This is a genomic window from Pseudotamlana agarivorans, from assembly GCF_001642835.1.
GTDB lineage: Bacteria > Bacteroidota > Bacteroidia > Flavobacteriales > Flavobacteriaceae > Pseudotamlana > Pseudotamlana agarivorans.
Genome location: NZ_LXEI01000013.1, coordinates 1 through 57,671, shown reverse-complemented (window position 1 = coordinate 57,671; position 57,671 = coordinate 1). Strand labels below are relative to the sequence as shown.

Below are 57,671 nucleotides of genomic sequence, written 5' to 3'. Positions count from 1 at the left end.
ATTTAGAATGGTGTTAAACGAACCGCCGTTGTCTATTTGTAATCCAGAATCACTACACTCGCTAAAGGTGCAATATTCGATTAAATTATTATGACCTCGAATGTGCATCCCATTATCGCCAGCACCAAAAATATCAATGCCTTTAATATGCCAATAACTGCCTTGTAAGGATATGGCACGATTACTACTATGTTCAATCATACTAGAAAAATCAAAAACAGGTCTAGAAGTGTTGTCAGGGTGAGGTAGGATAGAAATAAGGTTTGAGCTTGTGCCGCTGTTATTGATGCTTACCACAGTATTGAAACTGTAATGGCCACCGCGAACATAAATGTTGTCGCCAGCACTGGCACTTGATACGGCTGTGTTAAATTGTGAAGCATTATTTACCGTAATATCAGTAAAGGCAAAACAGCTAATTTGCCAAAGCATAAAACATGCTAAAATAAGGTTGCATTGTGTGGTTTTTGTAGTCATAAGATGTTAGTTAAGTTAAAAATGTAATCGATAACAAAAATACAGTTTAGGGTGTTACGGTGATATTTTTTTAACTAAATTTTTCAGACTTTGATTAGCGGAGTAGAATCCGAAGCTTTAATTGAACAAAGTGTTTGTTGAGATGGTTTTTATGCATTGTTCATGCCCCAGGTATTCAGGATCACCATGTTCTTCGTACCAAAAGCCTTCAAGGATATTTTCAGTAATGCATTTGTAAACCACTACACCATTATAAATAGCGCCTTGGTCTCCTTCATAATGAAAATTAATAACAAGGATATGGTCTTGATAAACGCCCACGCCCCATTGAAGTTGTTCATCATTTATAATCCATTCGGCCTTTATCCGCTTATAAGAGTCTAGACTTAAACTTAGCTTTCCTTTATAGGGGCTTTTTTCCGCATTTTGATTGTGTCCAGTTATAGTGTAGTTGCCGACTAACGCTTCGATGGTCATATTTTGGGTTATGTATTTATCCTTAAATAGGACGTTAAACCTAATAATAAAGAATTTAATCCAATAAATTTTTAAAAATTTTAATATAAATATATTTTGGTCACATAACCTATATAAAAGGCTTTTTAGGCCTTAATTCTAAACTTTATTAAACCCCAAGACTTTGATAAAATATTGTTATTTATTTTTATTTTCATTAAGCTTATTTTCTCAAAACGCTCAAATATCCACTCAGTTTTTTCAAGACGGAAAAATTTATAAAGAATTGAATGAAAATTTAAACGAGCTTACAAATCCCATAGGTCAATTTTCCGAAAATGAACCTTGTGAAGTAGTGGATTTCTTAGGACGTGATAATTATAAAATAAAATATAATGATCAGGTTGGTATTGTGAAAATGGATGATTTAGAGGTCACCGAGGGTATGATGGACTTGTATTATGCCTATCAGGAGGAGGAAAGATTGAAATTAATTCAGGCAGAAGAAGCGCGGAAAAATAAGGTGTATCAAATTTCGGAAAAAGGCGAAATAGATCAGAGAAAACAAGATTCCATTGAAAAACGTTTAGCCAATCAAAAGCAGATTGAATCCGCTCTAGCAATTAAACATCAAAATGAAGTTTATTTTGCCAAGCAAAAGGTTTTGGAAGAGCAGCGAAAAAAAGATTCCATAGCTGTAATCGAGGCTAAAGCGGAAGCGATTAAGGAACAGCGTGTAAAAGATTCCATTGAGAAACGTTTAGCTAATCAAAAGCAAATTGAATCCGCTCTAGCGATTAAGCATCAGAATGAAGTTTATTTTGCCAAACAAAAGGCCTTGAAAGAGCAACAAAAACAAGATTCCATAGCTTTAATTGTGGCCAAAGAGAAAGCTTTTGAGGAGCAGCGGGTAAAAGATACTATCCAGAAAAATTTAGCTAAGCAAAAAGAAATTGAAGCTGCTCTACAGATAAAACGACAGAATGAGGTTTATTTAGCAAAGCAGAAATCCTTAACAGTGCAACAGAATTTAGAAGCAAATAATCCTCAAGCCTTATATGAAAAACAAATAAAGGATTCTTTAGTTAGAAGTATGGCTATTCAAAAAAGGCAGTATGAAAAACGTATCAAAGACTCCTTAATTCGAGTGTTATCTGCAGAAAAGAAAAGCGTCACAAATGTTGTTGAAGCAAGCGAGGAAATGGGTAAAAAAGAAAGACTAAAACTTGAACGCATCAAGTTTAAAGATTCTTGCAGTTATGAGATTAACGATTTTGATGTGTTTTACAATGTGCATACTATGAGAACCAGTAAATATGTGCTTAATGATGTGCTAACCGTGGAGTTGTACCGACAAGGTCACAAGGTTAATGTGTTTTTTAATGCGAAAGAAGATTTAGGCTGTGTTAGTCATTATTCACATAATCGTTCGTCGGTAAAGGTTACTTTAGAAAATGGAAAAAATGTCGTTTTTTATCATTCTTGGAATATGGAGTGTGGTAGTTTTGAGTTTAAAGGCAACTTGTCTAAAACTCAAATACTCATGTTGCAAGAGTCGCCTATAGCATCCATAAAACTAAAAGGGACAAAAGGGAGTGTTCAAATGTCAGAAGTAGATTATTCAGAATTCTTTATAGATAAACTTAAGTGTATTGAGTAAAGGTTTTAATAGTAAAAAAGAGGCTGTTTAAAAAGTTACTTTTTCGTCAATCTGAATTTATTTCAGATTCTCATAATCACCGCATGTCACTGAATGAGATGTTGTGTCGAGCACAGCGTGACGATTGTTTCAACTTTTAAACAGCCTCTTTTTATTTTAGATTATGACTAAGTTTTATAATTTATACCTGTTTAGTGTTTCTAGGATAACTAATTAACCACAGGAACATCAATAGTAAAGAAGGTGTCTTGACCGCTTGAATCTTGTCCTTGATAAAATTTAAAAGTATAAGTTTCTTGCTGCAAGGCTTGTACAGGGATAGAGAATGTAACTTCTCGAATGTCTTCAGTACAAGACACACCATCATCTACGTGCGCAATAGGATAAATTAGCCTGGAAGTTCCTTCATAGAAATAATCGTATTGATTATAGTAAAAGTAACAGCTATTTGGTAACTCGATAGTGACTTCTATGCGATAAGTTCTTCCAAAAACGAACTCAGAAGGTACGTTTGCATCAACGGCACCAATATATTCTAAATGGTAATCGTGGTAGTAAGAATCGTCATCATTACTACAGCTAAATGCTAAAAAAGTGATTAAGATAAGAGGAATCAGTCGTTTCATAATAATTAGGATAATTTAGGTTAGACAAATGTTTAATAGTATACTGATATAAATTTACATTATTTTTTGAATAATTAAGAAGTTATTTGTGTGTAAGTCGTTGTTTTATATTGATTTATGGAGTGTTTTTCTTAAGATTCATCTTGTCTAAGATGGATTGAGTTCAAAAAAAGATTATATAAGTAAACATCTCTGTTTTATACTCTTTAAATTGGCGTATTGGTAGGTGTCATAAAGCTGTATTTCCTCTGAATTTCTAGTATCTCCTGCAAGATGTATCAAAAAGTTGAGGCAATAATTAAAGGGAATTGCTACAGTTGTTGGTAGCGTTTTAGGCCTGTCAAAAGTAATTTATCAATGTGTGCTAACGAAAAGCAAATTTCTTTGTTAATGAGTAAAATGAAGCAAAAATTTCTTGAAACTAGACGCCAATCTGAAAAGCTAATTCAAAATTTAGAAATTGAAGATTTTTCGGTGCAACCGGCTGATTTCGTTTCGCCTCCAAAATGGCATTTGGCCCATTCTACTTGGTTTTTCGAACAATTTGTTTTAAAGGATTTTGATATACATTATAAATTATTCAATGCGGATTATGCTTACTTATTCAATAGTTACTACAATAATGTTGGAGAACGTGTTTTACGGCCTAATCGTGGTTTAATGACACGGCCAACGGTTAACGATGTGCTCCAGTATAGAAAGTATGTTACCACAAATGTTGAAAAATTGCTTGACGAGACTAACAAAAAAGAATTACTAGACGTAGTCGAGATAGGTATTAATCATGAGCAACAGCATCAAGAATTACTGGCTTATGATATAAAATACATTTTAGGTAACCAAGCGACCCAACCAACCATACAACTTGATCTTTTATTAGAAGAAGAAACACAGAAACAAGAGTTTATTGCTATTGAAGAAGGCGTATATACCATTGGTCATCAAAAAGACTCCTTTTGTTTTGATAATGAATTAGGCGTTCATAAAACCTATATACAGCCGTTTGAAATATCAAATAAACTCATTACCAATGGGGAGTATATGGCATTTATAGAATCTGGAGGATATAAAAATTTTAATTTATGGCATGCAGATGGTTGGGATTTTATAAACGAAAATCAAATTTCTGCACCTATGTATTGGCACGACATTGAAGGTGTTTATCATTATTACACTTATAATGGATTTTTACCAGTGGACAAAAATAAACCGCTAACTCACATTAGTTATTTTGAGGCTTATGCTTATGCGCAATGGGCTGGTATGCGTTTGCCTACAGAGTTTGAGTGGGAAGTGGCTTCTAAGTATTTTAACTGGGGGCAGCTCTGGGAGTGGACGAGCAGTGCGTATTTGCCTTACCCTAATTTTAAAACAGCGAAAGGGGCATTGGGTGAATACAATGGAAAGTTTATGGTAAACCAGCAGGTGCTTAGAGGTGCTTCGATAGCAACCGCAAAAAACCACAAACGACATACGTATAGGAACTTCTTCCAGACCGATATGCGTTGGCTGTTTTCTGGAGTAAGACTAGTAAAGTGAGTTTATTACTAAAACACATGTCCACTTTTTTGGTAGGGTATACATCGCAATCGAAAACACAAAGGTATGGTGTATAACGGTTTGAGTACAGTTTTTAAATTAAATGAAAAGCCAAGATGAATAAAACATTTGCAAACGACATCATTGAAGGGTTAACGGCCCAGGATAAATATCTTTCTTCTAAATATTTTTATGATGCTAATGGTAGTAAAATTTTTCAAGAAATTATGCATATGCCAGAGTATTACTTAACCGATAGTGAATTTGAAATATTATCCCTTCAACCTAAACAAATTATAGATACTGTAAATTTTAAAGAGCCTTTTAATATCGTAGAACTAGGAGCAGGTGATGGCTTTAAAACATTTAAATTGTTGGAATATTTGGTGAATAATGATATCGATTTTCATTACGTTCCTATTGATATTTGTCAAGGCGCTATGAATAGTTTATTAGAGCGATTAAAGGAGCGTTTGCCTAGTCTTTCCATTCATCCTCGGGTTGGGGACTATTTTGAAGTGCTTTCCAAAGAAAATCTACAAACTAATATACCGAGTTTATTATTGTTTTTGGGGAGTAACATTGGTAATTATGCTAAAGAAGAAGCTAAAGATTTGTTGCGCCTTTTAAATCAGAACATGAAACCGCAAGACAAACTGTTATTAGGCATGGATTTGAAGAAAAATCCAATAACCATACAAAAGGCTTATGATGATGCACAAAATATAACAAAGCGGTTTAACTTAAATCTTTTGCATCGCATTAATACAACATTTGATGGTGATTTTAAAATTGACGACTTTGACTTTTATTGCCATTACAATCCAACAAATGGAGAGGTGAGAAGTTATATGGTTAGCCTGCGAAAGCAAACCGTAGTTTTAAATAAGTTAAATAAGAGTTTTAATTTTGATTACAATGAATTGATTTGGACAGAAGTTTCCAAAAAGTACGATTTCGAAGAAATTGAAGCCCTGGCAAAACATTCAAATTTAAAGGTTGAAAAACATTTTTTAGATTGTAAACATTATTTCTCTGATGTTTTACTGGTAAAAGCATAATTTACCTGAAGTGAACACAAAATGTCAATGAGAAGTTTAAAGTTAATATGGCTGACTATAAGATATTCAGCCCAAATAGTAAAATTCAATGTCGTTTTATTTAAATTAAAGGGTTTAAAGACCGTTAATAACTACTCATAATATCCTTTTTAAAAGCTATTATAAAGTTCTATTTTGCATGCCTGTTTTAAATGGTATAAATGAAAGTCTGTATTGCTGAAAAACCTAGTGTTGCCAGAGAAATTGCTTCTGTTTTAGGAGCAAATACTCAGCGTGATGGTTATTATGAAGGTAACGGTTATGCGGTAACTTATACATTCGGACATTTATGCACGCTAAAAGAACCCAACGATTATAAGCCTTATTGGAAAAGTTGGGATTTAAATAACCTCCCCATGCTTCCAGAAAAGTTTGAAACCAAAGTGGTTTCTAATTCAGGGATTCAGAAGCAATTTAAGATTGTAAAAAGTTTATTTGATAAAGCCGAATTGGTTATAAATTGTGGCGATGCCGGGCAGGAGGGAGAACTTATTCAGCGATGGGTGATGAATGAGGCCAACTACAAAGGCGAAGTACAGCGTTTGTGGATTTCGTCGTTAACCACTGAAGCCATTAAAGAAGGTTTTGAAAGTTTAAAACCAGCGTCAGATTATGATAATTTGTACTACGCTGGGTTTTCAAGAGCGATTGGCGACTGGTTACTCGGTATGAATGCCACACGGTTATACACAGTGAAACACGGTGGATATAAACAAGTCTTATCGGTAGGTCGTGTTCAAACTCCAACTTTGGCGATGGTGGTAAATCGTTTTAAGGAAATTGAAAACTTTAAACCACAGCCGTATTGGGAGCTACAAACCTTATATCGCGATACGCTTTTTAGTTATGAAGAAGGGCGTTTTTTAAAGAAAGAAGACGGTGAAGCTTTGGCTAATAAAGTTAAGGAAAGTGACTTTGAAATTGATTCCATCACCAAAAAGAAAGGAAAAGAATACGCGCCAAAATTATTCGATTTAACAGGGTTGCAAGTGTATTGTAATACCAAATTCGGATTTTCGGCCGATGAAACTTTAAAAATTGTTCAGGCCTTATATGAACGAAAAGTGGTGACTTACCCTAGAGTAGATACCACTTTTTTACCAAACGATATTTATCCGAAAGTACCTGGGATTCTTCAGAAGCTAACTAATTATGCAGCTTTAACACAACCGCTTTTAGGAAAAAAAATTAAAAAATCGTCTAAGGTTTTTAACGATAAAAAAGTAACCGATCACCATGCCATTATTCCAACGGGTATGCAAACCAATTTGCAATACAACCAGCAGCAGGTTTACGATATTATTGTAAAACGATTTATTGCTGTTTTTTATGACGATTGTACGGTTTCGAACACCACCGTTTTAGGAAACGCAGCTAAAATTGTGTTTAAAACTACAGGTAAAGAAATTATAGAAAAAGGTTGGCGTGTTGTTTTTGAAAATCCAAATGCTAAAGAAAAAGAATCGGGTATTTTACCAACTTTTGTAAAAGGGGAAAAAGGGCCACACGAACCTTCATTTTTAGAAAAGGAAACCAAGCCGCCAAATCAATATACAGAAGCTTCGTTACTTCGAGCTATGGAAACCGCAGGTAAGCAGGTGGACGATGAAGAGTTACGTGATTTAATGAAGGAAAATGGTATTGGACGACCTTCTACTCGAGCCAATATTATTGAAACCCTTTTTAGAAGAAAATATATAAAACGAAATAAAAAACAAGTTTTACCAACGGTTACAGGCATTCAGTTGATAGATACGATTCAGAATGATTTATTGAAATCGGCAGAATTGACAGGGTCTTGGGAAAAACAACTCAAAGATATTGAGAAAGGCGAGTTTAGTGCAGCTGCTTTTATTAGAAATATGAAGCAGATGGTGGATGCTTTAGTGTATGAAGTGCGTAGCGAAACCAAACGCGCTAATATTTCACAATTTGTTGCCGTTAAAAACCGTGAAGCTAAAGCTGCCAAGAAAAAAGTTGCAGGCATTTTGAATGAAGATTGTCCGAAATGTAAAAAAGCAAAACTTTTAAAGGGGAAAACTGCTTATGGTTGTAGCGGTTATAAAGCTGGATGCGATTTTGTGTTGCCCTTTAATTTTGCTGATAAAAAAATCTCTGAAAAACAGTGGATACGCTTGCTTCAAAAAGGTTCTACTGTGAATTTAAAAGGTTTTAAAATAGACGGCGCTTCGGTTGAAGGTTTGTTACGTTTTGATGATAATTTCAAATTAAAATTAGAGCCTAAAAAAACTTCCGCGAAAGCGACACCTAAACCAAGTTCAGATGAATTGGTATGTCCGAAATGTAAAAAGGGCACGGTACTAAAAGGCAAAACAGCCTACGGTTGCAGTGCGTACAAGACAGGTTGTGATTTTAAAATGACTTTCGATGCCGTGAGAACCGCTATGAACGGCCAAAAACCTACCAAAGCCTTGGTGCATCAAATATTAAATGGAAGCATCTAAAACGCATCATAGACACTTTATCATCTACAAACCCTACGGTTTTTTGAGTCAGTTTAAAAGTCATGACTCAAAACAGCAATCTAAAAATTTCTTGGGTGCGCTTCACGATTTTCCAGAGGGTATTATGGCTATTGGAAGGTTAGATGAGAAGTCGGAAGGCTTGCTATTACTTACCACCGATGGAAAAATGAGCGATTATATAAACAGTCGCAAAGTGGAAAAGGAATATTATGCTCAAGTAGACGGCGCTATTTCCGCGGAAGCGATAACAAAAATGAGTGAAGGTGTCGAAATTGGTTTTAATGGAAAAAAATACCAAACCAAGCCCTGTAAAGTTTTTGCTTTAGAAGGTATTCCAGAATTACCCACCCGCTCGAAAAAAATAAGAGACGAGCGCCACGGACCAGCGCCATGGATTTCAGTAACCTTAAAGGAAGGGAAATTTCGTCAAGTTCGAAAAATGACTTCAGCCGTTGGGCATCCCACATTGCGTTTAGTACGTGTTCGTGTAGGTGATATTCTTTTAAATAAGATGCAGCCTGGTGATGTTGTTGAGGTTGATGATTTGAGGGTTTAAATGTGTTAATGTTTAATCGTTGAATTGTTTAATCGAGGGTTTTCACTTGCGTAGACTTGTCGTACCGACGATTAGAGGTATCTCACCAAATAAGAATGTCGCTTTAAAGATGTCTCACTGCGTTCGACATGACAGAGAGGTAGATGAGGTAAATGTTTAATCGTTGAATTGTTTAACTGTGTAATCGAAGGTTTCACTTGCGTAGGTTTGTCATACCGACGATAGGAGGTATCTCACCAAATAAGGTTATAGTTTAAAAGATGTCTCACTACGTTCGACATGACAGAAAGGTAGATGAGGTAAATGTTTAATCGTTGAATGGTTTAATTGTGTAATCGGGAAGTCAAGGTATAAAAGCCTCAAAGTTGCTAAGCTTCAAAGTTTCAAAGATTACACATGGTTTAAATAGCTTCCTGCTTAGAGTTTATCGTCTTCAAAATAGTAGAGAAATTGTTGATATGTTTATTTATATTATCGCGAGGTACAATTTTCAATTTGTAGTTTTCTCTTAATTCTTAATTCTTAATTCTTAATTCTTAATTCTTAATTCTTAATTCTTAATTCTTAATTCTTAACTTCAAACCTCCAACTCCTTCAATTCCTTGTAATTTCTATTCAAACGTTTTAATAATAGGCCGTAAAGGAGCTTGTAAAACAACCAAAAACAAAGCACAAAAATAGCGGTCATTAAAAAACATACTCCATAAATGATAAATAATTCGGTGCTGCTAGCATCGGCTAGCTTATCTGATACTTCTGGGGTAAATTTAATTCCGAAATACAGTCCCATTAACATGGCAATAGAAGCCACGATAAGGTTATATAAAACATAATATTTTATGATTTTTCGGGTTTTTAAAATGCTTTCCATCAGTTTTTTTGCGTTATCGGTTACCGAAATGCTTTTGTGAGCTTTAAAAAGTAAATAAACAAAAATGAGGATTATGGAATAGCTAAAAACGTTTATGAGCGTCAATACGTTTTTATCACTGTAAACAAGGTCTATCTGGTTGTTGTATGCCTGCGAAAAAAAATAGGGTAGCACGTTTATAAGTATCCAAAACACAAGTTCGCCTATACTAATGTAAAACAAGGTTTTAACTATAGAAGACGATTTTTTATGCAGCATAGCGTAAATTTCTTTAGCAGAAATTTTAGTGCTATCAGACTTTTTGTTCCAGTCCTTTTTTAATAAATCTAATTCATCCATAGGTTTACGGATTTAAAATGGTTTTAAGTTTCGTTTTAATTCTATTCATCTTCACTCTGGCATTCACTTCACTTATACCTAAAGTTTCACTTATTTCTCTGTAATCTTTGTCTTCTAAGTACAAAAACACCAATGCTTTTTCAATGTCATTCAATTGGTGTACGGCTTGGTAGAGGATCTTTAATTGTTGCTCTTCTGTATCGTCGTAGTAATCAGCTTTTATTTTGAAAGCCACACCATCAAAATCTTGTGTGTTTATGGTGCGCTTCGATTTTCTATAGAGGGTAATCGCTGTATTTAACCCAACGCGGTACATCCAAGTACTAAATTTAGCATCGCCTCTAAATTTTGGATAGGCTTTCCACAATTGAATCGTAATTTCTTGAAATAGATCGTTATGCGCATCATAATTATTGGTGTATAAACGGCATACCTTGTGCACAATATTTTGATGCTTTTCCAGTAATTCTACAAAATTATGTTCGAGTTCTTTATTCAATGGATTGGATTAGTTTTTGAACTGGTTTACATTTTTTCGTTTGCTAAAAACCAATTATTACATAAACGCAAAAGGTTTAAATCAGTTCAATAGATAAGATGCAGAAACTTTTAATTTGTTACACTTTCGTAAAAATATTTTTTTGAATTCTATTTATGATAGCATTAAAGGTAAGATTTAGAGTGTTTTTATAATGCTACACAGGCTGTTTTTTTTGTTTAAAGGCAGGGTTTGGCTTTTAAAATGTTTGTTTCATGGCCAGAATTGATGCCATAAATTAAGGAAAGCACCTTAAGCAAATAGGCTTGTTTTTATAAGGGATAAAGTTAATTGGTGATTAGTGTAAATACTTGTGAAATAGTTTGTTATTATGATTTTTGTCATGGTTTTTTTAGAGGTTATTTACTAGCTTTAAGAAGGTTAAAAAGTAATTTCTAAACTATATCGTCATGAAAGCTAAGAAGAATCCTGAGATCGAAATTGGGAGACATAGCAGCATTTATTTTGCTATAGGATTAAATTTGATGTTGTTTTTTACTTGGCAAGCTTTAGAGTATAAGACTTACGATTCTAAGGAAGTAAGTATCGAAGCTTTGGTTGTTGAAAAACAATTTGAGGAAGACATCCCAATTGTACAATTGAATACCCCACCGCCACCACCACCTCCAGCATCTATAACAGAGGCTATTAAAATAGTTGAAGATGTTGTTGAGGTAGAAGAAACTGTTGTCGAAAGCTCTGAAATTGGGCTCGAAGATGCTGTTAGTGTAGAGTCCATTCCTGTTGCTGTTCAAGCCGTAGAAGTAGAGGAAGTAGAAGAAGAGGTTGAAGTGCCTTTTGCTGTTATCGAGAAGGTTCCTGTGTTTCCTGGTTGCGAAGGTCTTACTAAACAGGCTGCCATAGATTGTTTTAAAAATAAGGTAACAGAGCACGTCACGAAAAACTTTAGGTATCCCCAAGCCGCTTTAGATTTAGAGATTCAGGGGCGTGTTTCTGTTATTTTTGTTATTGATAGTCAAGGGCGTATCTCATCCATAAAATCAAGAGGACCCGATAAGATTTTAGAGAATGAAGCTGAGCGTATTATTAGTTTGTTGCCGAAAATGACCCCTGGAACGCAACGCGGTGTGCCTGTAAAAGTATCATATGCCGTACCTATCTTTTTTAAGTATAGATCAAAATAGTAAAAGCTGGTTGTACTCAATAGTAAGAAGCTGTCTGAAAAGTTAAAACAATCGTCATGCTTTGCTTGACACTGAATCTCATCACATGGAATGGCCATGATGATGAGGATCTGAAATTATTTCAGATTGACGAAAAACCGACTTTTAAGGCAGCTTTTGTGATTAAAATATCAACCATCAACAGTTCATCTCCTTTATTTTACAATTGGGTACTTGTTTTTTTTTAAAAGCCCCCTTCGTTTAGATATTTGTCTCATATTAACCTTTAAAACTTAAAATATGAAACAAGAACACATGATCATTTAAATTGAAACTTTTAGCCAATTCAAGCTTCCAATTTTCTTTTTACTAAATTTAAACGTCCAATTTTTATATACCATTCTTTATCCATGTCAAAACTCCTAAAAAATATCATTCTAACCTTTGTAATAGGTAGTGTCGTTTTTGTAATGGGCACTTTAATTTCTGGTGGTTTTGATGGAAATAATACTAGTGAAATCTTTATAGATTTTGTGTTTTATCAATTGTATGCTTTTGTACTAGGGTTTTCAAATATATATTTCTTTGCATATTTAGACCGCGTAAATTGGAAAGAGGGAAAATGGAAAAAACGTATTGCAATAAGTGTCATAGGCGCTGTCCTTATTACTATAGTTGGGCTTTTTCTGCTTAGAGCCATTACGGCTACTCTGTATTATGGGGTAGATTTTAGTACCTTTTTGGAGCGTGAAAAACTGGAATATTATCAATTTGGACTTTGGATAACCTTAAGCATCATCGCGGTTTTTAATGTTATTTATTACTACAATAGGTATCAGCAAAACAAGCTTAAAGAACAAAAGGTTATCGCGGGCACTGCAAGTGCGAAATTCGATGCTTTAAAAAATCAATTAGACCCACATTTTCTATTCAATAGTTTAAATGTACTAACTAGTTTAATTGAAGAAAATCCGAAAAACGCACAAAAATTTACAACGGGTCTATCCAAAGTCTATCGTTATGTTTTAGAACAAAAAAATAAAGAATTGGTAACGGTAGACGAGGAGTTGCAGTTTGCCAAAACCTACATGTCTTTATTAAAAATGCGTTTCGAAGATAGCATCGTATTCAATATGCCAGAGCAAGCTACAAACCCCGAAAGTAAAGTCGTGCCTTTATCGCTGCAATTGTTACTAGAAAATGCGGTAAAACACAATATGGTTACGCCAAGTAAACCTTTGCATATAACCATTTTTGAAGACGGAAACGATTTGGTGGTCGAAAATAACTTTCAGCCAAAACAAATTGTAAAAAAGAGTAGTGGTGTAGGTTTAAATAACATCAACCAACGCTACAACTTACTTACCCATAGAAAAATAAATATCATTAAAGAAGCAAACCGTTTTGCTGTAGCAATACCAATGCTTACCAAACAAATATCAATCATGAGAACACATACATCACAATCACATTTAGACGACAGTTACGTACGCGCACGCAAGCACGTCGAGGAACTTAAAGGATTTTATTATAGCCTAGGCTCTTATCTCGTAGTTATTCCTTTTTTAATTTTTGTAAACTTTAAAACCTATTGGGGCTTCCAGTGGTTTTGGTTCCCCATGTTTGGCTGGGGTATAGGTTTAGTTGTTCAGGCCTTTCGTGTTTTTGTAGACGATGGCGCCTTTGGGCGCAACTGGGAAAAGCGTAAAATTGAGCAGTTTATGCAAGAAGATGAAAATAAATGGCAATAAATCAAAACATTATGGAAACACAAAACCCACAGGATTATAGGAGCGAAAAATTTCGTCGTGAGGAGGCTTATTTACGAGCGGAAAAGCGCTTAAAAGAACTTAAAGGCTTTTACTGGCACGCCTTCTGGTACATCGTAGTAAATGTTTTTATCATTTGTATGATTGTATTTAATGGCGGTGATTTCTTTAGTTTTGGCACTTTCGCAACCCCTTTGTTTTGGGGTATAGGACTCGCATTCCACGCCATGACCGTGTTTGGCGTAGACTTGCTTTTCGGGAAAGCTTGGGAAGAGCGAAAAATTAAGGAGTACATGGATAAGGAACGACAAAACTTTTAATTTATAGGCACATGAAACCAGAAGACAAAAATGAACTGTTATTATTTGAAGCCAAGAAAAAGCTTAGAAACCTAAAAATATTCTACATTCATTTGGTTGGGTATTTTGTAGTTGTTGCGCTCCTTAGTTATAATTTATACATCATGTCAGGTCCCTATAAACCATTTTTTCAATGGTTTGATATTTGTATTTTAGTGGCTTGGACAGCCTTTATAGTTATACATGGTTGGAACGTGTTTAGAGGTAAAATCTTCTTTAAAAAAGATTGGGAATCCAAAAAAATACGCGAATTCATGGAAACCGACAACCAAATAAAACGATGGGAATAAGTTTGGATCTTATAAGGGCGTTACCACAAGGGTCGGGCTTTACGTTACAATCTTTTTTTAGAAATAAAAAAAAGGATTTCCACTGCAAATGCTGTGCATTCACGATTTCCAAAAGACAAAATTAAAAAGCAATGAGTAATCCCTGCCTGCCGGCAGGCCTAACGCAAAGCCTAGTCCCTGTTTAATTTATAGTTTTACACAATGAACATTATTATTATAGAAGACGAAAAACCATCGGCACGACGTTTACAACGTTTGTTAGAAGGTTGTAATCTTGAAGCTCATGTGCTTTTACATTCGGTTGAAGAGTCTATAACATGGTTTCAAAATAATCCGCATCCCGATTTAATATTTTTGGATATTCAATTAAGCGACGGACTCTCATTTGAGATTTTTGAAACGGTCGATATCAAGTCAGCTATTATCTTCACCACGGCTTACGATGAATATGCGCTTAAAGCCTTCAAATTAAATAGTATCGATTATTTGTTAAAACCCATCGATGAGGATGAGCTATTACTAGCCGTAGAAAAATTTAAAAACCGAACTACCCGGTCTCAGGATGTAACCTTAGATTTTAATGATATCAAAAAGTTACTTATAAACCCAATAGATCGGGCTTATAAAAAAAGGTTTTCGGTAAAAGTGGGGCAGCACATAAAGCTTATTCAAGTAGAAGATATTGAATGTATCTACAGCGAAAATAAAGGCACTTATATTCATACCACCGAAGGCCGGAATTATTTGTTAGACCACACCCTAGATTTCTTGGAAAACGAATTAGAACCTGAAAGCTTCTTCCGCATTAATCGCAAATTCTTTGTAAACATTAACGCCATTAAAGATATGGTAAGTTATACCAATTCCCGACTACAAATAAAACTAAACAGTTATCATGATCAAGAGGTTATAGTGGCCAGAGAACGTGTTAAGGATTTTAAGTTGTGGCTAGAATAGGTTTTTATAAGCTTTAAATTTGTTTTTGTATTTAAACATAAAAATGTGTTTTCTAAAACATTCTGATTCTTAGCTACTGAGATAAATCCTGTTATAATATTGTTATGTTGTTTTTCTTGTTGTAATTGGCTCTAAAGGCTAAGATTTTTATAAAAAAATGTTACTTTTAGTATGAAATTACAATTAAAATACTTCTATTTGATTTTTTACAGAATCCAAAATCATAAATATTGTCAGGACTATCACAAAACGACGATTATTTAATACAGCTCCTCCATGATGGTGATGAACTAGCACTGTCCCTTATTTATAAAGAATATTGGGAGGTTATGTATGTGGCTGCCTATAATTTAGTGAAAAATAAAGAGATTTCCGAAGATATTGTGCAGGATGTATTTGTTAACCTATGGAATAAAAGAGATAAACTGTTGGTTAAAACCTCACTTAAAAGTTATTTATATACAAGTACTATATATAAGGTGTACGATTTTTTTAGAAAAAATAAAAATATGATAGAAGTTGAACTGGTAACCAACTTCAATGAAAAAATTCAAGCGCTTACACCAGAAACCCAATTGATGCATAAAGAACTGATTCAGCATGTCGAGTCGGTTATTGATGCACTTCCCGAAAAATGTAAAGAGGTGTTTAGGTTAAGTAGAGAAGAGGGACTAAGCAATAAAGCGATAGCTGCTCAACTTAATATTTCACTACGCACTGTAGAAGGCCATATTAGTAAGGCATTGCGATTTTTAAGAATGTCGCTAAGTGTGTCTTTAAGTATTGATTTCATCTTCTTCCTCATAAAAAATAAATAAAACTGTTTTTTTAACTCACACAGTTTACCTGTATTTATTGAGATAAATGTGTTTTCGTTTAGTGTTTTTTTTGTTTATATCCCTATGTTTTATGTGTCTTTTAACATGAATTTAAACTTTTTTTTAAAAAAAGTTGTTTTTGAGCAGGTGTATTTTAAAATTATGTAGTCTTAATATATAAAGACACCTAAAAGACACATGAGTAAAAAAGAAAAACAATATCTTTTATTGTTAATTGATAAGCTTTTCGATGGTTCGATAAAAAATCGAGATCGCGATAAATTATTTAATTTCTTTCTTAACAATCAAAAAAATAAAGATTGGCCAGAAGCATTAGATAAAGATAAAATTGAAGCAAGCTTATTTACTAAAATAAAAGAAGAGATCGCCAACACACCTGTAAAGATAATACCTTTACATAAAAGACCTGTCTTTAAGTGGGTCGTTGCAGCTTCAGTATTATTGTTTGTTTCTTTAGGCGTGTTTTTTGCAAATCACAATTCTTTTGGCGGTAATGCTTCTCAGGTAACAGTTAATAGTGTTATAGAAATAGGAGCAGAAAAAGCAAGCTTGACCTTGGAAGATGGTTCTACAGTAGCTTTAACCGGCAATACATTTCAGAAACCAAATGTAGTGAATCAAGAAGGGAAGTTGGTTTATCAATCGAATTCCCAAAAGAATAAAGAAGTTTCATATAATTATTTAACGGTTCCTCGTGGCGGAGAGTATGCTGTGGTTTTGGCGGATGGCACACAAGTGTGGCTAAATTCCGATTCGCAGCTTAAATTTCCAGTAGAGTTTCCAGAAGGAGAACGTAGAGTTGTTGAGCTTGTTTATGGTGAGGCTTACTTCGATGTATCTCCTAGTACTCAGCATAACGGAGCATCCTTTATTGTAGTTAGCGATAACCAAGAGGTTGAGGTGCTAGGTACAGAGTTTAATGTGAAATCTTATAAAGAAGAATCAGTTATTAAAACCACCTTAGTAGAAGGTAAGGTTCAAATAAATTTTCAGGAAAATGCATATAGCCTGGAACCAAACCAACAATCCATTTTAAATAAAGAAACGCATACTGTTACGGTTAATAATGTCGATGTTTTTCATGATATATCATGGAAAAGTGGGCAGTTTAGCTTTAACAATAAATCTTTAAGTGAGATTATGCAAGTATTATCGAGGTGGTACGATTTTGAAGTGGACTTCAAAAATAAGAAAGTTGCCAACGAGCAATTTGTAGGAACCCTTGGTAAACACGAAAAAATTGAAGATATTTTAGAAAATTTAAAAGAGTTGAAAGTTTTAAATAGCTATCAATTCGATGGAAAAAAGATCATTATTGAATAAAAAAAAAGGGAGTTAAGTAAAACATTTGGCGGTGTACAAACTTGCTCCCTCTATCACGTATTAATTAAAATGAATGTCTAACTAACACACAACAAATTTATGAAAATTAAATTAACTAACCTCCGCTGCCTTTTGTTTAAGCGGGTATCCTTATTACTTATGCGAGTAATTGTATTTCTATTGTGTACCACAGTATTTGGTTTATCAACTAAAGCTTCTTTTTCGCAAGAAAAAGTCATGATAAACTATAATCAAACCGTCACTATCGACGAGGTATTTAACCTAATTCAACAGCAAACACAGTATCATTTTATTTTTCCTAAGAAATTGTTTGTAGATGCTCCTAATATCACTTTGGAAAAAGGAGAGGTCTTAGCAATCAGCTTATTAGAGAAAGTGTTAACAAATAGCAACCTCGAGTTTGATGTTGATGAAAATAATACCATCTTAATAAGAAAGGCTACTCCGGTATATAAAAGACGCCAACAAAAAGTTGAAATATCGGGAACTGTTACCGACGAATCTGGTATGCCAATGCCTGGAGTAACGGTGCTGGAAAAAGGGACGACTCACGGTGTTTCAACCAACATCGATGGGGTATATACCATTTCAGTAAAAAGCAATGCTGTATTAGAGTTTTCTTTTCTTGGTTTTAAGGATGAACTAGTAAATGTAACCGATTTAGTATATTATACCAATGTTAATATTGCCTTAAAAGAAGATAGTAATTTATTAGATGAGGTTGTCGTAACTGGATATCAGGAACTTTCTAAAGAACGTGTAACAGGGTCTTTCGATCAAGTAGGGGAAGATCAACTGCAACAACGACCAAGTAGTACTAACATTATTGACCGAATGCTAGGGCAAACTACAGGTTTAAATGTAAATCCAGCTTTTGGAGGAACTTTTGAAATTAGAGGACGAAATTCTATTCTAAACATTTACTCTCAGCCACTTATTGTTGTAGATGGATTTCCTTTAGCCGATCAAACTAATATAGAGTCCATAAACCCTGAAGATGTTGAAACCATAACGATACTTAAAGATGCTGCCGCTTCTTCAATTTGGGGGTCTAGAGCAGCGAATGGCGTTGTTGTAGTCACTACCAAAAAGGGAGGGAAAAATACACCTCTAAGAGTAAATCTATCTACGTTTGTGGAGATGGAAAGAAAAGTAGATTTAGATGATATGAATCTGATGTCTACAGCACAAGAATTAGATTTAGACCAAGAGTATATTGATAAGTCATGGACCGACATCAATGCATTGGTGTCAGATACTAGAAGTATAAACGATTTCCATATGGCTCACATTTATAAAAATGGTTTAGGCCCAGATGGTGTAAAGTGGTCTCAAAATACTTTCGATACTTATATTAATGCACTTAAAAACAGAAATATCAACGATCAATGGGAGAAATATTTGTTACGAAGTGCTATGCAAAACACGTATAACTTATCGCTGTCAGGTGGAGGAGAAAGAAATTCATTTTTTGGTTCATTATCTTATGTAGATCGTGAAGGACAATTGATTGGAGAAGAAGATGATCGTATTACGATGAACGTACGTAATGTATTCGATTTCAATGATAAGATATCATTCACCACAGGGATGAATGCTATAATAAGAAATGAAAAAAATAACGTTTTAGTAGGTCAGTATGGTGCAGGTAACCCTATTGACATGGTTACACTAGCACAACCTTACGATCAACTTATAGATGAAAACGGACAATATATTCAAAAGTATTACCAATGGAATCCTTGGATGTCTCAAGATAGAGAAGCTTTAGTTGATTCTCCATACACCTACAATGCTTTAGAAGAGCAAAGAAATATGAAAAATACAAGCAAGCTTGTAGATATTAGAGCCGATATTAAATTGGATGTAGAGATAGTTGAAGGACTATTAGCTAGTAGTTCATTTAGATATGAAAGAAACACCGACGATTTAAATGCATTTAAATCTATGAATATGCCGTCTTGGAGGAATATGGTTAACGATCATTATGTACAAGATCCAATTTCAATGGATTATGAGTATGGTATTCCTCCTGGTGATGAATATTTACAAGAATATAGCTATACTGAAGGTTGGGTATTTAAAAACACCATTTCTTGGGATAAAGTTTGGGGAGATCATCAACTTACAGCATTCGCTGGTGGTGAATATTCAAGAAGGTTTAACGAATTGACTAGGAATAGAACTTTTGGATACGATCAAGAATCTACTACATACGTTCCGATTAATGAAATCGATTTGGTAAACTATGGATTAATAAACTGGGTTGGAGATAGATTTAGAAGGTACAATGATAGACAGATTTTTGATGTAGAAAATCAAGATAATAGATTTGTGAGTTATTTTTCAAACATGGCTTACACCTTTAAAGAAAAATATACTTTTAATGGAAGTTTTAGAGTTGATCAAGCCAATATTTTTGGTAGTAATCCAGACTTTAGGTACAAGCCATTATGGTCTGTAGGAGGTTCTTGGGATATTTCAAACGAATCTTTTATGGATAATGCAAACTGGGTTAACCGTTTAAGATTAAGAGGAACATATGGATTAGGTGGAAATAGCCTAGTGGGGGTTTACCCAGAAGCTACAGCTCGTGTTCGTAATGTTAATTGGGGAAATAATTATAAAAGTCTCGTATTAAATCAGCCTGCTAACCCAGATTTAAAATGGGAAGAAACCGCAACAACAAATTTTGGGCTTGATTTTGCATTTTTAAATAATAGACTATCAGGTAGTTTTGATTATTATATTAAAAAGAGTACCGATGTTTATACGTCTAGACCCTTAGATCCGACTGTAGGATGGGCATATGGTAATGTTAATTATGCCGATATCGATAATAAAGGTATTGAGCTGCAGTTAAATGCAGAGCTTGTTAAAACGAAGGATTTTAATTGGACCCTGCGCGCGAATGTGAACCATAATAAAAACATTTTAGCCACTGCAAAAATCAATACTACACCTTCAGCCGATACTTATACGTCAGGGAATGGTTATGAAGAAGGCTTACCTATTGGAGCAACATATGCTTATAAGTTTGCTGGTTTAGATAACAATGGTGAAGTGATGCTTTATGATGCAGACGGTAATACTAGATCTTGGAAAGGTAATGTGCCAATCGAAGAGTTAGAATATGTAGGTCCTAGAACACCACAACATTATGGCGGTTTGTCTACCACATTTAAATACAAAGCATTAGACTTAACGGTTAACATGAACTACCAAGCAGATTATGTGTTTAAAATGTCTTACAACTATGCATCTGTTGGTAATGGTACTTACAATAATTTCGAAAACGAATTTTCAAATATTAGACTACATAGTGAGTGGGCAAATCGTTGGATGCAACCAGGAGACGAAGCCGTTACCGATGTTCCTAAAATATTTTATAGCGGCTTAAATCCAACAACGGGAACTACGGAAAATAGATTCGATACAGCTGCTATGCATCGTATATGGAACCAATCTACTAGAAATGTACATAAAGGGGATTATATAAGAGTGCAGGATATCATTTTAGGATATACCATGCCATCTAAAGTGCTAGATTCTACCTTCTTTAAAAGTTTACGTTTAACCATGCAGGTAGCAAATCCTTTCCTTTGGGTTGCTAACGATTTGGGGGTTGACCCACTAGCACCAACTACAGAGGCTTATACAAATTTAACGCGTTATACCTTAGGGTTAAGAGCTTCATTTTAATAACCATATTAAAAAAAGAATATACGATGAGAACATATATATATTATTTATTATTACCGCTTTTGGTTTTGGCTTCTTGCCAAAGTCCAGACGACTTTTTAGATGTAGAGCCTACGGGATTTATTATTCCATCAACTTTAGAAGATTATGATAAACTGTTAATGGATTATGCCATTCTGCGTGCTGTAGGAACTAATGTGCGCTATATGGATCCAGATGTATATCATAATTCAGCTAGTTTTAGTACAATCTCTGGATATACGCCTAGTGTGAATGCTTATACATGGCAATACGATTTGTTTGATCCAGCTACGACTGATTTAGACTATAACAACTTTTACTATTACATTCATGTTATGAATTATGTTTTAAGTGATGTTGATAATGCTGATACAGGAAATTTTAGCGAATCAAAAAGAAATACACTTAAAGCCGAAGCCTTAGCTCAACGAGCTTATGAGTACTTTTTAACAGTGAATGAATATGCGCACCATTACGATCCTGCAAATACAGATCTACCAGGGGTTGCCATGCCTTTAACAGTAGATTTACAAGCGCACACTCCCCGATCTTCGGTAGTTCAGGTATACGACCAAATTATAGAGGATTTAAATAGTGCACTTAGTTTGGTGGATAACTCATTTCCTGCAGTTAATTCTTATGCTAATTTTAAACCAGGAAGAGCATCTATTTATGCTCTTTTAGCAGAAATTTACTTGTATAAGGGTGATTTTGATCAGGCCTTAAGTTATTCGAATAGCGCACTTGCTTTATACGATTACATAGAAGATTATAATACCGTAGATTTTGTAGACCCTTCAAATAAATGGAGTGGATACGATAATCCTGATTGGGCTGTTAATACACTAAACAAGGAAGTGCTTTGGAACCGATATATAGAGTGGGGATTTTCTAATCCTTTTCAATTGTATTCTCCAGATTTAACTGCCTTGTATGATAAGTCTAATGACAGAAGATGGTATTTGTTTTCTACTCAAGAGTCAAATGCCGGCGTTGATGTCGCTCCAGATTATATTTATGTGTATTCAAGAGCATATCGTTGTAATGGTTTAACGGTACCAAGGTTATTATTAACCAATGCCGAAGCTAAAGTTAGAACTGGTGATGGTGCTGGAGCAGTGAGCAACTTGAATAAACTTCTAGAAAAAAGATTGGCAACATTTACGCCGCTTACACATAACGATGATGCGACTACTTTAAAGTTAGTAAAAGATGAAAGACGCAAAGAGTTAGCAGGGTCTTCACTTAATCTATTTGATCAAAAAAGATATCATGTATATGGAGATGTGGTTCCAACTTATACGCGCGTTAACCCTGTAACAAATGAAACGTTTACATTAAGTCCTGGAGACGATGGCTATGTGGTGAATATAGCACCAGCGGTAAGAGATCAAAATCCTAACTTATAATTATTAATCAAACTTACTAAAAAGCTTTAGTTTGATGATAACTCAAGCTTTTTAGTTCAAAATATATGGAAATATGAAAAAAATAATATTGTATTACTTAAGTTTTCTACTGTTTCTTCCCGTGTTTGTTTCATGTGTAGAAGAAGATGAAATTGTAGTTCCTGATGCCTATACTGAAACTTGGAAAGATGAGGTAGCCCTTATCTTTACACCAGCGGTACCAGATGTAAGAGCTTTCGAATATTACATCGAGTCGGGAGCTGGCGGACAGGAGTATTGGAATTCTACCGATGTAGATTTTAATGTGGCGTTTAATCTAGATGATGCCGATTTATCACAAATTGCTAAAATAGAGTTTTATGCCTTTGCAGAAGAAACTCATGGCGATAGCTATAAATATATAGGCGGCGAAGAAGGTAAATTATATGATACATTCACTGATGTTTCAGATACGATGATGTTACATCTATCTAAAGATAAATTAGAAAGTTTATTTACTAACGATTTTTCCTCAAACCATAACGGTATGGTGCTTGCCGATGATTTTTTTGAATTAAAATGGGTAATAACAGCAAAAGACGGTTCAGTAGTAGATACTAGAAGGGATTGTTTAGGTTTTACTTGTACTTACGGTATAGGAACAAATATTATTTATGTAGCGCCACCAATTTGGGAAGGAACCTTTAATTATGAGTGGATTGCTGCGACTACCAATGCCGAAATTTACGGTAGAATATCCGTAGGACAAGTAGGAACCATGACTATGACGCTTAAACCAGGGTATTTTACTATTTACGATGTGAGTCACTTGTCGGCAGATTACTTTTATGGAAGTGGAGGAACACTCGACTATAATTATGAAACAGGTTTAGTAAAAATATCAGGAATAGATGCTCAAAAATGGGATATCACCAAAGTAGATGGCCCAACATTAACCATAGACTTTAGCTATAGCTATTCTGCAGGTTATGATGAGTATGGAACATTTACACTTACGAGAACCGATGGTCAAGACTGGCCTGCAAATATTCACACCGAATAATTGATATAACTAAAATCACATTTTTTGTTACTGATATAGACTATTATGAGTCTATATCAGTAAGCAAAAAATACTTCCATTAAGGCATATTATTAAACTTTACTAAATTTTATTGAATGAAAAACATGTATAAAATGGTTTTTATAATGGCAGTTTCTGCCCTTATTTTAGGCTGTAAAACTAAAGAAGAACACAGTATTAAGGCTGAGCCTGCAAATACGTTTACTTTAAAAGCAGATTTAAACGGTCTAAACGCAAAATATCTAATTTATACAGAAAAGGACGATAGTTTTGCCAATGGATATAGAAGAGATACTTTATGGGTAGATCAAGGTAAATTCACTTTTACCGATTCTATTACCGACTATAAAATGTATTATATCACGATTCCTGAAGCGAATAGGAGTTATATGGCAAAGGCTGGAGGTAAAGAATTTAAAGTTTCAGTAAAAGCCTTCTTAAGCAGAATGTGGTTCATAGGATATCCAGGTGCCGAAATCATCTATAATGGAAAAGTCGATGAGTTTATGGTTGATGCCTATCCTAGCGATACGGATGGCATAAATAACGATTTAGCTAAAATTCATAAACAAATCTTTCCATTAGTTAATAAAGTTGATTCTATTACAGTTGCTTCGGCAACCAATGATTATAGCCCTGAAGAACGTAAAGAATTGAATGCCTATAGATCAGAAATTCATAAAAAAACTGTAGAGATAAAACGTAGCTTTGTTGAAAGTCATCCAAAATCTATTGCTGCATCCTATGTTTTAAAGGATTCATACTATCGTCACTACTTTACAGGAGCAGAGTCTCAAGTTTTATTTGATAATTTAGACAGTACCACATTAGCAGGAACTCCGTTTTATGATGAAGTAAAGTTGCGTTTGGATGCTGAGTCGAAAGCAACTCTTGGAGGTCTTGTACCAGAATTAAAAACCACCAACACATTAGATGGTTCTACGTTTGACCTCTCTGCTTTAAAAGGCAATTATGTGCTTTTAGATTACTGGGGTACTTGGTGTGGACCGTGTATGTCCGAAATTCCTAAAATAAAAGCTTATAACGATAAGTATGCCGATAAAAACTTTGTAGTGGTTGGTGTAAACTCTGGAGATACAGCCCTAAGATGGAAAAAAGTTATCGCTGATAATAACTACAATTGGACGCATATCCAGACCACAAAAGAAAACAATCTATTAATCCCTTTCAATGTACAGTCATTCCCAACAAAGATAGTGATAGATCCAGAAGGGAAAATGATTTACAGTTCCAAAAACCCAGAGAAAAAAGACATGTACAAAATGTTAGACTCTATTTTCTCTAACCCTAATAATTGATTTGTAATCCGTTGATAACTCTAAAATATAGACTAATGAAAAAAATCATCCTACTCCTTACCATACTGGTATCTGTGATGTCTTGTACTACCGAGTCCAAGCCAGATTATATTGTATTGCGAGGAAAAATTTTAAATAAAGATAAAGATAAAGACAAAGTACAACTTAGTAGTTTGTGTTATGGAAATCGAAGTAATATCCCTGTAAATGAAGATGGGACTTTTATAGATACACTACATGTAGACGCCGAAAATGTCATGCTTTTCCATGGAGGTAGATTGTTATATATGTATTTAGAAGCTGGAGATGATATCAATGTTTCTTTTGATATGGAAGACTTTAATAACAGTATTAAATTTTCAGGAAAAGGTGCTGCCTATAATACCTATTTGTTAGAGAAATCGGCACTCATAAAAGAGGGTATGGCTGAATATGATAATATCTATTTATTAAATGAAAGTGAGTATAAAATTGTCAGCGAAAAACAAGAGGCTAAATTACTTGAGTTATTAAGTAACACTAAAAATTTACCTCAAGAATATATTAAAAGAGAGGAAAGAAATATAAAATATGGGTATTTAAAGCAGTTAAACGACTACGAGTCTAATCATGGGCACTATACTAAAAATGCCGATTATAAGGTTACTAGTTCGTTTTTAAACGGGTTGGAAGACATAGATTATAATAATTTTACAGATTTTGTTTTTTCTTATAGTTATTCAAATTTACTATATAAGCATTTAGACAAAGAAGCTAAAAAAATAGCTGATTCCCTTGGTATAGAGCAGGATGTGGCTTACATGAAAGCCTTAAATACTTTAGAGAATCAAAAAATTAAAAACATTGTAAGTTATAAAAAGGCAGAGTTTGGTATCACTATTACGGCAGACTTGGAGCAGTATTTTTCAGAGTACTTAAAAGCAAGTACCAATGAAGCTAACAATGAAAATGTTAGAAAAAGTTATGAATTACAATTGAAAGTAGCTAGTGGAAATCCATCTCCAAAATTCACAAATTATAAAAATATTGATGGAAGCACCACTTCCTTAGACGATTTTAAAGGGAAATATGTTTACATCGATGTTTGGGCGACTTGGTGTGCGCCATGTAAAGCTGAAATTCCTTTTTTAAAGGAAATTGAAAAGAAATACCATGATAAAAACATCGAATTTGTTAGTATTTCTGTAGATCAAGCCAAAAACACCCACAAATGGGAGAAAATGGTTAAGGATATGGAATTAGAAGGGGTTCAAATTATGGCCGATAAGGATTTTGAATCACAATTTATTCAAGATTATTTTATAAAAGCGATACCAAAGTTCATTCTGTTAGATCCACAAGGACGTATCGTAACATCTAATGCGCCAAGACCATCAGAACCGAGCTTGGTAACCATGCTTGAAACCCTAGAACTTTAATTAAGTTTTATAAAAATTTTGTAGTTAGTCACTATGAAAATAGCCCCGTTTAGGATGGATTATCATCTTAAACGGTTTTTTTTTGTTTATACTAATAGGGTAGTTTTCTATTTTTTAGTAAGTCTTTTCAAAGCAACCCACTGTTTTAGCATTTCTCTAGAGTCTTGTGCAGGGTAACCTAATACGGTTTGACCCGCTTTAACATCACCAATAACCCCAGAACCAGCACCAACAGTTGCTCCAGATTCTATAGTGGTATGGTCTTTAATAGAAGCACTACCTCCAATAATAACACCATCTCCAAGGGTAACCGAACCTGCAAGGCCACTATGTCCAGCCATAATACAAGAACGTCCCATAACGCTGTTATGAGCAATTTGTACTAAATTGTCTATTTTACAACCATCGCCAATAATCGTAGCACTAAATTTGGCACGATCGACACAAGAATTGGCTCCAATTTCTACATAATGACCAATAATAACGTTTCCAATTTGTGGGATTTTAGTCAATCCGCGGCCATCGTCACTTGGTCGGTAACCAAATCCGTCGGCACCAATGCTTACGTTGGTATGGAAAATACAATGACTTCCTATAATACAACGCTCTCTAATAACCGTTCCAGACCAAATGGTTGTAGAATCTCCAATAATGGTTTCGTCGAAAATACAAACGTTAGGGTATAAAGTTACGCTATCACCTAAAACCACATTAGGACCAATATAACAGTTCGCTCCAATTTTACAACCACCACCAATAACTACAGTTTCATGTATTACCGCTGTTGGGTGTATTTCAACTTCAAATTCTGGTGTTGGCGGACTAAACATCTCTAATATTTTAGCCATAGCCAAATCGGCATTAGGAACTTTAATTAACGCCCGATTATCGCCCGGTTCAATGTTTAAATTGTCATTTATAACGGCAGCACTTGCTTCCGTAGTTTCCCAAAGTTTAGCGTATTTTGCACTTCCAATAAAAGTAATATGATGATTTTTGGCATTTTTTAATTGCTCCGGACCTTCAATAAGGATATCCGTGTTACCAATTAATTCGCCTTTAATAATAGCATTAATTTCTTGAATAGTGTATGAGGCCATGTGTTCGATTTAGTTTACTTGTTGCCGTAAATCTAAACGAAAAATTTCGATTATGGCGACTATTTACTCTTCAATCCTATTTTCATCAAAGGCAGAGGGCAATAAATTAGGGATGAATTTAATCACTAAGGGAAGTAAAATAGCGCCTCCAGGCAATAAAAATATAGCTAAACTTGGTATGGATTTAAAAATATCTAAAAGCTGTTCCTGAACCTTTTTTTGCTCTTCCTTGGTTAAATCTCTAACCGTAGACTGGGTAATGAGTACCATAAGTTCCTTGCTTTCTCTTATTTCATGGTATAAACGCTTGCTGTTTCTAGTAATGAGTTTGAAAACCATTTTACTCGAGTTGTTGTAAAAGGTCTGTACAATATTGGAAGACGCTAAAAGGGCAATATGAGCTTTGTTTTTTGTGTAAAATTGATTTACAGATTTTATAGATTGGTGGATAAAAGATAATCGCAACCCCATATCCAAACCTAATTTTTCTAAAAATAAGTGTTCGTCGGTATCAATCATTTCATCTGCCCATGTAGCCATACAAGCTAAATCTAGAATATACTGCTTTTCTCGGATGGTATGAAGATGATTTAAGGCTTTGTTGTAATCAATATGGCTGTTATCATGATATCTAAGTGAAGATTCAAACAGCTTGATCAAACTCGCATCATATTTGTTTTTAATTTCTTTAGAATTTAAAACGCCCAAAGTTATGGCCACAATAGAAGCTTCAATATCTTTTAGGTATTCAACAGAAATACGGTTGTTTTTTAAATATTCGGTATAGGCTAAAACATCAACATATAATAACGCATTAATAACAAAATAGTTGAAGTTTTTAGTCAGGATATTGTCGTTAATATGGATGCGTTTATGGATGAGGCGTTCCAGTTGTTCGCTAGACTTTTTTCCACCTAAAATATCTTGAAATAAAGATGTTTTTATTTCATTAATGTCGGTGTAAAAATTAATAACACTTTCAATAAAAAGTTGCTTGCTTTTAGAATTTTCATGCGCATATAGCAAGGCTAAAACCAAGTTGGTTTTACAAACTTCTTCTTCAGTTAAATCGCGCTTGGGAAGACTTTGTGCAACAACATCTAGGTTATTTCCATAAATAAATCCACAAGACCTTAACGTCATGTAAAATTCCTCTTCATCATATTTTAAAAAGAGGTTGAATTTAGAAAGCTCTTTAAGTAATTTATTTATCCAGCCTGCAGATGATGGGTTCATGGTTTGCTACAATCTATTTTGCTGTAAAAGTAAGGCTTTTCAAAATTATCACCGAAGTAATTTCTTTAACATAATTTTAACAAAACCGCTATTTCCTTTTTTTCGTAGGTATGCTTGAGAGTGAAAAAATAACCTTAAAAATCTCAACAAATTATGAAAAATTTAAAAGTAGTATTAGGAATTGGAGTCATCGCAATAGCTGGTTTCTTCATTATTGCAGCCGATCATATTGATGCGCCTGCGGTACAAGGTGGTAATAGCGACATTACCGATTTTTATGCCTTTCAAGGCGAGAATACAGATAATTTGGTTTTTGTAGCTAACCTTCAAGGCTTATTGAGTCCGGCTATGACAGATACAGCCATGTTTGATGAAAATGTATTGGTAGAATTTAATATCGATACCAACAACGATTTTGTTGAAGACCTCGTTATTCAGGCCATTCCAAAAGATGGTAAAATGTGGTTTTTTGGTCCGGTAGCACCCTCTCAAACAGGATTAAAAAGTACCATTCAAACCAATGCTATTACAGGTGGCGTAGTTGATATTTCAGCTTATGGGTCTAGTCCGAAAATAACATCAAATGCAGGCATGTCTTTTTTCGCAGGGCCACGTGACGATCCGTTTTTTATGGATTTTGCACAGTACTCAGAAATTATTGCAGGTAACGCATCAAGTTTCAACACGCCTGGAGCAGATACTTTCGCAGGAACTAATGTAATGTCTATAGTAGTAGAAGTTCCAAAAGCAATGATTGGAAACTCGGGTTCAATCAATACTTGGGTAGAATCTAAAAGAAAATAATAACAACAACTTAAAAATATACTAAAATGAAAACTTTAAAAATAGTATTAGCAACTTTAGTCGTTTCGCTAGCAGCATTCAATTGTTCTAACGACGATGATAATCAATCTATAACTCCTGGACCTGATTTTTCTGGAACCTTTACTCAAGAGGATCAAATGGGACGCCCTGCTGTAAACACGGTGTTTGTAGCTTCGGCCGACAAAGATATGTTTAATGTTACGGTCCCGTCTAACCAAGATGCGGCATTTCAAAGTAAATTTCAAGCCAACTTAATGGCTTTAAGTCCAGCCTTTGCAAACGATGGCGACATGAATGCCTTAGGTCAAGATGCTGCTGCATTTACAGGATTATTAGCAACCGATGTTTTAAATGTGTCTTTAGACGGAACCACTACTTTTTACGATGGAACCAATGTGTTAACTGGTAGAGCCTTGGCCGACGATGTAATCACTGTTGAACTGCTATTAATTTTTGGTGGTGAAGATTTTATGGAAAATCCAGGTTTGTCTAATGATAATGTTGATGCCAACGACAAAGCCTTTTTGTCCTCATTCCCTTATTTAGCATCTCCTCACTAAATAAGGTAGAGGCTGTCTGAATACCATTTTAATTTGATTTGTCAAGATGAGCTTGTTGAAACTGTTACTGGTTTTCTACAACTTGCTTTTTTCGAATGGCTTAAAATGGTAGAAGAAATACTTTTCAGATGGCCTCTTTTTTTTAACCTATACAAAAACTTAAAACACAAACATTATGAAACCTTTTCAACTTACTGGCTTTGCATTTTTACTGCTACTTCAATTTAGCTGTAACATGCAACCTAAGCAAATAACCAGCACAAAAGACTATCAAGCCTATTTAGAAACGGATGAGAATAAAATGTTGGAAAAAACGATTCAGGATTTCAACTTTTGGGAAACAAAGCTGGAAAAAGCCCCGAATCAGTTTCCTTATTTAGTAAAAGCTTCAGCATCACAATCTCAAATATTTCAAAAAACAGGACGCATTGAAGCCTTAGTTGCAGCCGAAAATTATTTAATAAAAGCTAATGAGGCTACCCATTATTCTAAAGCAGGATATTTAAGGGCTTTGGCTAGAAATTACATTTCTCAGCACAAATTTAAAGAAGCGCTTGAGTTATTAAAGCAAGCAGAATCGCAGGGTGAAGATTTAAAAGCTTCAGAAAAAATGCTATTCGATGTGTATATGGAATTGGGCGAGTATGATCAAGCAATGGTTTACCTTGAAAAGATTAGAAAAGCATCCGATTTCGATTATTTAATCCGACTCTCAAAATGGTCCGATCACAAAGGAAATTTAGATGCCGCCATAAAATATTTGGAACAAGCCAAAACTATTATAGAATCTTCTAATATTCCTTTTAAAAATAAATGGATTTATACTAATTTAGCCGACTTTTACGGACATGCAGGGGAGGTGGAAATAGCTTACAAGTACTACCTAAAAGCATTAAAAATTGATGCGAATGATGCATATGCCAAAAAAGGCATTGCGTGGATTGTGTATTCCCATGAAAAAAGACCAGACGAAGCATTACGCATATTAAACAGTATTACAGCACATTATATGGCGCCAGATTATTATTTGTTGAAATCTGAAATTGCTCAGTTTAAAGCAGATTCTACGCTTGAAAAACAGCAGCTAGACTTGTATAAACAAGCGGTTAAAAACCCGTTGTATGGTGATATGTATAATGCTTACAATGCTTTGCTATTTGCTGAAGTTCCCGAAAAAAACGCCGAAGCTTTATTAATGGCTTTACATGAAATTGAAAATAGACCAACGCCAGAGTCTTACGATTTATTGGCTTGGACTTATTTTAACCAAGGCGATTATAAAAATGCATTAACGGTTGCCGAAAACCATATCGTAATGAAAACTTCAGAGCCTAATATATTGTTTCATTTAGCCCAAATTTATAAAGCTAACGGAAAATTAAGTGAAGCTAAAGCATTAAAAAAGGAACTGTTAGAAAGCACTTTTGAACTAGGCCCACTAATGGCTGTAAACATAAATAAAATATAACCTTGAATTGTATGAAAACCCTAAACGCATTTGTTTTTTTAGTTGTTATTTTAATTTTTAATAAGCTGCATGCTCAGCAAGTTAAGGGTTTTGTTATCAACGAATCAAAACAGCCTCTTGAAGCCGCTTATATTTATAATTTGAATTCTAAAAGTCATGCGCATTCTTCTGAAACAGGTAGTTTTATCTTAGAAAACACGAAGGTTGGCGACTCTATTAAATTTGGATTATTAGGCTATCAAAATCAGATTTTAGTTTTAGCACCTGCTTCCTTTGATGCCAAATTACAGATAGTTTTAAAAGAAAAATTGTTTCAATTGGAGGAATTGGTTATCCGAGAGGAATTAAATCCATTAAATACCATAGCTCGGTTAGATTTGAATATCAATCCTGTAAATTCATCACAAGAGATTTTGCGTAAAGTTCCAGGGTTAATAATTGGTCAGCATGCCGGCGGTGGAAAGGCAGAACAAATATTTTTAAGAGGGTTTGATATCGATCATGGTACCGATGTGGCTATTTCAGTCGATGGAATGCCGGTAAATATGGTGTCACATGCACACGGACAAGGTTACAGCGATTTACATTTTTTAATTCCAGAAACCGTAAAAGGAGTAGATTTTGGCAAAGGACCGTATTACGGTGATAAAGGTGATTTTGATACCGCGGGTTATATCGATTTTTCAACTAAAGATTATTTAGGGGACAGCTCGGTAACCTTATCGGTTGGGCAATTCAACTCCTTAAGAACCTTAGGAATGTTCGATTTGATGGAGGGTACCAAAAATCAAAATGCTTACATGGCGGTAGAATATTTAGCAACAGATGGCCCTTTTGAGTCTCCTCAAAATTTTAACCGCCTTAATGTTTTTGGAAAGTACGTGATGTTTTCGCCTGAAAACGATAAATTATCGTTAACCGTTTCTCATTTCACAAGCCGTTGGGATGCTTCTGGACAAATTCCACAGCGTGAAGTTGATAATGGTAACATCACCCGTTTTGGCGCTATAGACGATACCGAAGGCGGAAATACACAACGTACCAATATCAATGTTGAATATAGCAAACAACTTTCAGATAACAGTCTGTTAAAAACGAACGCGTTCTACTTAAGAAATGCTTTTGAACTATATTCTAACTTTACTTTTTTTCTTGAAGATCCTATCAATGGTGATCAAATTAAGCAAGTGGAGAACAGGGATGTCTTCGGATTTAATGCAGCTTTAAATCATGATACCCGTCTAGGTGATACCGATGTTAAACTTGAATCGGGCTTTGCTTTGAGACAAGATATTACTAACGATACCGAGTTGTCTCATACCTTAAACCGAACGACTACATTGAAATATATCCAACTGGGCGATATCAATCAAACCAATATTAGCGCTTTTGTAAATGCCGATTTCGAGTTTGGTAAACTAACTATAGCTCCTGCTTTACGATTCGATTACTTTAAGTTTATGTATAATGATGAACTTCAAACAAATTACCAAACGCTTGCTGATACAAAAACCATAGCGTCACCAAAGCTTAATTTTTTCTACGCAGCGAAAGATAATTTACAGTTATACGTGAAATCGGGATTAGGTTTTCATTCAAACGACAGCAGAGTGGTGTTAAGCAATCAAGTTGAAGATATCTTACCAAGAGCTTATGGCGTTGATGTGGGGCATATTTGGAAGCCTACTTCTAAATTTGTATTAAATACGGCGCTGTGGTATTTATTTTTAGAGCAAGAATTTGTGTATGTTGGAGATGCTGGAATTGTGGAGCCTAGCGGAAGAACAGAGCGCTACGGTTTGGATTTTGGTTTGCGTTACCAGTTCAATGACTTTTTATTTTTCGATACCGATGCCACGCTAACAAAAGCCAGAAGTATTGATGAACCTAAAGGAGAAGATTATATTCCTTTAGCACCTAGCTTTACGCTTACAGGAGGGCTTGCGCTAAATAACTGGAAAGGGTTTTCTGGCGCCATTCGATACCGATTTATTGATGATAGACCAGCTAATGAAGATAATAGTATTGTAGCTGAAGGCTATTTTGTAACCGATTTTAACCTGAATTATACGATTGGTAAAGTTTCCTTAGGTGTTGCAATAGAGAATCTTTTTGATGTTGACTGGAATGAAACACAGTTTGCTACAGAATCTAGACTTCAAAATGAACCACAGTCGGTTACCGAAATTCATTTCACACCAGGAACACCATTTTATGCTAAAGGCACTGTAACATATCGTTTTTAATTCCATTTCCGTGAAAACGGGATTCTGTTAAAATAAAAATATTACTAAACCTTAATTATTGTGTTTGTTTTTAGGGTTTTTGTTAGGTGGAAAAGTGTTCAATGCTGAAAAGTGTTGAGCACTTTTTTTTTGAATAAGATTTTATAGTTTTTAGTAAATATGATGCTCTTTTATCATTTATTGATAATCAAGTCTTGATTCTTACAGAGAAGTGGTCTTTAATCTTTCTAAGCGAAATATAGTTTCTACTTAATTTTTATAATACCATTTTTGTATAAATCTAAAGCTATAGTCATAATGTCTTTTATGGTGTTTATGGGGAGATCTTTGTTCGGATTTATTCGTAATATTTTCATGCGAGAACGACTTCCGGTTTCTAATTCCGGATGATCAATACGTTTCCCCTCAACGACCAAATAATATGGTTCTGAAGTTTTTTTATCAGTCCAAATATAACAGAACATTTTGCCTCTATAGCAATAACAAGGCATGCCGTATTTTGTAGTTTCTGTTATGTCTTTATCAAAATTTAGTACGATATCGCGCATGGCGATTAAGCAGGCTTTGTTTGGTTCGTTTTGATTAAGAAAGAAGTTTTGGTTGTTCATTGTGATATCCTATTATAGCCAAAATTAAGCTAAACAATTTAATTCGAATGTAAGGTTCTTTATTTTAAAATAGAATAGCAGCCTAATTTTAGTGTTCAGCGAAAATATTTATTTAGCCTATATTTGTCTTACAAGTAAGCCATACGTTTTACATGTAACGAATCTGTTAGATGATTTTAATGGTTGTTTTACAGCATGTTAAAATAAATAAGTCGATCATATAATCTATATGGAAAAAAATGAAATCAAAGATTTTTTGTTGTCCGTAGAGCAAATTCCATCTTTGTTGTACCTCATGAAGTGGGTGTTAATCTGTCTGGTTTTAGGCGTTATTGTAGGGGGTGTTTCTGCCTTTTTTCTAATAAGTTTAAATTGGGCCACCGATTATAGGGAATCGCACCAATGGATTATTTGGTTTTTACCTCTTGGAGGATTTATTATTGGCTTGTCCTACCACCTTTATGGCAATAGCGTCGTGAAGGGCAATAATTTGTTGCTTGAAGAATTTCATTCGCCTAAAAAAATCATTCCTTTTCGGATGGCGCCTTTGGTGCTTTTCGGGACCATTTTAACCCATTTGTTTGGTGGATCGGCTGGGCGAGAGGGGACCGCGGTGCAAATTGGTGGGGCTATTGCCGATCGATTTACTAAAGTTTTAAAACTTTCTAGCCGCGATAGAAAAATCGTTTTAATTGCGGGAATTAGTGCTGGTTTTGCTTCGGTTTTTGGAACGCCTTTAGCAGGCGGAATTTTTGCTTTAGAAGTACTGGTTTTAGGGCGTATTCGCTTAGATGCCATTATTCCTAGTTTTATGGCAGCCGTTTTTTCAAACTATTTTTGTGAAATTTGGAACGTGTCTCACACACATTATAACATTAACGAAGTTGCCGAAATGACCCCAGTAAATTTACTTTGGTGTTTGTTGGCTGGGATTATTTTCGGATTAGTGGCGATGCTGTTTTCCAAATCAACACATTTTTGGGGACATCTTTTTGGTAAGTTTATTAAATATCCGCCATTACGACCTGTTGTAGGTGGGGTTATATTAGCGATTACGATCTACCTTATGGGAACCACAAAATACATTGGTTTGGGGATTCCCACCATCGTTGATGCCTTTAACGTAGACTTGAATTCCTACGATTTTCTCTTAAAATTACTTTTTACATCCTTTACGCTTGGCGCCGGATTTAAAGGTGGCGAAGTCACACCTTTGTTTTTTATTGGAGCAACTTTAGGGAATGTTTTAATTTGGTTTATACCTTTACCTATGGGGTTACTCGCGGGTATGGGGTTTGTGGCAGTTTTTGCCGGAGCCACCAATACACCTATTGCCTGTACTGTTATGGGTATTGAGCTTTTTGGTATTGAATCTGGTGTTTTTATCGCCTTAGCTTGTTCTACAGCCTATCTGTTTTCGGGACACTCGGGGGTATATGCTTCTCAAATTATTGGAAGCCCTAAGAATAACGTCTTTATAAAGGAAAAAGGCTTGCATTTATCTGAAATAAAAAATAAACGGACTAAAAAATGAAGACATTAACCACACTTCGAATTTATTTTGAATACGGACAAAAAATGAGGAATAGTTCGTTTTGGAAGCGTCATTTTGGTGCCGATTTTTCGGAAGAATTGATGAAACGAGCTAAAAATTTCAGACTGCAACAGGTTTTACACCTAAATGTGAATAAAGGTTATTTAAACGACCAAAGTGTGCATTGGGGGAAACATGAAATCAAACATCATAAACATCCACATCTTATTGAAATCATGGACTCCGAAGAGAAAATCAATCAATTTTTAGAAGAAGAACAAGCTTTTCTTCAAGATGCTAAAATAGTGATGGTTAAGAATACGGTTTTGCTGAAGTGAATGATGTTATGAAGTTAAATAACGATACCTCTTTGTTGTAAAACATTTGAAAAAAATACTCTACATACTGATTTTGGTAAGTTTCGGATTTAAATGCGCGAATAATAATTGCCTATTAGAAAACGGAAAATATAAAGTTGTTTATGACAAAAAGTTTACGGATTATCCAAAATTTGAATTTGTAATAAATGGACAAAATTTGACGGAAATAAATTCTGACTCGAATCGGAAATACACGATTGAAACATTCGGAGAGAATTCTTTTCGACTTAAATCAATTGAAAAACAAACTGACTCGCTAACGGAATTTCAAAAAGCATTAATGTCAAACGGAAAACCATATTATGTAATTACTGATTGCAAAAAAGATACGATTGACTTTACCATGCGCGTGAATTTGCACGTAATTTCTCATTCTGGAAAATTTGTTCGAATAAAATAAAAAAAACGTTTTTCAACAATGTATAACCGCAATTACGGCAGATTCGACTACGTCCGAATCCATTCGGAATTGCTAAGGCTTGTGATAAACCAAAAATAAAACCTAATATAACCGAAACTGAAAGTTATACGATACCGTTTAGTTGTTTCGGTTAATTCCAGCTAAAATTAAGTTTACAAACGGAACTAAAAACAACCACTTATTAAAACCAGCATCATTTAATCGCCTAAAACCTAAACTAGTTAAAGGAATAAGAATGAGATATCGGTAGGTGGTTTTTAACGCTTCAATATGAAATTCGGCTGACAGAATAACAGCGATGAAACCAGAAATCAAGTAAAATAAAAAGAACAGCCAAAACTCTTTTAAAGTCGCTTTTCCGTTAAAATCAAAGACTTTTACTAAAGGGTTTATGATGTAATTCATGGTGTTTTTTATGATTGTGGTTGGCTTTTCAGATTTTTTAAAGTTAAGTATTTATCCCATAAGCCATTTAATAATTTTCAATTTAAAATCGGAGTAGGGCGCATATTTTAAATTGGGCTCTAGCCAAAAGGGTTTTTGTAAAATGCTTTTTTGATGCGTAAAAGTATCGAAACCAGTTTTTCCATGATAAGCTCCTATACCACTTAAACCAACTCCTCCAAATGGTAAATGACTGTTTGATAAATGCATGAGACTATCATTAATGGCACCGCCACCAAATGAGACTTCATGAAGTATTTTATTAATGGTTTTCTTGTTTTTTGAATAGATATAACAAGATAAAGGCTTCGGGCGTTCCTTAACTTTTTTTATGGCATCATCCAGATTTGTGAATGCGATAACGGGTAAAATGGGGCCAAATATCTCATCTTGCATCACTTCGTCTTCAAAGGTGACTTGGTGTAAAATACTCGGACTAATAAACCTGTTTTCACTATTGGTTTGTCCGCCGAAATAAATGTTATCGGTATTCAGAAGTTTAACAAGGCGTTCATAATTAGCCGTATTTATAATTTGTAAATAATTGTCCTCGATTGAATCACTGTTATAGTGTTCGGTAATTTCAGTTTTTATAGCTTCAAGAAGTTCAGCTTCAATCGCTTTTTCTACCAAAACATAATCTGGAGCCACACAGGTTTGTCCGGCATTTAAAAATTTGGCCCAAACCATACGTTTAGCAGTCATTTTTATATCGGCATCGGCCATCACAAACGTGGGGCTTTTGCCTCCCAGTTCGAGTGTTACAGGCGTTAAATTTTCAGCAGCAGCTTTATAAATTATTTTTCCAACAGTAGTACTTCCTGTAAAGAAAATTTTATCAAAGCGGTGTTTTAGTAATGCCGTGGTTTCTTCTACACCACCTTCAACGACGCAAAAATAATTACTTGGAAAATTATTGTTAATGAGATTGGCCATCACTTCCGAGGTTTTCTTAGGAAGTTCACTTGGCTTTAAAATAACCGTGTTTCCTGCTGCCAAGGCTGTTATGGCGGGTAATAATGATAATTGATAAGGGTAATTCCAGGCACCTATAACTAATACGTTACCTAAAGGTTCGGGAATAACGTAGCTTCTTCCTGGCCAGTTTACAAAACCAGTGGAGACGTTTTGTTTTTTACTCCATTTACCAATATTCTTAATGAAATTTGCTAGTTCATGATAAACGAGAGCTAGTTCTGTGGCATAGGTTTCAAATTCCGATTTGCCGAAATCTTCATAAATGGCTTCGTAAAGTAAGGCTTCGTTGGAGCGTAAAAGGGATTCTATTTTTTTGAGCTGCTCAATTCTAAAGGCGATATTTTTAGTGCTATTGGCATTAAAAAAAGCTTGCTGTTGTTTTAGTAAGTTGTTAATGTCCATAGATCACTTTTTTTGAATAAGATTTAAAAACGATTATAAGTACTTTTGCTATTCGCCGATTGTTTATGAATGAAGCTTGATTCTCGCAGTGAAATAGACTTTATTTTATTTTCTATTTTCATTGCTGGATGTTCAATTCGGTTCCTTCAACAATTAAATTATAAGGTTCAAGGGGGCAATCCAGAGATCGTAAGAACAGGGCGTATCCTATTTTTTGGTTTCGCTTAGGTGTATCTTATTCAGTAAAATAGGATACTTAGTAGGCAAACACTACTTTAGTGGTTCATCCTGTTTTAAACAGAATTTTTATTCCTATTTCCTAAATGGAAACTACAAAAAGATATTAAGTGGCATTAACAACACCAAGGGTATATAGTTGTTCCATGGTTGGCGTTTTGCTTCCGCCAGCAGGTTCTAAAGTAATACCAAACGCTTCACTTTCGTGGCTGTTTTCTATTTCAAAAATCTTATTGTCGTCTGTTTTAAAGCTGTCAATAGTACCTAAACTTGTTGGGGTTAGCGGACTCATTTTTAAGGACCAAACCTGGTAAACTTTGCCTTCAGGAGGTTCAGGTAAGCCTTGAGCATCTAAAAAGATACGATTCTCATTTTTATCCCAATATACTTTGGCGTACGTGTTAGAAAAATTCCCTTGTCCGTTTAGTGGAATTCTGGCAATATTATCATCACGTAAAACAGAGATTAACGTATGGGCTTCTTCTAAATTATTTTTAGAATTTTCAATTTGAGTTTCTAATAATGATTGCTGTGTTTCAGCGGTTTGAATACTAGATTTTAATTGATTATTCTGGTTGATAAGCCATAGTAAACCAACACCCAACACAAGCGCTGCTGCCCAGCCAGAATAACTAATCCAGTTGTTTTTTGGTTTGCTAATAGGAATAACTTGGGTTTCAGAATCATCAAAACCTAGTTTTTGTTTAATATTTTGATAACTCAAGTTATTACTTCCTTGTGAAGTCGCTGCCGTAAGTTTAACAATAGCGGCTTCAATATTTAAAACTTCTTGACGAATTTCAGGATGTTTTTGCATAAGCGCATAAACCTCTTGATTTTCTTTTTCAGAAAGGGTTCCAGCTACATATAGCTCTAAAATTCCGGATTCTATGTATGCATTAATATCCATAATCAATTTAAAACCATGTTTCTAAGTTCCTTAATACAATTTCTATTTCGTGTTTTTATTGTGCCAATAGGCATATCAAGGGTTTCGGACGCTTCATTTTGGGTATAGCCTTTAAAATAGAGAAGTTCTATAACTTCAATACACTTTTTAGCAAGCTTACCCACATATTGAGAGATACCAATGGCATCCGTTGAATCATTTAAATTTTCACTGGTTTCAAGTATATCTACGAAAAAATTAGAATCTAGGTTTTGTTTGGAATTTTTAAAGTTTTTGGAGCGTGTTTTATCAATGGCGGCGTTTCTTGAAATGTTTAAAATCCATGTGAAAAACCGCCCTTTTTGACTAGAATAGGTATCCGATTTATGCCAGGCTTTTATAAAAACATCCTGCATCACTTCTTCAGCAATATCATGATCCCTTACTATATTGTAGATAACACCTAGCATACTGTCTTTATACATATTATATAAAGCCTCAAAAGCTTTCTCATCTTTTTTCTTAAAATTTTCAACAAGAATGTCTAAATCCATATATGGAAGGATGTTTACAATGCTTAATAGTTAAATTGTTTGTATGGAGATTTAAATTTTATTTGTCAGGCTGAGCTTGTCGAAGCTTTTGCTAATTTTTATAGTATAAATATTTCGACAAGCTCAATATGACAGGATTAATTCATTTTATAAATATGAGCGTTAATTGAACTAGTTTTCACGAAGAAATGTACTCACTTCAATAGCAACATCTTCCCAAGTTTTACTAACACCATCAGCTCCGGTATGTAAAGCTTCACAAGCTTTGTTTAATGAAGCTAAAGCCTCTAGTGCGTTCCATTCGGCAAGATTCATAACACCCGTTAGTGTTACGCGTCTTTCGTCTGTAATGGTAACATCCATAGGTAAGTTTTGTGTTTCGCCATTCATTTTAACAGTAGCAATAGCAGAGCCATTTACAAACTTTAGCGTTCCTGAAATTAATTCGGTATCTAACATCGCTCCAAAAAACGCTGCTTTAATTTTGGCATCGCGCGTGTTTGTTGGATCATTAGTAAATAAACTACTTACTGGAATTGAAAAATTCAAGTTGTTTAAAGCTTCTTCTGGTGTGTCTCCCGATTGCTCTTCAAACTTAACAGAGGTAAATTCTCCGCCAACCCCAACTTTATCGGTGGTTTTGTAAGCGGTAAATTTTACAGAAGTAGCTTCTGGTTTTACCACAAATTTTGCAGTGGATGCCACTTCAGTAGCAGTTTCTGTTTTTGATTCCTTTTTCTCTTGTTTACAAGCTGTTAAACTAAGCGCTATAGCAATAAAAAATAAGCTTATTTTTTTCATTTTAAAATGTTTTTATTTCTCCGAAAGTTAGTGATTATTAAAGAATATCCCAATAACAGTTATGACAAATGTCATATTTTACAATCGCGAATTGAGGTATTTTTGGGTATGTCAAACGCTTTAGTAAATAAATATAACATTCCAGGGCCACGATACACGAGTTACCCAACGGTACCTTACTGGGATAATACGTCTTTCTCGTTAAACGATTGGAAAAAATCTTTGCACAAGGCCTTTAGTTCTAGTAACTCCGAAGAAGGAATTAGTCTCTACATTCACCTGCCATTTTGCGAAAGTTTATGCACCTTTTGTGGTTGTAATAAGCGCATTACGAAGCAACATAGTGTAGAATCTCCATACATCAATGCGGTTTTAAAGGAATGGCAACTGTATTTAAATATGTTTGATGAAAAACCTGTTATTAAAGCGCTTCATCTTGGAGGCGGTACACCCACGTTTTTCAGTCCGCAAAACTTAAAAACGCTCATAAATGGTATTTTGGAGCATGCAATTGTTGCCGAAAATTATGAATTTAGCTTTGAAGGTCACCCTAATAATACCACCAAGGAACATTTACAAGCCCTATACGATGTAGGCTTTAGACGTGTAAGTTATGGGGTTCAGGATTATAATGACACGGTTCAAAAAGCGATTCACCGCATTCAACCTTTTGAAAATGTAAAACGTGTTACCGAACAGGCCAGAGCAATAGGTTACACCTCGGTGAGTCATGATATTATTTATGGTTTACCTTTTCAGAGTTTGGAACATGTTAAAGAAACGATTTTAAAAACCAAATCGCTTTTACCAGATCGCTTGGCTTTTTATAGTTATGCACATGTGCCATGGGTAAAAGGGAATGGGCAACGCGGATTTAAAGATTCCGATGTGCCTTCCGGGGAATTAAAAAGAAAACAGTACGAAATAGGAAAGCAATTGTTATCTGATGTTGGTTATGAAGAAATTGGCATGGATCATTTCGCATTGAAATCAGATAGTCTATACAAATCCATGATTTCTGGTGATTTACATCGGAATTTCATGGGGTATTCCGATTCCAAAACTTTGGCTATGATTGGTTTGGGCGTATCCGCTATAAGTGATAGTTGGTTTGGTTTTGCACAGAATGTGAAGTCTATTGAAGCGTACTATAAATTACTTGACAGTGACACTATTCCGGTTTACCGTGGTCATATTTTAAATGAAGAAGATTTAGTGGTACGTCAGCATATACTCAATTTAATGTGTCGTTTTAAAACCTCATGGACAGCAACGCATTTGTACTTTGATGACTTGCCAGATATGCTTATTAAATTAGAAGAAATGGAACAGGATGGATTGCTTATAAGAACAAAAAATAGTGTTGAAGTCACGCAAAAAGGTCAACCATTTGTCCGTAATATTTGTATGGCTTTTGATGTGTTATTACAAAGAAATAAGCCGCACACCCAGTTGTTTTCTATGACGATCTAACAATCTAATAACTACTGGACTACCTTGGAAAGAGGCTTTTGACGGAAAGCCTTTTTCTTTTTTTTGCATTTGTCATTTCGAAAGAATGAGAAACGACAGAAGAAAAAACTCTAAGCTAAATTGATATTATCCTGTTTTAGTCTATTTCAGAGGCTAAAATATTAGAAAGTCTAGCCTTAGTTTGTAATAAATCGTATTCGATAGACACGCCTTTTAATTCGGCATCAATCAATTTAGATTCTCGGGAGTTCACTAAAAACAAAGAGCTTTCACCTAATGAAAATTTTCGTTCTTCGGCATTAAGCATGATTTTATAATCGGAAATAATCTCTGAAGTATGCATGGTTTGAATGTCATACGATTCAATTTCCTGATTTACCGCATTAATTTTATTTTGAAGCGTTACTCGTGTCGCACTAATATCTAGATTGGTGTTTTGAAGCTTCATTTTAGCCAATTGTAAATCACCACGTTCTTTTCTTAGAAATAAAGGAAAACTCACATTAACATAGCTTTTATAATTAGCTGTATTAAATGTATTTATTTGATCTGGCGTTTGTGACAAAAAGTTGTATTGTAAATCTATTTTAGGTAATAGGTTGTTTGTTTTAAGCCTTTTTTCAACTTCTAAACTTTTATATTTATTTTGAAGTGATAGCATCTTCGGGTGTTCTTCTAAATTGATGCTTTCAATATTTAAATCACTGGTTTTGAAAATCTCATCAATGTGATCGATGGTGCTAATATCTGGAATAATATTATCCTTTAATTCAATAGGCGTATTTTCATTTAGCCATAAATAATTAGACAGTTCTAGAGTCGCTTTAATGTATTTTATTCTGGCTTTTTCTAAGTTTAATCTTCTCGTATTTAGGGTGATACGTGCTTCTACAGTGTCAATGGCCGGTCTTTCGCCAACTTCAAAGCTTGTTTTAATACCATCTAATCGCTCTTGAGCATTGTCTAAAAAGTTTTCATAAATACGCTTTTCATTATAGCTTTTTAGCCATTCGAAATAGCTTACAGAGGCTTGAAATACAATATCGTTAACTAAAAGGGTACGATCTGCTTTGGCTTGGTTAACAAATAATTTGGCTTGCTTTAAAGTGGCCATGCGTTCATTAATCAGGAGGCCTTTAGCAAGAGAGACAGAAACCCCAGCACTATAGAGTCCGTCGATAGGTACGTTCGATTCTGGGTTAAGATACTGACCTGTGTTTTCTTCAAAGTTTCCTTTAAGTTCTATACCATACCATGTTGGTATTTTAAAACTGGCATTAAGCTTATCGTAATATTCGGTGCCTTTAAACTTTTTTCTTCCATAATCCACACCCAATTTTGGATCGAAAGCGCCTCTCGATTTTAAAAGCTTCGCTTCACTTTCAGTTAAAATTAGATTGGCCTGTTTTACAATGGGGTGAAACGATTTAACATACCCTAAGTATTCAGCCAAACTAATGGTCGATAAGCTATCTTGTGCGTATAAATTACAAGTAGCTATTAATATTAAACTTAATATGATACGTTTCATTTTTTATCTTTTTTGCTCCCACTTTGAGGTTGGTAGTAGTTTGGAGGGAAACTATTAATTTGACGCCAAATTTCAAACCAAATAGGCACATCTTGTAAAAGTGCCATCGTTCTTGCACCAGAACCAACGCGAATTGCATCAGGCCATGGATGCTCGCTTTCATCGGGAACAAGGAGAATTCTATACTTTCCATTCGGACTAATAAATTGCTCAATTGCGATTACTTGGGCGCCGTAGGTACCGTATGACACATTAGGCCATCCACTAAAAACAATCGCAGGCCACCCATCAAATTGAACACGGGCTTTTTCTCCTATATGTAGTAGCGGCAGGTTTATTGGTTCTACATAGGTTTCAACGGCTAATTGGTAGTCAGCAGGCATGATACCAACCAACTCGGCACCCTCTTTAAAAGTCGTACCAATACCATCGGTAATCACCTTGTTTATGTAGCCTTTTTGTGGCGCAGTAACGTAAAGTAAACTGCTACGTTTCTTGTAATTACTATAGCTGTTTTCAAGTTTAGAGACTTGCACGTCGTTTTCAAAGCTGTTAGATTGCGCCGTGTGCATATCACTTTGTGCCTTTGAGATTTTATCGGAAAAGGTCGCATTAACACGTGATAACTCAATTTGTGCATTGAGAACTTCATTTTTACTTGCAATAAACTTATTCTCTTGAGCGATTAACTTAGCTTGAGTTTCTTGAAGTTTTAAACGTTTTTCTTCCACATCTTTCATCGCCTTTAAACCTTCTTCTTGTAAAGTCAATGTTCGCTCATGCTGGCGTTCGGCAATGGTTAAATTTGTTTTTGAAGCCTCCAAATCGATACTGTCGCTTTTAACCTTTAGTTCGGCTTGTATCAATTTGTTTTCTGTTTGTTGTAACTTAAGACGTTGTTCATTTCGTAAAGCCACTATTTGGCGGTTTAAAGCATCAATTTTATTGAGGTATGCTTTTGCCGATGCGCTTTTAGCATCTATTTGATCCTGAGTTCGTGATACAAGTTGATCATCAAAATATTCACTTTTAACCTCAGAGATACGTAAAATCGTATCACCTGCATTAACGAGGTCACCTTCTTGAACATACCAGGCTTCAATACGTCCTGGAATTTGCGACATGATGTGTTGCGGACGCTGGTTAGGCTTTAAAGTAGTAACCACTCCTTGTCCGGTGATGTTTTGTGTCCATGGTAAAAAAAGCACGATGAAAAAAATGATGGCTGCACCCAGTAAAAACCTATTAAAATACTTGAAATAGGTTTTATTCATCACCTTTTTACCAGATTTAAACTTGTTTAGGTCTATCGAACTATTTAATTTGTTGTTTGAAATATTTAACATAAACCTCGCTTATTTTTGAATTTTACCTTTTTCTAGAATAACTACCTCGTCACATTGGCCAATCCAACGTTTATTATGTCCAACTACAACCAGGGCCCACGGACGTTTTTTGTCGGTTAAATAACTAATGATCTCTGTGGTTTCCTCCATGTTAAAGCGATCTAATGCATCTTCTAGAATGAGTACATGTGGTTTCTTTAAAATGGCTCTAGCAAGTACTATTTTTTTAGAAATGGTAAAGGACATTTGTTTGCCGTCGGGGTATAATATGGTGTTAAGTCCTTCGGGTTGTTCCTTTAAAAAAGATTTTAATCCTACGGTATTTAATACCTCATGGATGTCTTCATCGGTTATTGATGGGTTTCCAAATGTTAAGTTTTCCTTGATAGTACCTTCAAACGGTGTTTCATCGGAAAGTGATAATCCTAACTTCGATCGATAGAAATTTAGTTGTAAACTTTGAATCGCCATATCATTAACATAGATATTTCCTGAGGTAGGTTCAATAACACCCGAAATTAAACGAAGTAAAGTTGATTTACCAGAACCACTTTCTCCTCTAATAAGAATACGGCTATCTGGGTTTATTTTTAATGAAATATCGTGTAAAATATGTTTTTCTCGGTCGGAAACATTATACGAAACGTTGTCTAATTCAATATGAATACCGTTTTTAAATGTTGGTGTTTCACCAGTTTGGTTTTCGATATCCTTATCAGCTATTTGACCTATTTTTTCTAAAGAAGTTAGGGTGTCATAAAAGGATTCTAACCCAATAATTAGTTTTTCTACCGAAGCAATGATAAGTAGAATAATGATTTCTGCAGCGACAAACTGTCCAATATTCATCTCCTGATTAAGTACTAACGCACCTCCAATAAGCAGTAAGCTGGCAGTTACAATCACCTTAAAACTTACCATTTGAATAAATTGAAGCATTAAAATTTTAAAATGACTTTCTCTAGCATTAAGGTAATCGTCAACTAAATTATCATTTTTAGTAACTCCTAAATTAGTGCTTCCAGATAGTTTAAAACTAATAACAGATCTAGCAATTTCCTGTATCCAGTGCGCTACTTTATACTTGTATTTGGACTCATATAAACTGGTGTCTAAACCCTTTTTAGCGGTAAATTTGAATACTATGAAAATAAGAAGTAGTAATAATAGTCCAAATATGATAAAGAATGCGTGGTAAAACGAAAGTAAAATAAGCGCAAAAATAATTTGAAGTACCGCCGAAGGTACATCAATAAGTATTTTAGATAAACTTTTTTGAATGGTTAAGGTGTCAAAAAAACGATTGGCCAATTCTGGTGGATAGTTATTTCGTAATTCTGACATTTTAATTTTTGGAAACCTAAAACTTAACTCGAATGAAGTACGCGTAAAAATACGTTGTTGTATGGTTTCAATAATACGAAGTTGCATGAGTTTTAAACCACCATCAAATGCCACACCTAAAGTTACTAAAACGATAAGGACGATCCAAGATGTACTCACTTGAGCCCCTTGAATGAGGTTGATAATCGCTTGGATTCCCAAGGGAAGCGTTAAGGAAATGATTCCCGAGAAAATGGCGTAATAAAAAACTTGGAAGATTTCTTTTTTATCTAATTCTAACAAGCCTAAAAGGCGCTGCCACGGCGTTATTTCGGGTTGATTCATTCGTGTAAGTTTAAAACGTTAAGGGTTAGGTTTTTAAAAAAAGATGCAGGTGATACATTTTCTTTACAATCGGTAATAGACCAAAAATGATCTTTTAAATAATGCTGATGTAAACTGCCTTCTATAATGGTACTAGCTAAAGAGGCAGGGTATTTATAAATAGGTGCATTCTCTACAATGATGTCTTTTAGGCGGTTTACAACACGTTTGTAAATGTTGAAATAACCTTCTTTATTTTGTGCGTCAACAGCTTTGGTTAAAAATGACTTTGAATTTTCGTTGATGATAATGGCGTTTAAAACCACCTCATTAATATGTGAAAAATTAGAGTCTTCTTCAATAGTACGACATAAAACCTCAATGGCTTTGATTAATTTTTCTTTATTATCTTGAATACTATGCGTTTCTAATACAATCTGGTACTCAATCCAAGCCCAGTACCAAGATGAAAGGTATAGCAGTAATTTATGTTTGTTTTCAAAATATCTGTATACCGAACTTTCATTAGATCCTATTTTAGATCCTAGTTTTTTAAAAGTGAAAGCTTCAAAGCCAATGTCATGTATTAATAAAATACTTTCTTGGATGATGCGTTTACCTAAATCTGATGACTCAGGGTCTTTCACATAGATTTTTTCAGGTACAGAAATTTTTACATTTGATAGTAAACTATACATGCTTGTATATTTTGGTTGCAAATATAATAGTATTACTATTAAAAGTGATTGCCTTAACATAGATTTAATCTATCTTCAAAATTAAATATGATATGCTAAATGAATATGATTGAATCAATGACATTCAATTTCACTCGAAACATGATCGTGTATAGGGCTGGGAGAGAGGTAAGGTATACCTAATCCGAGGCCTCGAATGATAAATAGAAGACCTATAATGACTATGAAAACGGGTATTAAATTTTGAATGCGTTGTCTGGCTTTTCCTTTTAAAAACTGACTGAAATATATAGCCGTAGTCATTAACGGAATGGTACCTAATCCAAATACAGCCATGTACAAACTTCCTGAAGCGGTATTTCCGCTGGCTATAGCGGCAAAAACAGCGACGTAAACTAATCCGCAAGGCAAAAAACCATTCAAAAAACCGATGGTTAAAAAGGTGTCGTAGGTTTTCTTTTTAAAGGCCTTGCCTAACGATGATTTTACTTTTGAAATAATTCTATAAATAGGTTTTGAAATGGAGTAGCTATTAAGTGTTTTTTGAGGAATTATAGCAATTAATATCATAAGGATTCCAATAACAATAGATAGCTGTTGCTGAAATCCAAAAAGGTAGAATTGCTTCCCAATGAAACCGAAAATGAGTCCGATTATAGCATAAGAGAGCAGACGACCAACATGATAAATAAAGATTTGAGATACTTTTTTTAAGGAATTGTTATGGTCAACGGGTAGCATAAAAGCAATGGGGCCACACATGCCCACACAGTGAAAACTTCCTAATAACCCTAATATGAATGCTGAAGCAAGCATATTAAAAATGTACGGCTTCTTTAAACAAGTATGAAGTACCGTTGTAGTTCCAGTCTATCCTCAGGTTCCAACGTCCGTCAATTAAGCGTTCATTTACTATAAACATTTTGGAATCTTTTAAGGCAATGGGTTCTTCAAAATCTAATTTTTTATTTGAAGGTCTGTATAGGATGACTTTGCCTGTTATATTTTTATAATTAAGGTCTTTTGGAAAAGTAATAAGCAGACCTTCTTTGGTTTTTGTGTAGCTAATATTTTCTGAAAGTGTATTCGCGTTGTTTAGCTTATCGATATCATTCTGATAGGCTAATTCGACACCATAATAATCTTCTGTGACCAATTCGTGTTCAAAATCTTTGTTCACATTCATAGTCACGATAAAGTACATGATAAAGGAAATGAATCCTATGAATGCTAATACAATGCCTGTTCCCCAATTTATTTTCATCGCTGTTCTTTGTTTTTTTTTTCTCGTGAGAACGAGAACCTGTGTTTAATTCCTTCTTAGTTATCCTACTTAAAGCTTCTTGGTCCTAAAAAGTTTGCTGTAGTCGTTTCAATTAAATCGTTGTCTTTATAAACGCCAATTTCAATTTTATTGCGATCTCCTGATAAGTCATTATTGTTAATCTCAACAAATAAAGTGCCTTCCGCAAGACCTTGGCTTGGCACAAAAAGGGTGTCGCTAGTCGCTACGATTTTTAAAGTACCCTTATGTGACATCAGTTTTAGCGTGACGTTATTAAAATCGTGTGTAGTTTTATTCACGAGTTTATAAGTGAACACATTACTAATGATGTTGTTGTCTTTATGTTCGTAAAGTTGTCCTGGTAGCCTTAAAACATTGGCTTCAATATCGTTTCTTAAGAACAACATGCCTGTAAGTAAGCCTACTAATATGACTAAAACGGCCGCGTAGCCTTTCATTCTTGGTGTTAGCTTAAAGGTCGCTTTATTTTCTATTTCTTCTTCACTAGCATATCGAATAAGTCCTTTTGGTAAATTGACGCTTTCCATGATATGATCGCATTCGTCAATACATGCCGTACAATTAACACATTCTAATTGGGTGCCATTTCGAATATCAATACCAGTAGGGCACACGTTTACACACTGCTTGCAATCAATACAATCGCCAAAACCTAGGGCTTCGCGATCTTCATTTTTCTTGAATTTTTTTCTGCCATTTTCAGCTTCACCACGTTTATGGTCGTAAGCTACAACTATAGATTTGTTATCTAAAAGGGTGCCTTGCAATCTGCCGTAGGGGCAAGCTATAATACAGACTTGCTCTCTAAACCAAGCAAAAACAAAATAAAATACAGCGGTAAAAATAATTAACGAAACCAGTGTGCTTAGATGGTCGGTTGGGCCTGATTTGATATAGCTTAAAAGCTTATCGCTACCAATAAGATAAGCAAGAAAAACATTAGCGATAATAAACGAGATGGCTAAAAAAATGATAAGTTTTAATCCCTTCTTTCTTATTTTTTCGGCATTCCAAGGTTGCTTGGCCAAGCGCATTTGTTTTCCGCGATCGCCTTCAATCCAAAATTCTATACGACGAAATACCATTTCCATGAAAATGGTTTGCGGACAAATCCATCCGCAAAAAATCCTACCAAAAGCCACGGTAAAGAGGGCAATGAAGATGACCCCGATAAGCATGGAAATTACAAACAAATAAAAATCTTGAGGCCAAAAAGGAAACCCGAAAATATTAAAGCGGCGTTCTAAAACATTGAACATTAAAAACTGATTGCCGTTTACTTTTATAAAAGGCGAAACCAGTAAAAATATCAATAATACATAACTGACGTACTTACGGTATTTGTAAAATTTTCCGTTTGGTTTTTTAGGAAATACCCAAGCACGTTTACCTTCTTTGGTTACCGTTCCAATTGAATCTCTAAATGTTTCGTTGTCTGGGGTTTCCAAGGTTTTAGTATTTAAGACCTCCTGGTTTGATAACTCAAGAGGTCAATTTAATTTTTACAATCAATGCGTTTATTCCGTAGGCATATCAGCTGGTGTAGCATCGGGTAAAGCGATGCTATCAGCTTTCACTTCTGATGCTGTTGTTTCAGTGGTATCTGTTACTGCTTCTACGGCTTCAGCTGTATGGTCTACAATAATATCGCCTTCAGGTGCTTTAGGATTTGCCGGTGTCGTACCTTGAAATGTTAGTACATAACTGGCTACCTGTGCAATTTCTAAAGGTTTTAATTGTGCTTTCCAAGCAATCATCCCTTTTCCTGCACGACCACCTTCAGAAACGGTATGGAAAATGCTTTTAATATCGCCACCTAGAATCCAGTGATTATCGGTTAAATTCGGACCAATACCACCGCCGCCATCGGCCATATGACAGGCCACACAGTTGGTTTCAAAAATGGTTTTACCTGCGGCTAAATCGGCTGTTTCAGTAAGTACGGTTACGGTATTTACATCAACCAAACCTTTGGCTGTTTTCTTATAAGCTTCAATCGCGACTTTAGCTTCAGCCAATTCAGTGTCAAATTCTTCAATTTGTGATGGGCCACTAAACACTTCGTATCTTAAAAGGTAAATAACAGCAAAAACAATAGATATGTAGAAGGCATATTTCCACCATGGTGGTAAATCATTATCTAATTCTTTAATGCCATCGTAACTATGGTCTAAAATAATTTCATCTTCTTTCTCTAAAGGTTTTGAACCTAATAGTTTCAGGTAGGTTTTCTTTAACCATGGAAACTGTGATGCTTTTTCTTTGTCGGCAATAAAACGCGCCTTTGCTTCAGGATCCAGTTTTTGAAACATGACATTCTCTAGCGAGCCCACAATACCTTCAATGGAAATTAATATAAACAACACCAGAAGTAAGAACATTAAAACGGCTGGGTATTTAATAAAGGCCGGCTGATTTCCAGAATCTACAAAGAATTCAACAGTTCCAGCTACGATAAAAAATAGGAGTGGAACTCGAATCCAAGATGGTACTAAATTTCTCATAATATGTCGTCGTTTTGGTGGTTGTCTAAAGGTAAATTACTCACTCTATTAATGTAATCTTTTTTAGCGGTAATAACCCACCAAAATAAGGCTACAAAAAAGATGAAAAAGATTAATAAAGAGATGATTGGGTATATTTCTATACCGGCAATACTCTCCATATGGTTTTTTATATATTTTAACATGGTTGCTTGTTTTAGATCATTATTGTTGTGTGGTTTCCACTTTAATGTCGGTTCCTAATCGCTGTAAATAAGCAATCATAGCAACAATTTCTCTGTCTTTCATTTCTATAAAATCTTCTCCGTTTTGGGCGGCCGATTTTTTATCAGCTTCATAGGCTGTTACAAAGTCAGGATCGGAATATAAATTCTTTTCAATTTGAGCACCTTGTTCATTCATGTGTTGTTGCGCATTGGCAATCTCTTCTTCGGTGTAAGGTACCCCTAGAGACACCATGGCTTTCATTTTAGTCTCAGTCATCGATTTGTCTAATCGGCTGCTTTCACCAGTAATTAACCAAGGGTAACGTGGCATGATAGAACCCGAAGATGTACTTTGTGGGTCGTACATATGGTTAAAGTGCCAGTTGTCGGAGTACTTTTGACCAATACGATGTAAATCCGGTCCAGTACGTTTACTTCCCCATAGGAATGGGTGATCGTAAACATATTCACCCGCTTTAGAGTATTCACCGTAACGCTCTACTTCGTGTCTAAACGGACGAATCATTTGAGAGTGACAGCTCACACAACCTTCTCTAATATAGATATCACGACCTTCTAGTTCTAAAGGTGTATAAGGTTTTACGCTGGCAATGGTAGGAATATTTGATTTCACCATAATCGTAGGTACAATTTGAATGATACCTCCAATTAAAATAGCTACGGTGGCTAAAATGGTAAGTTGAATTGGTCTACGCTCTAACCATGTGTGCCATCCTTCATTAGCTGTTCTTTTGTTGGTTACTTTTTCTAAAGCAGGAGCTTGGGCCAATTCATCCTCAACAGGCGTTCCTTGCTTAATGGTTACAATAATATTGTAAACCAAAACAAACATGCCTATAATGTATAAACTACCACCAATGGCACGCATCCAGTACATTGGCATAATTTCGGTAACGGTTTCTAAGAAGTTTCCGTAAACTAAAGTGCCATCAGGGTTAAATTGTTGCCACATAGAATACTGTGTAAATCCAGCAACATATAACGGTAAGGCATACATGATAATACCTAAAGTTCCTAACCAAAAATGAAGATTTGCAAGAGCTAAAGAATAAAGTTTCGTTTTAAATAATCGTGGGATGAGGTAGTAAATAATACCAAAAGCCATGAAACCGTTCCATGCTAGTGCACCTACGTGAACGTGGGCAATAATCCAATCGGTAAAGTGGGCCACGGCGTTTACATTTTTTAATGATAGCATCGGACCTTCAAAGGTGGCCATACCATAACCTGTTATGGCGACTACCATAAATTTTAAAACAGGATCGGTACGTACCTTATCCCAAGCACCACGAAGGGTTAGAAGTCCGTTTATCATACCACCCCAAGAAGGCATAAGTAACATTACCGAAAAGGCAACACCTAAATTTTGAGCCCATTCAGGTAAAGCGGTATATAATAAGTGGTGAGGCCCTGCCCAGATATAGATAAAGATTAAAGACCAAAAGTGAACAATAGAAAGTCTGTAAGAGTATACAGGTCTATTAGCCGCTTTAGGAACAAAGTAATACATTAATCCTAAAAACGGCGTCGTTAAAAAGAATGCTACCGCATTGTGGCCGTACCACCATTGTACTAAGGCATCTTGAACTCCGGCATAAACTGAGTAACTTTTCATAGCGCTAACCGGTAACTCAATATTATTAAATATATGAAGCACAGCAACGGTTACGAATGTGGCAATATAAAACCAAATGGCTACATATAAATGACGCTGTCTACGTTTTAAAATGGTCCAGATCATATTGATACCAAAAACCACCCAAATGACTGCTATGGCAATATCGATAGGCCATTCCAATTCGGCATATTCCTTAGATGATGTGTAGCCTAAAGGCAGTGATATCGCAGCAGCAACGATAATAAGCTGCCAGCCCCAGAAATTAATATTACTAAGTAAATCACTGGCCATACGCGCTTTTAATAAACGCTGAAGTGAATAATAAATACCTGCAAACATGGCATTACCCACAAAGGCAAAAATAACTGCATTGGTGTGTAGAGGTCTTAATCGCCCAAAACTTAACCATGAAATACCGTCGGTTAGATTAGGGAATAAAAACAAAAAGGCAAGTAGTAAACCTACTGCCATGCCAACTACACCGAAAACTATTGTAGCGTAGATAAATTTAGTAACGATTTTGTTATCGTAATGAAACTGTTGCATTTCCATAGTTAAGAATTAGTCTTTTGGTTAGTGCTTATTTTTTTTGGTTTTTCTTTTACAAGTTCATCTTCAAAGAGCATGCGCACTGAAGGGGTATAGCTGTCGTCGTACTGACCGCTTTTTACGGCAACAACAAATGCGATGAAGAAGCTTATGGCAACTAGGATACTGATTGCTAGTAGAATATAAATAACACTCATTTAGGCGTGCTCGATTAAAGTTTAGAAATCAAAAATATTTTTAAATGCCATCCTAAAATATGACATTTATCATGTTTTTTCAACCTTCTGTTGAATTTTTTTTCCTACTAAGTTAGTACTAATTGTCGTAAATACAACTATGCTTATTGAACTTAATGGCATCAAAATAGCGGCTATCACTGGTGCTAATTGTCCGGTAACCGCAAAATAAAGGCCTATGGAATTATATACTAAAGATAGAAGAAAACTCCATTTTATAATGGTTATAGCTGATTTTGATGCTTTTATGAAATAATATAGGCTATTAAAATTTGACGCATCTAAAATAGCATCACAAGCTGGAGAGAATACATTCACATTTTCTGAAATGGCAATACCTACATCACTCTGTGCTAAAGCACCAGCATCATTTAATCCGTCGCCTACCATTAAAACCTTTGCGCCCGAATTTTGATGATGTTTAATGTACTCCAGTTTGTCTTCTGGTTTCTGGTTAAAAAGCAATTTGGTTTTAGCAGGAAGTAATTTGGTGAGATTTTCTTGTTCTCCGGCGTTGTCTCCAGATAATATCACCAAATCATATGTCGCTTTAAGCTGATTGAAGAGCTTTGAAAGCCCTTTGCGGTAGCGATTATAGAAGGTAAACTTGCCTTTGTAGGTGTTATTGGTGCTTACGTGAACTTCGGTATTTAAATTTTTGACATCCGACTGTAAACCAACAAAGGGTGCCGAGCCAATTTTCATAAAACTCTCATTGTATTGGGCTTCAATGCCTTTCCCTATATGTTCTTCATAATTTTCTATAGGTACAATATTGTTCTCCTTTAATAAGGTATATAACGAACGGCTTAAGGGGTGGTTGGAATTCCGTAAAGTACTTTTTAAGAAATCTTCCTCGGCATTAGAAAGCTGTGAACCTTCATAGGAAATGGCGGTTTCTTTATTGGCTGTTATGGTGCCTGTTTTATCAAAAATAATGGTGTTTATATTGGCTAATTGTTCAATAACCGATGCGTTTTTTGCATAAAACTTTTGGCGTCCGAAAATACGAAGCATATTGCCTAATGTGAAAGGGGCAGCTAGGGCAATAGCACAAGGACAAGCAATAATAAGTACGGCTGTAAACACATTTAAGGCTTTGGACGAGTCGGTGAAAAGCCAATAGCTCGTGGCTAGAAATGCAATGCTTAAAATCGCTACGGTAAACCGTTTGCTTATCGCGTTGGTTAATGTGGTAAAAGCATCCTCTTTGTTTTTGTTAAACACATCGTTACTCCATAACTGTGTTAAATAGCTCTGTTCTACACTTTTTAAAACTTCAATTTCGATGCTACCTTCTACTTGTTTGCCGCCAGCGTAAAGTTTGTCGCCCGATTTTTTTGATACGGCTTCAGATTCACCGGTTACAAAACTATAATCAATTCGTGCTTTTCCTTTTATTAAAATGCTATCAACAGGAATGAGTTCTTCGTTTCTAATTAGTAAACGATCGCCTTTTTCAATATCGTAAACCTGAATAGATGATTCATCGCCATCAGCAGATATTTTTGTTATTCCGATAGGGAAATAGGATTTATAATCGCGTTCAAACGATAAAAAGCTATATGTTTTTTGCTGAAAAAACTTGCCGAGAAGGAGAAAAAAGATAAGTCCCGCAAGGCTATCAAAAAAGCCCGTGCCAATATCTAAAATAATCTCAGCAGTACTTCTAATAAAAAGGACAGCTGCACCGAGAGCTATAGGGACATCAATATTTAAAATTCGTGATTTTAACCCTTTGTAAGCTGAAATAAAATAATCCTGTGCCGAATAGAAAACAACGGGTAATGAAAATGCAAACATCAACCATCTAAAAAGGTGTTTGAACTGTTCGAGCCAAAATTCTTCTACTTGAAAATATTCCGGAAAAGATAAAAACATGATGTTTCCAAAGGCAAACCCTGCTACTCCAAGTTTGTATATTAGCGAGCGATCTACATTTTTTTTGCCAACTGAATAATCGTCTAAGCTAATAAATGGTTCATAACCTATACGACTTAGTAGCTGAACTAAGTTTTTTAATGATAGTTCGTGAGCATTATAAGTAATACGAGCCGTTTTCTTTCCGAAATTCACCATGGACGATGATACAGCAGGATTAAGCTTGTGCAAGTTTTCTAAAACCCATATGCATGAGCTACAGTGAATGTGGGGTATGTATAGACTTACAATTTGAGTATTATCATCGTTAAATTCGAGTAGATTTTCTACAATTTTAGCATTGTCTAGGAAATTGTATTTGCCTTCAACGTCTTTAGGTGTTGCTCCGGGAGCCTGTTGTAAATCGTAGTATGACGTTAAATCATTTTCAGAGAAAATCTCGTAAACGGTTTTACAACCGTTGCAGCAAAAGGGTTTTTCGTCAAATGTGATATCAGCTTCGGTAGCATCTAATCCACAGTGGAAACACGTTTTATGTTCCATAGAAAGTTCGTTCATTAATTCTTATTAACAAAAATGAAAATTCAACAATTTACAGCATATGATAATTGTCATGATTTAATTACTTTTACAAAATACAAATTTATAAGTATGGGCAAGTGCGAACAGTGTATAATTAAACAGTTTAACTCTTTAAAAGCATTAACAAAAGATGAGTTGGTGCGTATATCTGCGTGCAAAACATCACATTCTATAAAAAAAGGCGAAGTAATTTTTGAAGAAGGCGAAGTTTTAAACGGTGTTTACTGTATAAAAGATGGTATTTGTAAGTTATCGAAACTTAGTGAAAACGGCAAAGATCAAATTGTAAAAATGGTGGTTAAGGGACAGTTATTGGGGCAGCGTTCGCTAATTAGCGAAGAAAGTTCTAATTTACAAGCTACGGCCTTGAATGATATGGAAGTATGCTTCATACCTAAGAGTGAAATTATTGCCGATTTACAGAAAAACCCGAAGTTTTCATTCGAGGTATTAAAAGACATGGCGCACGATTTACGTGATTCTGATGATATTATCGTGAACATGGCTCAAAAATCAGTTCGTCAACGTTTGGCTGAAACTTTACTGTATATTCATGAGAATTTTGGAACCAATCCAGATGACACCTTAAGTATTCTCCTGTCTCGAGAAGACTATGCAGGTATTGTAGGAACCGCTACAGAATCGGCTATTCGCGTTCTTTCTCAATTTAAAAAAGAAGGTTTAATCGAATCGGTTGGGAAATACATTCGAATTATCGACTTCGCTGGTTTGGAGCGTGTTGAGTAGGTTTAAATTTTTGATTTAGTAGGTTGTTGTTTTATTTTCGTTTTTAACGATATATGGATATGCTAATCATAAAAGTGTAAATAATTTTAATGTTTAAGAGCGCTGTATATTAATTAATGTTTCTAGGGTACTCAACTCACCATGGAATTATCGATAACCACCGAGACTATAAATAGTTGTAGTAACAGTTTTAAAAATATGGTATAAAAAGATCTTGATTAAGCTGCCGAATCAATGTCATTATTACTTAAAGTTTATTAGCTTTATTTGTATGTCTCCCTGTTTACCTTTTTTGTAGAATGCGCCTAAATAGATTTTTCTATCTTTTTTTTATTAGAGATTTTGTTTATACCGCTTACCTACTGTAGCCTTCCCTAAAAA

50 protein-coding genes (1 of these 50 running past the window's edge) are annotated in these 57,671 nt (G+C 34.9%); 25 read left to right on the top strand and 25 right to left on the bottom strand.

What is annotated here, in order from left to right:
* A protein-coding gene (locus tag A6I66_RS12565; RefSeq protein ID WP_067149808.1) for a right-handed parallel beta-helix repeat-containing protein crosses the window boundary here: on the bottom strand, window positions 1-477 show its 5' end (the start). The gene continues 999 nt to the left of window position 1, outside the view; 477 of the gene's 1,476 nt are visible here — the first part of the coding sequence; its start codon is at window positions 475-477; its stop codon lies beyond the left edge, outside the window.
* 117 nt (window positions 478-594) lie between these two features.
* Window positions 595-954 carry a hypothetical protein gene (locus A6I66_RS12560; protein ID WP_067149805.1) on the bottom strand — a complete coding sequence of 120 codons (360 nt, stop codon included), beginning with the start codon at window positions 952-954 and terminating at the stop codon, window positions 595-597.
* 163 nt (window positions 955-1,117) lie between these two features.
* Between A6I66_RS12560 and A6I66_RS12555 the strand changes: the two genes are divergently transcribed.
* Entirely contained in the window at window positions 1,118-2,593 is a 1,476-nt protein-coding gene (locus tag A6I66_RS12555; protein WP_067149802.1) for a cell envelope integrity protein TolA, read from the top strand.
* A 209-nt stretch (window positions 2,594-2,802) separates the two neighbouring features.
* Here A6I66_RS12555 and A6I66_RS12550 read toward each other — a convergent pair whose 3' ends face one another.
* On the bottom strand, window positions 2,803-3,219 hold the full coding sequence (locus tag A6I66_RS12550; protein ID WP_067149799.1) for a hypothetical protein: 417 nt from the start codon (window positions 3,217-3,219) through the stop codon (window positions 2,803-2,805).
* A 390-nt stretch (window positions 3,220-3,609) separates the two neighbouring features.
* Here A6I66_RS12550 and egtB point away from each other — a divergent pair, with 390 nt between their 5' ends.
* The 4 genes from egtB to A6I66_RS12530 all read left to right on the top strand — a co-directional run bounded on the left by egtB (window position 3,610) and on the right by A6I66_RS12530 (window position 8,900).
* Entirely contained in the window at window positions 3,610-4,758 is a 1,149-nt protein-coding gene (egtB, locus tag A6I66_RS12545; protein WP_067150156.1) for an ergothioneine biosynthesis protein EgtB, read from the top strand.
* A gap of 116 nt (window positions 4,759-4,874) precedes the next feature.
* The gene (locus A6I66_RS12540) at window positions 4,875-5,819 is read left to right on the top strand and encodes an L-histidine N(alpha)-methyltransferase (RefSeq protein WP_067149796.1); all 945 of its coding nucleotides are present in this window, start codon (window positions 4,875-4,877) and stop codon (window positions 5,817-5,819) included.
* Window positions 5,820-6,019: 200 nt separating this feature from the next.
* Window positions 6,020-8,323 carry a type IA DNA topoisomerase gene (locus A6I66_RS12535; protein ID WP_067149792.1) on the top strand — a complete coding sequence of 768 codons (2,304 nt, stop codon included), beginning with the start codon at window positions 6,020-6,022 and terminating at the stop codon, window positions 8,321-8,323.
* Complete coding sequence (locus tag A6I66_RS12530; protein WP_067149790.1) at window positions 8,310-8,900, top strand: pseudouridine synthase; 591 nt, start codon at window positions 8,310-8,312, stop codon at window positions 8,898-8,900. Before A6I66_RS12535 ends, A6I66_RS12530 begins: the two co-directional genes overlap by 14 nt.
* Window positions 8,901-9,477: 577 nt before the next feature.
* On the opposite strand, the gene A6I66_RS12525 is transcribed toward A6I66_RS12530, so the two are convergent.
* Both A6I66_RS12525 and A6I66_RS12520 read right to left on the bottom strand, forming a co-directional pair.
* On the bottom strand, window positions 9,478-10,110 hold the full coding sequence (locus A6I66_RS12525; protein WP_067149788.1) for a hypothetical protein: 633 nt from the start codon (window positions 10,108-10,110) through the stop codon (window positions 9,478-9,480).
* Window positions 10,111-10,114: 4 nt separating this feature from the next.
* Window positions 10,115-10,609: an RNA polymerase sigma factor gene (locus A6I66_RS12520; protein ID WP_067149786.1), complete on the bottom strand. Its 495-nt coding sequence runs from the start codon at window positions 10,607-10,609 to the stop codon at window positions 10,115-10,117.
* Window positions 10,610-11,058: 449 nt separating this feature from the next.
* On the opposite strand from A6I66_RS12520, the gene A6I66_RS12515 reads away from it, so the two are divergent.
* The 12 genes from A6I66_RS12515 (at window position 11,059) to A6I66_RS12460 (ending at window position 26,262) form a co-directional block, all read left to right on the top strand.
* On the top strand, window positions 11,059-11,793 hold the full coding sequence (locus A6I66_RS12515) for an energy transducer TonB (protein ID WP_067149784.1): 735 nt from the start codon (window positions 11,059-11,061) through the stop codon (window positions 11,791-11,793).
* A gap of 389 nt (window positions 11,794-12,182) precedes the next feature.
* On the top strand, window positions 12,183-13,523 hold the full coding sequence (locus A6I66_RS12510; protein ID WP_067149782.1) for a 2TM domain-containing protein: 1,341 nt from the start codon (window positions 12,183-12,185) through the stop codon (window positions 13,521-13,523).
* An 11-nt stretch (window positions 13,524-13,534) separates the two neighbouring features.
* On the top strand, window positions 13,535-13,861 hold the full coding sequence (locus A6I66_RS12505; RefSeq protein ID WP_067150153.1) for a 2TM domain-containing protein: 327 nt from the start codon (window positions 13,535-13,537) through the stop codon (window positions 13,859-13,861).
* Between the two features lie 11 nt (window positions 13,862-13,872).
* Complete coding sequence (locus tag A6I66_RS12500; RefSeq protein ID WP_067149780.1) at window positions 13,873-14,190, top strand: 2TM domain-containing protein; 318 nt, start codon at window positions 13,873-13,875, stop codon at window positions 14,188-14,190.
* 201 nt (window positions 14,191-14,391) lie between these two features.
* Window positions 14,392-15,147 carry a LytR/AlgR family response regulator transcription factor gene (locus A6I66_RS12495; RefSeq protein WP_067149779.1) on the top strand — a complete coding sequence of 252 codons (756 nt, stop codon included), beginning with the start codon at window positions 14,392-14,394 and terminating at the stop codon, window positions 15,145-15,147.
* Between the two features lie 230 nt (window positions 15,148-15,377).
* Complete coding sequence (locus A6I66_RS12490) at window positions 15,378-15,965, top strand: RNA polymerase sigma factor (protein ID WP_067149778.1); 588 nt, start codon at window positions 15,378-15,380, stop codon at window positions 15,963-15,965.
* A 198-nt stretch (window positions 15,966-16,163) separates the two neighbouring features.
* Window positions 16,164-17,309 carry a FecR family protein gene (locus A6I66_RS12485; RefSeq protein ID WP_067149777.1) on the top strand — a complete coding sequence of 382 codons (1,146 nt, stop codon included), beginning with the start codon at window positions 16,164-16,166 and terminating at the stop codon, window positions 17,307-17,309.
* A gap of 237 nt (window positions 17,310-17,546) precedes the next feature.
* The gene (locus A6I66_RS12480; RefSeq protein WP_169815733.1) at window positions 17,547-21,032 is read left to right on the top strand and encodes a SusC/RagA family TonB-linked outer membrane protein; all 3,486 of its coding nucleotides are present in this window, start codon (window positions 17,547-17,549) and stop codon (window positions 21,030-21,032) included.
* Between the two features lie 26 nt (window positions 21,033-21,058).
* Window positions 21,059-22,462, top strand: coding sequence for a RagB/SusD family nutrient uptake outer membrane protein (locus A6I66_RS12475; protein ID WP_067149775.1), 1,404 nt, complete (start codon window positions 21,059-21,061; stop codon window positions 22,460-22,462).
* Between the two features lie 73 nt (window positions 22,463-22,535).
* Entirely contained in the window at window positions 22,536-23,504 is a 969-nt protein-coding gene (locus A6I66_RS12470) for a hypothetical protein (RefSeq protein ID WP_067149774.1), read from the top strand.
* A 116-nt stretch (window positions 23,505-23,620) separates the two neighbouring features.
* Entirely contained in the window at window positions 23,621-24,844 is a 1,224-nt protein-coding gene (locus tag A6I66_RS12465; protein WP_067149771.1) for a TlpA disulfide reductase family protein, read from the top strand.
* 35 nt (window positions 24,845-24,879) lie between these two features.
* Window positions 24,880-26,262, top strand: a complete 1,383-nt coding sequence (locus A6I66_RS12460; protein ID WP_067149769.1) for a TlpA family protein disulfide reductase — start codon at window positions 24,880-24,882, stop codon at window positions 26,260-26,262.
* 107 nt (window positions 26,263-26,369) lie between these two features.
* Here A6I66_RS12460 and lpxD read toward each other — a convergent pair whose 3' ends face one another.
* Together lpxD and A6I66_RS12450 are read right to left on the bottom strand one after the other, a co-directional pair.
* The gene (gene lpxD, locus A6I66_RS12455) at window positions 26,370-27,362 is read right to left on the bottom strand and encodes a UDP-3-O-(3-hydroxymyristoyl)glucosamine N-acyltransferase (RefSeq protein ID WP_067149767.1); all 993 of its coding nucleotides are present in this window, start codon (window positions 27,360-27,362) and stop codon (window positions 26,370-26,372) included.
* Between the two features lie 63 nt (window positions 27,363-27,425).
* Window positions 27,426-28,598: an LETM1-related biofilm-associated protein gene (locus A6I66_RS12450; RefSeq protein WP_067149765.1), complete on the bottom strand. Its 1,173-nt coding sequence runs from the start codon at window positions 28,596-28,598 to the stop codon at window positions 27,426-27,428.
* Window positions 28,599-28,751: 153 nt separating this feature from the next.
* Between A6I66_RS12450 and A6I66_RS17030 the strand changes: the two genes are divergently transcribed.
* The 4 genes from A6I66_RS17030 to A6I66_RS12430 all read left to right on the top strand — a co-directional run bounded on the left by A6I66_RS17030 (window position 28,752) and on the right by A6I66_RS12430 (window position 33,697).
* Entirely contained in the window at window positions 28,752-29,402 is a 651-nt protein-coding gene (locus A6I66_RS17030; RefSeq protein WP_067149760.1) for a DUF4331 family protein, read from the top strand.
* Between the two features lie 26 nt (window positions 29,403-29,428).
* Complete coding sequence (locus A6I66_RS17025; protein WP_067149758.1) at window positions 29,429-29,983, top strand: DUF4331 family protein; 555 nt, start codon at window positions 29,429-29,431, stop codon at window positions 29,981-29,983.
* Between the two features lie 175 nt (window positions 29,984-30,158).
* Window positions 30,159-31,451, top strand: a complete 1,293-nt coding sequence (locus A6I66_RS12435) for a tetratricopeptide repeat protein (RefSeq protein ID WP_067149756.1) — start codon at window positions 30,159-30,161, stop codon at window positions 31,449-31,451.
* An 11-nt stretch (window positions 31,452-31,462) separates the two neighbouring features.
* Complete coding sequence (locus A6I66_RS12430; RefSeq protein WP_067149754.1) at window positions 31,463-33,697, top strand: TonB-dependent receptor; 2,235 nt, start codon at window positions 31,463-31,465, stop codon at window positions 33,695-33,697.
* Window positions 33,698-33,942: 245 nt separating this feature from the next.
* Here the strand turns inward: A6I66_RS12430 and A6I66_RS12425 are convergent, their stop codons facing one another.
* Window positions 33,943-34,305 carry a DUF1801 domain-containing protein gene (locus A6I66_RS12425; protein ID WP_067149752.1) on the bottom strand — a complete coding sequence of 121 codons (363 nt, stop codon included), beginning with the start codon at window positions 34,303-34,305 and terminating at the stop codon, window positions 33,943-33,945.
* 229 nt (window positions 34,306-34,534) lie between these two features.
* Here A6I66_RS12425 and A6I66_RS12420 point away from each other — a divergent pair, with 229 nt between their 5' ends.
* Together A6I66_RS12420 and A6I66_RS12415 are read left to right on the top strand one after the other, a co-directional pair.
* Entirely contained in the window at window positions 34,535-35,839 is a 1,305-nt protein-coding gene (locus A6I66_RS12420; RefSeq protein ID WP_067149750.1) for a voltage-gated chloride channel family protein, read from the top strand.
* Window positions 35,836-36,177 carry a DUF190 domain-containing protein gene (locus A6I66_RS12415; protein WP_067149749.1) on the top strand — a complete coding sequence of 114 codons (342 nt, stop codon included), beginning with the start codon at window positions 35,836-35,838 and terminating at the stop codon, window positions 36,175-36,177. The genes A6I66_RS12420 and A6I66_RS12415 overlap by 4 nt, the downstream gene beginning before the upstream one ends.
* 580 nt (window positions 36,178-36,757) lie before the next feature.
* Here A6I66_RS12415 and A6I66_RS12405 read toward each other — a convergent pair.
* The 5 genes from A6I66_RS12405 to A6I66_RS12385 all read right to left on the bottom strand — a co-directional run bounded on the left by A6I66_RS12405 (window position 36,758) and on the right by A6I66_RS12385 (window position 40,945).
* Window positions 36,758-37,045, bottom strand: coding sequence for a DUF805 domain-containing protein (locus A6I66_RS12405; protein WP_067149748.1), 288 nt, complete (start codon window positions 37,043-37,045; stop codon window positions 36,758-36,760).
* 51 nt (window positions 37,046-37,096) lie between these two features.
* Window positions 37,097-38,464: an aldehyde dehydrogenase gene (locus A6I66_RS12400; protein ID WP_067149747.1), complete on the bottom strand. Its 1,368-nt coding sequence runs from the start codon at window positions 38,462-38,464 to the stop codon at window positions 37,097-37,099.
* 343 nt (window positions 38,465-38,807) lie between these two features.
* Entirely contained in the window at window positions 38,808-39,611 is an 804-nt protein-coding gene (locus tag A6I66_RS12395) for an anti-sigma factor (RefSeq protein ID WP_067149746.1), read from the bottom strand.
* A 2-nt stretch (window positions 39,612-39,613) separates the two neighbouring features.
* Window positions 39,614-40,144 (bottom strand): RNA polymerase sigma factor, encoded by a 531-nt coding sequence (locus A6I66_RS12390; protein WP_067149741.1) that lies wholly within the window; start codon window positions 40,142-40,144, stop codon window positions 39,614-39,616.
* A gap of 171 nt (window positions 40,145-40,315) precedes the next feature.
* Window positions 40,316-40,945 (bottom strand): YceI family protein, encoded by a 630-nt coding sequence (locus tag A6I66_RS12385; protein ID WP_067149739.1) that lies wholly within the window; start codon window positions 40,943-40,945, stop codon window positions 40,316-40,318.
* 108 nt (window positions 40,946-41,053) lie between these two features.
* Between A6I66_RS12385 and hemN the strand changes: the two genes are divergently transcribed.
* Window positions 41,054-42,418 (top strand): oxygen-independent coproporphyrinogen III oxidase, encoded by a 1,365-nt coding sequence (gene hemN / locus A6I66_RS12380; RefSeq protein WP_067149737.1) that lies wholly within the window; start codon window positions 41,054-41,056, stop codon window positions 42,416-42,418.
* A gap of 136 nt (window positions 42,419-42,554) precedes the next feature.
* On the opposite strand, the gene A6I66_RS12375 is transcribed toward hemN, so the two are convergent.
* The 12 genes from A6I66_RS12375 to A6I66_RS12320 all read right to left on the bottom strand — a co-directional run bounded on the left by A6I66_RS12375 (window position 42,555) and on the right by A6I66_RS12320 (window position 56,504).
* Window positions 42,555-43,949 (bottom strand): TolC family protein, encoded by a 1,395-nt coding sequence (locus A6I66_RS12375; protein ID WP_084399671.1) that lies wholly within the window; start codon window positions 43,947-43,949, stop codon window positions 42,555-42,557.
* On the bottom strand, window positions 43,946-45,295 hold the full coding sequence (locus tag A6I66_RS12370) for an HlyD family secretion protein (protein ID WP_067149732.1): 1,350 nt from the start codon (window positions 45,293-45,295) through the stop codon (window positions 43,946-43,948). Before A6I66_RS12370 ends, A6I66_RS12375 begins: the two co-directional genes overlap by 4 nt.
* Before the next feature lie 9 nt (window positions 45,296-45,304).
* Window positions 45,305-46,963: a peptidase domain-containing ABC transporter gene (locus tag A6I66_RS12365; protein ID WP_067149731.1), complete on the bottom strand. Its 1,659-nt coding sequence runs from the start codon at window positions 46,961-46,963 to the stop codon at window positions 45,305-45,307.
* Window positions 46,960-47,640: a TetR/AcrR family transcriptional regulator gene (locus tag A6I66_RS12360; RefSeq protein WP_067149730.1), complete on the bottom strand. Its 681-nt coding sequence runs from the start codon at window positions 47,638-47,640 to the stop codon at window positions 46,960-46,962. The genes A6I66_RS12365 and A6I66_RS12360 overlap by 4 nt, the downstream gene beginning before the upstream one ends.
* A 114-nt stretch (window positions 47,641-47,754) precedes the next feature.
* Window positions 47,755-48,456, bottom strand: a complete 702-nt coding sequence (locus A6I66_RS12355) for a sulfite exporter TauE/SafE family protein (protein ID WP_067149729.1) — start codon at window positions 48,454-48,456, stop codon at window positions 47,755-47,757.
* Window position 48,457: 1 nt separating this feature from the next.
* Window positions 48,458-48,904 carry a FixH family protein gene (locus tag A6I66_RS12350; protein WP_067149728.1) on the bottom strand — a complete coding sequence of 149 codons (447 nt, stop codon included), beginning with the start codon at window positions 48,902-48,904 and terminating at the stop codon, window positions 48,458-48,460.
* Between the two features lie 65 nt (window positions 48,905-48,969).
* On the bottom strand, window positions 48,970-50,394 hold the full coding sequence (gene ccoG, locus A6I66_RS12345) for a cytochrome c oxidase accessory protein CcoG (protein WP_067149726.1): 1,425 nt from the start codon (window positions 50,392-50,394) through the stop codon (window positions 48,970-48,972).
* A 69-nt stretch (window positions 50,395-50,463) separates the two neighbouring features.
* A complete protein-coding gene (locus A6I66_RS12340) occupies window positions 50,464-51,450 on the bottom strand; it encodes a cbb3-type cytochrome c oxidase N-terminal domain-containing protein (RefSeq protein ID WP_067149725.1) in 987 nt (328 codons plus the stop codon).
* Entirely contained in the window at window positions 51,447-51,635 is a 189-nt protein-coding gene (locus A6I66_RS12335) for a cytochrome C oxidase subunit IV (protein WP_067149724.1), read from the bottom strand. The genes A6I66_RS12340 and A6I66_RS12335 overlap by 4 nt, the downstream gene beginning before the upstream one ends.
* A gap of 19 nt (window positions 51,636-51,654) precedes the next feature.
* Window positions 51,655-53,847 (bottom strand): cytochrome-c oxidase, cbb3-type subunit I, encoded by a 2,193-nt coding sequence (gene ccoN / locus A6I66_RS12330; protein ID WP_067149723.1) that lies wholly within the window; start codon window positions 53,845-53,847, stop codon window positions 51,655-51,657.
* Window positions 53,848-53,849: 2 nt separating this feature from the next.
* Window positions 53,850-54,041, bottom strand: coding sequence for a cbb3-type cytochrome oxidase assembly protein CcoS (gene ccoS, locus A6I66_RS12325; protein ID WP_067149722.1), 192 nt, complete (start codon window positions 54,039-54,041; stop codon window positions 53,850-53,852).
* A gap of 69 nt (window positions 54,042-54,110) precedes the next feature.
* A complete protein-coding gene (locus A6I66_RS12320; protein WP_067150145.1) occupies window positions 54,111-56,504 on the bottom strand; it encodes a heavy metal translocating P-type ATPase in 2,394 nt (797 codons plus the stop codon).
* A gap of 108 nt (window positions 56,505-56,612) precedes the next feature.
* Between A6I66_RS12320 and A6I66_RS12315 the strand changes: the two genes are divergently transcribed.
* Window positions 56,613-57,290, top strand: coding sequence for a Crp/Fnr family transcriptional regulator (locus A6I66_RS12315; protein WP_067150142.1), 678 nt, complete (start codon window positions 56,613-56,615; stop codon window positions 57,288-57,290).
* Window positions 57,291-57,671 lie beyond the last annotated feature (381 nt).

Excerpts from the sequence above, each read along its gene's own strand:
- A6I66_RS12560 (WP_067149805.1), bottom strand. The coding sequence starts at position 954 with ATGACCATCGAAGCGTTAGTCGGCAACTACACTATAACTGGACACAAT.
- A6I66_RS12550 (WP_067149799.1), bottom strand. The coding sequence starts at position 3,219 with ATGAAACGACTGATTCCTCTTATCTTAATCACTTTTTTAGCATTTAGC.
- egtB (WP_067150156.1), top strand. The coding sequence starts at position 3,610 with ATGAGTAAAATGAAGCAAAAATTTCTTGAAACTAGACGCCAATCTGAA.
- A6I66_RS12540 (WP_067149796.1), top strand. The coding sequence starts at position 4,875 with ATGAATAAAACATTTGCAAACGACATCATTGAAGGGTTAACGGCCCAG.
- A6I66_RS12535 (WP_067149792.1), top strand. The coding sequence starts at position 6,020 with ATGAAAGTCTGTATTGCTGAAAAACCTAGTGTTGCCAGAGAAATTGCT.
- A6I66_RS12530 (WP_067149790.1), top strand. The coding sequence starts at position 8,310 with ATGGAAGCATCTAAAACGCATCATAGACACTTTATCATCTACAAACCC.
- A6I66_RS12525 (WP_067149788.1), bottom strand. The coding sequence starts at position 10,110 with ATGGATGAATTAGATTTATTAAAAAAGGACTGGAACAAAAAGTCTGAT.
- A6I66_RS12515 (WP_067149784.1), top strand. The coding sequence starts at position 11,059 with ATGAAAGCTAAGAAGAATCCTGAGATCGAAATTGGGAGACATAGCAGC.
- A6I66_RS12510 (WP_067149782.1), top strand. The coding sequence starts at position 12,183 with ATGTCAAAACTCCTAAAAAATATCATTCTAACCTTTGTAATAGGTAGT.
- A6I66_RS12505 (WP_067150153.1), top strand. The coding sequence starts at position 13,535 with ATGGAAACACAAAACCCACAGGATTATAGGAGCGAAAAATTTCGTCGT.
- A6I66_RS12500 (WP_067149780.1), top strand. The coding sequence starts at position 13,873 with ATGAAACCAGAAGACAAAAATGAACTGTTATTATTTGAAGCCAAGAAA.
- A6I66_RS12495 (WP_067149779.1), top strand. The coding sequence starts at position 14,392 with ATGAACATTATTATTATAGAAGACGAAAAACCATCGGCACGACGTTTA.
- A6I66_RS12485 (WP_067149777.1), top strand. The coding sequence starts at position 16,164 with ATGAGTAAAAAAGAAAAACAATATCTTTTATTGTTAATTGATAAGCTT.
- A6I66_RS12480 (WP_169815733.1), top strand. The coding sequence starts at position 17,547 with ATGATAAACTATAATCAAACCGTCACTATCGACGAGGTATTTAACCTA.
- A6I66_RS12475 (WP_067149775.1), top strand. The coding sequence starts at position 21,059 with ATGAGAACATATATATATTATTTATTATTACCGCTTTTGGTTTTGGCT.
- A6I66_RS12470 (WP_067149774.1), top strand. The coding sequence starts at position 22,536 with ATGAAAAAAATAATATTGTATTACTTAAGTTTTCTACTGTTTCTTCCC.
- A6I66_RS12465 (WP_067149771.1), top strand. The coding sequence starts at position 23,621 with ATGAAAAACATGTATAAAATGGTTTTTATAATGGCAGTTTCTGCCCTT.
- A6I66_RS12460 (WP_067149769.1), top strand. The coding sequence starts at position 24,880 with ATGAAAAAAATCATCCTACTCCTTACCATACTGGTATCTGTGATGTCT.
- lpxD (WP_067149767.1), bottom strand. The coding sequence starts at position 27,362 with ATGGCCTCATACACTATTCAAGAAATTAATGCTATTATTAAAGGCGAA.
- A6I66_RS12450 (WP_067149765.1), bottom strand. The coding sequence starts at position 28,598 with ATGAACCCATCATCTGCAGGCTGGATAAATAAATTACTTAAAGAGCTT.
- A6I66_RS17030 (WP_067149760.1), top strand. The coding sequence starts at position 28,752 with ATGAAAAATTTAAAAGTAGTATTAGGAATTGGAGTCATCGCAATAGCT.
- A6I66_RS17025 (WP_067149758.1), top strand. The coding sequence starts at position 29,429 with ATGAAAACTTTAAAAATAGTATTAGCAACTTTAGTCGTTTCGCTAGCA.
- A6I66_RS12435 (WP_067149756.1), top strand. The coding sequence starts at position 30,159 with ATGAAACCTTTTCAACTTACTGGCTTTGCATTTTTACTGCTACTTCAA.
- A6I66_RS12430 (WP_067149754.1), top strand. The coding sequence starts at position 31,463 with ATGAAAACCCTAAACGCATTTGTTTTTTTAGTTGTTATTTTAATTTTT.
- A6I66_RS12425 (WP_067149752.1), bottom strand. The coding sequence starts at position 34,305 with ATGAACAACCAAAACTTCTTTCTTAATCAAAACGAACCAAACAAAGCC.
- A6I66_RS12420 (WP_067149750.1), top strand. The coding sequence starts at position 34,535 with ATGGAAAAAAATGAAATCAAAGATTTTTTGTTGTCCGTAGAGCAAATT.
- A6I66_RS12415 (WP_067149749.1), top strand. The coding sequence starts at position 35,836 with ATGAAGACATTAACCACACTTCGAATTTATTTTGAATACGGACAAAAA.
- A6I66_RS12405 (WP_067149748.1), bottom strand. The coding sequence starts at position 37,045 with ATGAATTACATCATAAACCCTTTAGTAAAAGTCTTTGATTTTAACGGA.
- A6I66_RS12400 (WP_067149747.1), bottom strand. The coding sequence starts at position 38,464 with ATGGACATTAACAACTTACTAAAACAACAGCAAGCTTTTTTTAATGCC.
- A6I66_RS12395 (WP_067149746.1), bottom strand. The coding sequence starts at position 39,611 with ATGGATATTAATGCATACATAGAATCCGGAATTTTAGAGCTATATGTA.
- A6I66_RS12390 (WP_067149741.1), bottom strand. The coding sequence starts at position 40,144 with ATGGATTTAGACATTCTTGTTGAAAATTTTAAGAAAAAAGATGAGAAA.
- A6I66_RS12385 (WP_067149739.1), bottom strand. The coding sequence starts at position 40,945 with ATGAAAAAAATAAGCTTATTTTTTATTGCTATAGCGCTTAGTTTAACA.
- hemN (WP_067149737.1), top strand. The coding sequence starts at position 41,054 with ATGTCAAACGCTTTAGTAAATAAATATAACATTCCAGGGCCACGATAC.
- A6I66_RS12375 (WP_084399671.1), bottom strand. The coding sequence starts at position 43,949 with ATGAAACGTATCATATTAAGTTTAATATTAATAGCTACTTGTAATTTA.
- A6I66_RS12370 (WP_067149732.1), bottom strand. The coding sequence starts at position 45,295 with ATGTTAAATATTTCAAACAACAAATTAAATAGTTCGATAGACCTAAAC.
- A6I66_RS12365 (WP_067149731.1), bottom strand. The coding sequence starts at position 46,963 with ATGAATCAACCCGAAATAACGCCGTGGCAGCGCCTTTTAGGCTTGTTA.
- A6I66_RS12360 (WP_067149730.1), bottom strand. The coding sequence starts at position 47,640 with ATGTATAGTTTACTATCAAATGTAAAAATTTCTGTACCTGAAAAAATC.
- A6I66_RS12355 (WP_067149729.1), bottom strand. The coding sequence starts at position 48,456 with ATGCTTGCTTCAGCATTCATATTAGGGTTATTAGGAAGTTTTCACTGT.
- A6I66_RS12350 (WP_067149728.1), bottom strand. The coding sequence starts at position 48,904 with ATGAAAATAAATTGGGGAACAGGCATTGTATTAGCATTCATAGGATTC.
- A6I66_RS12340 (WP_067149725.1), bottom strand. The coding sequence starts at position 51,450 with ATGAGAAATTTAGTACCATCTTGGATTCGAGTTCCACTCCTATTTTTT.
- A6I66_RS12335 (WP_067149724.1), bottom strand. The coding sequence starts at position 51,635 with ATGTTAAAATATATAAAAAACCATATGGAGAGTATTGCCGGTATAGAA.
- ccoN (WP_067149723.1), bottom strand. The coding sequence starts at position 53,847 with ATGGAAATGCAACAGTTTCATTACGATAACAAAATCGTTACTAAATTT.
- ccoS (WP_067149722.1), bottom strand. The coding sequence starts at position 54,041 with ATGAGTGTTATTTATATTCTACTAGCAATCAGTATCCTAGTTGCCATA.
- A6I66_RS12320 (WP_067150145.1), bottom strand. The coding sequence starts at position 56,504 with ATGGAACATAAAACGTGTTTCCACTGTGGATTAGATGCTACCGAAGCT.
- A6I66_RS12315 (WP_067150142.1), top strand. The coding sequence starts at position 56,613 with ATGGGCAAGTGCGAACAGTGTATAATTAAACAGTTTAACTCTTTAAAA.